Origin of the sequence: Helicobacter saguini, assembly GCF_000762875.2 — a bacterium.
GTDB classification, from domain to species: domain Bacteria; phylum Campylobacterota; class Campylobacteria; order Campylobacterales; family Helicobacteraceae; genus Helicobacter_A; species Helicobacter_A saguini.
Genome location: NZ_JRMP02000009.1, coordinates 57,672 through 104,040, shown reverse-complemented (window position 1 = coordinate 104,040; position 46,369 = coordinate 57,672). Strand labels below are relative to the sequence as shown.

49 protein-coding genes, 5 tRNA genes and 1 pseudogene (1 of these 55 running past the window's edge) are annotated in these 46,369 nt (G+C 33.2%); 17 read left to right on the top strand and 38 right to left on the bottom strand.

Annotated features, from left to right (window positions below):
- From LS64_RS07045 to LS64_RS07015, 7 genes are all read right to left on the bottom strand, one after another.
- Window positions 1–238 (bottom strand): hypothetical protein (locus tag LS64_RS07045; RefSeq protein WP_138127293.1); only part of this gene is annotated, 238 nt, incomplete at its 3' end.
- A gap of 8 nt (window positions 239–246) precedes the next feature.
- The gene (locus tag LS64_RS07040; protein ID WP_118949144.1) at window positions 247–483 is read right to left on the bottom strand and encodes a phosphopantetheine-binding protein; all 237 of its coding nucleotides are present in this window, start codon (window positions 481–483) and stop codon (window positions 247–249) included.
- A gap of 16 nt (window positions 484–499) precedes the next feature.
- Window positions 500–1,558, bottom strand: coding sequence for an N-acetylneuraminate synthase family protein (locus LS64_RS07035; RefSeq protein WP_118988397.1), 1,059 nt, complete (start codon window positions 1,556–1,558; stop codon window positions 500–502).
- A gap of 11 nt (window positions 1,559–1,569) precedes the next feature.
- Window positions 1,570–2,877 carry a thiamine pyrophosphate-binding protein gene (locus LS64_RS07030; protein WP_034573105.1) on the bottom strand — a complete coding sequence of 436 codons (1,308 nt, stop codon included), beginning with the start codon at window positions 2,875–2,877 and terminating at the stop codon, window positions 1,570–1,572.
- A 23-nt stretch (window positions 2,878–2,900) separates the two neighbouring features.
- The gene (locus LS64_RS07025) at window positions 2,901–3,359 is read right to left on the bottom strand and encodes a thiamine pyrophosphate-binding protein (RefSeq protein ID WP_034573107.1); all 459 of its coding nucleotides are present in this window, start codon (window positions 3,357–3,359) and stop codon (window positions 2,901–2,903) included.
- A gap of 74 nt (window positions 3,360–3,433) precedes the next feature.
- Window positions 3,434–3,895, bottom strand: coding sequence for a hotdog family protein (locus LS64_RS07020; protein ID WP_118988398.1), 462 nt, complete (start codon window positions 3,893–3,895; stop codon window positions 3,434–3,436).
- Entirely contained in the window at window positions 3,895–4,935 is a 1,041-nt protein-coding gene (locus LS64_RS07015) for a hypothetical protein (protein WP_034569142.1), read from the bottom strand. Before LS64_RS07015 ends, LS64_RS07020 begins: the two co-directional genes overlap by 1 nt.
- Before the next feature lie 266 nt (window positions 4,936–5,201).
- On the opposite strand from LS64_RS07015, the gene LS64_RS07010 reads away from it, so the two are divergent.
- The 4 genes from LS64_RS07010 (at window position 5,202) to LS64_RS06995 (ending at window position 9,461) form a co-directional block, all read left to right on the top strand.
- Window positions 5,202–5,738: an HdeD family acid-resistance protein gene (locus LS64_RS07010; protein ID WP_034574034.1), complete on the top strand. Its 537-nt coding sequence runs from the start codon at window positions 5,202–5,204 to the stop codon at window positions 5,736–5,738.
- Between the two features lie 164 nt (window positions 5,739–5,902).
- Window positions 5,903–6,976: an SPOR domain-containing protein gene (locus tag LS64_RS07005; protein ID WP_034574032.1), complete on the top strand. Its 1,074-nt coding sequence runs from the start codon at window positions 5,903–5,905 to the stop codon at window positions 6,974–6,976.
- Window positions 6,977–6,995: 19 nt separating this feature from the next.
- Window positions 6,996–7,205, top strand: coding sequence for a type II toxin-antitoxin system HicB family antitoxin (locus LS64_RS07000; RefSeq protein WP_034574030.1), 210 nt, complete (start codon window positions 6,996–6,998; stop codon window positions 7,203–7,205).
- A gap of 24 nt (window positions 7,206–7,229) precedes the next feature.
- Window positions 7,230–9,461, top strand: coding sequence for a DEAD/DEAH box helicase (locus LS64_RS06995; protein WP_052062748.1), 2,232 nt, complete (start codon window positions 7,230–7,232; stop codon window positions 9,459–9,461).
- On the opposite strand, the gene LS64_RS13630 is transcribed toward LS64_RS06995, so the two are convergent.
- A complete protein-coding gene (locus LS64_RS13630; RefSeq protein WP_272916622.1) occupies window positions 9,421–9,543 on the bottom strand; it encodes a hypothetical protein in 123 nt (40 codons plus the stop codon). The genes LS64_RS06995 and LS64_RS13630 overlap by 41 nt on opposite strands.
- Before the next feature lie 177 nt (window positions 9,544–9,720).
- Here LS64_RS13630 and LS64_RS06990 point away from each other — a divergent pair, with 177 nt between their 5' ends.
- Window positions 9,721–11,217, top strand: a complete 1,497-nt coding sequence (locus LS64_RS06990) for a hypothetical protein (RefSeq protein WP_034574029.1) — start codon at window positions 9,721–9,723, stop codon at window positions 11,215–11,217.
- A gap of 27 nt (window positions 11,218–11,244) precedes the next feature.
- Here LS64_RS06990 and LS64_RS06985 read toward each other — a convergent pair whose 3' ends face one another.
- The 13 genes and pseudogenes from LS64_RS06985 to tatB all read right to left on the bottom strand — a co-directional run bounded on the left by LS64_RS06985 (window position 11,245) and on the right by tatB (window position 21,635).
- A complete protein-coding gene (locus tag LS64_RS06985; RefSeq protein WP_034574027.1) occupies window positions 11,245–12,327 on the bottom strand; it encodes a tyrosine-type recombinase/integrase in 1,083 nt (360 codons plus the stop codon).
- 17 nt (window positions 12,328–12,344) lie between these two features.
- Window positions 12,345–12,668 carry an ATP-dependent Clp protease adaptor ClpS gene (locus LS64_RS06980; protein WP_034574025.1) on the bottom strand — a complete coding sequence of 108 codons (324 nt, stop codon included), beginning with the start codon at window positions 12,666–12,668 and terminating at the stop codon, window positions 12,345–12,347.
- Window positions 12,669–12,743: 75 nt separating this feature from the next.
- Window positions 12,744–14,042: a nucleotide sugar dehydrogenase gene (locus LS64_RS06975; protein WP_034574023.1), complete on the bottom strand. Its 1,299-nt coding sequence runs from the start codon at window positions 14,040–14,042 to the stop codon at window positions 12,744–12,746.
- Window positions 14,039–15,142 carry an NAD-dependent epimerase/dehydratase family protein gene (locus tag LS64_RS06970; protein ID WP_034575228.1) on the bottom strand — a complete coding sequence of 368 codons (1,104 nt, stop codon included), beginning with the start codon at window positions 15,140–15,142 and terminating at the stop codon, window positions 14,039–14,041. The genes LS64_RS06975 and LS64_RS06970 overlap by 4 nt, the downstream gene beginning before the upstream one ends.
- Window positions 15,139–15,273 carry a hypothetical protein gene (locus LS64_RS13625; RefSeq protein ID WP_275051257.1) on the bottom strand — a complete coding sequence of 45 codons (135 nt, stop codon included), beginning with the start codon at window positions 15,271–15,273 and terminating at the stop codon, window positions 15,139–15,141. Before LS64_RS13625 ends, LS64_RS06970 begins: the two co-directional genes overlap by 4 nt.
- A complete protein-coding gene (locus tag LS64_RS06965; RefSeq protein WP_118988399.1) occupies window positions 15,239–16,420 on the bottom strand; it encodes a radical SAM protein in 1,182 nt (393 codons plus the stop codon). The genes LS64_RS13625 and LS64_RS06965 overlap by 35 nt, the downstream gene beginning before the upstream one ends.
- Entirely contained in the window at window positions 16,420–17,706 is a 1,287-nt protein-coding gene (gene rfbG, locus LS64_RS06960) for a CDP-glucose 4,6-dehydratase (RefSeq protein ID WP_275051258.1), read from the bottom strand. Before rfbG ends, LS64_RS06965 begins: the two co-directional genes overlap by 1 nt.
- 135 nt (window positions 17,707–17,841) lie before the next feature.
- Window positions 17,842–17,967: pseudogene (locus LS64_RS13230) on the bottom strand (CDP-glucose 4,6-dehydratase); the annotation flags it as partial.
- A 68-nt stretch (window positions 17,968–18,035) separates the two neighbouring features.
- Window positions 18,036–18,266, bottom strand: a complete 231-nt coding sequence (locus tag LS64_RS06955) for a hypothetical protein (protein ID WP_138127291.1) — start codon at window positions 18,264–18,266, stop codon at window positions 18,036–18,038.
- A gap of 32 nt (window positions 18,267–18,298) precedes the next feature.
- Window positions 18,299–19,111 (bottom strand): class I SAM-dependent methyltransferase, encoded by an 813-nt coding sequence (locus LS64_RS06950; RefSeq protein WP_118988400.1) that lies wholly within the window; start codon window positions 19,109–19,111, stop codon window positions 18,299–18,301.
- Window positions 19,112–19,123: 12 nt separating this feature from the next.
- On the bottom strand, window positions 19,124–19,396 hold the full coding sequence (locus LS64_RS06945) for a YggT family protein (protein ID WP_034573542.1): 273 nt from the start codon (window positions 19,394–19,396) through the stop codon (window positions 19,124–19,126).
- A gap of 43 nt (window positions 19,397–19,439) precedes the next feature.
- Window positions 19,440–20,237 carry a twin-arginine translocase subunit TatC gene (tatC, locus tag LS64_RS06940; protein WP_052062678.1) on the bottom strand — a complete coding sequence of 266 codons (798 nt, stop codon included), beginning with the start codon at window positions 20,235–20,237 and terminating at the stop codon, window positions 19,440–19,442.
- Window positions 20,238–20,447: 210 nt separating this feature from the next.
- The gene (gene tatB, locus LS64_RS06935; protein ID WP_052062677.1) at window positions 20,448–21,635 is read right to left on the bottom strand and encodes a Sec-independent protein translocase protein TatB; all 1,188 of its coding nucleotides are present in this window, start codon (window positions 21,633–21,635) and stop codon (window positions 20,448–20,450) included.
- A 255-nt stretch (window positions 21,636–21,890) separates the two neighbouring features.
- On the opposite strand from tatB, the gene LS64_RS06930 reads away from it, so the two are divergent.
- Together LS64_RS06930 and LS64_RS06925 are read left to right on the top strand one after the other, a co-directional pair.
- The gene (locus tag LS64_RS06930) at window positions 21,891–22,148 is read left to right on the top strand and encodes a hypothetical protein (protein WP_034573540.1); all 258 of its coding nucleotides are present in this window, start codon (window positions 21,891–21,893) and stop codon (window positions 22,146–22,148) included.
- Between the two features lie 368 nt (window positions 22,149–22,516).
- Window positions 22,517–23,668: a methylenetetrahydrofolate reductase gene (locus LS64_RS06925; protein ID WP_052062676.1), complete on the top strand. Its 1,152-nt coding sequence runs from the start codon at window positions 22,517–22,519 to the stop codon at window positions 23,666–23,668.
- Here LS64_RS06925 and murA read toward each other — a convergent pair whose 3' ends face one another.
- From murA to LS64_RS06885, 7 genes are all read right to left on the bottom strand, one after another.
- Complete coding sequence (gene murA / locus LS64_RS06920; RefSeq protein WP_237416229.1) at window positions 23,669–25,225, bottom strand: UDP-N-acetylglucosamine 1-carboxyvinyltransferase; 1,557 nt, start codon at window positions 25,223–25,225, stop codon at window positions 23,669–23,671.
- 162 nt (window positions 25,226–25,387) lie between these two features.
- Window positions 25,388–25,474 (bottom strand) — tRNA-Ser (locus tag LS64_RS06910).
- Between the two features lie 47 nt (window positions 25,475–25,521).
- A tRNA-Cys gene (locus tag LS64_RS06905) sits at window positions 25,522–25,596 on the bottom strand.
- A 45-nt stretch (window positions 25,597–25,641) separates the two neighbouring features.
- A tRNA-Leu gene (locus LS64_RS06900) sits at window positions 25,642–25,729 on the bottom strand.
- A gap of 63 nt (window positions 25,730–25,792) precedes the next feature.
- Window positions 25,793–26,074 carry a TRL-like family protein gene (locus LS64_RS06895; RefSeq protein ID WP_034575019.1) on the bottom strand — a complete coding sequence of 94 codons (282 nt, stop codon included), beginning with the start codon at window positions 26,072–26,074 and terminating at the stop codon, window positions 25,793–25,795.
- Window positions 26,075–26,137: 63 nt separating this feature from the next.
- A tRNA-Gly gene (locus LS64_RS06890) sits at window positions 26,138–26,212 on the bottom strand.
- A 65-nt stretch (window positions 26,213–26,277) separates the two neighbouring features.
- Window positions 26,278–26,362 (bottom strand) — tRNA-Leu (locus LS64_RS06885).
- A gap of 243 nt (window positions 26,363–26,605) precedes the next feature.
- Between LS64_RS06885 and LS64_RS06880 the strand changes: the two genes are divergently transcribed.
- Window positions 26,606–26,995 (top strand): DMT family transporter, encoded by a 390-nt coding sequence (locus tag LS64_RS06880; protein ID WP_238699474.1) that lies wholly within the window; start codon window positions 26,606–26,608, stop codon window positions 26,993–26,995.
- Between the two features lie 7 nt (window positions 26,996–27,002).
- On the opposite strand, the gene LS64_RS06875 is transcribed toward LS64_RS06880, so the two are convergent.
- The 4 genes from LS64_RS06875 to glyS all read right to left on the bottom strand — a co-directional run bounded on the left by LS64_RS06875 (window position 27,003) and on the right by glyS (window position 31,924).
- Window positions 27,003–27,677, bottom strand: coding sequence for a toxin-antitoxin system YwqK family antitoxin (locus LS64_RS06875; protein ID WP_034573538.1), 675 nt, complete (start codon window positions 27,675–27,677; stop codon window positions 27,003–27,005).
- Window positions 27,678–28,092: 415 nt separating this feature from the next.
- The gene (locus tag LS64_RS06870; RefSeq protein WP_034573536.1) at window positions 28,093–28,575 is read right to left on the bottom strand and encodes a DUF4136 domain-containing protein; all 483 of its coding nucleotides are present in this window, start codon (window positions 28,573–28,575) and stop codon (window positions 28,093–28,095) included.
- A gap of 128 nt (window positions 28,576–28,703) precedes the next feature.
- Window positions 28,704–29,792 carry a DNA-methyltransferase gene (locus LS64_RS06865; protein ID WP_118949139.1) on the bottom strand — a complete coding sequence of 363 codons (1,089 nt, stop codon included), beginning with the start codon at window positions 29,790–29,792 and terminating at the stop codon, window positions 28,704–28,706.
- Between the two features lie 68 nt (window positions 29,793–29,860).
- Complete coding sequence (gene glyS / locus LS64_RS06860; RefSeq protein ID WP_034573233.1) at window positions 29,861–31,924, bottom strand: glycine--tRNA ligase subunit beta; 2,064 nt, start codon at window positions 31,922–31,924, stop codon at window positions 29,861–29,863.
- 92 nt (window positions 31,925–32,016) lie between these two features.
- Here glyS and LS64_RS06855 point away from each other — a divergent pair, with 92 nt between their 5' ends.
- The 4 genes from LS64_RS06855 to LS64_RS12435 are packed head-to-tail and all read left to right on the top strand — an operon-like array spanning window position 32,017 to window position 33,588.
- Entirely contained in the window at window positions 32,017–32,376 is a 360-nt protein-coding gene (locus tag LS64_RS06855; RefSeq protein ID WP_034573231.1) for a hypothetical protein, read from the top strand.
- Window positions 32,369–32,641, top strand: a complete 273-nt coding sequence (locus LS64_RS06850) for a type II toxin-antitoxin system RelE family toxin (protein WP_034573229.1) — start codon at window positions 32,369–32,371, stop codon at window positions 32,639–32,641. The genes LS64_RS06855 and LS64_RS06850 overlap by 8 nt, the downstream gene beginning before the upstream one ends.
- 11 nt (window positions 32,642–32,652) lie before the next feature.
- A complete protein-coding gene (locus LS64_RS06845; protein ID WP_118949138.1) occupies window positions 32,653–33,387 on the top strand; it encodes a hypothetical protein in 735 nt (244 codons plus the stop codon).
- A 51-nt stretch (window positions 33,388–33,438) separates the two neighbouring features.
- Complete coding sequence (locus LS64_RS12435; protein ID WP_160662232.1) at window positions 33,439–33,588, top strand: hypothetical protein; 150 nt, start codon at window positions 33,439–33,441, stop codon at window positions 33,586–33,588.
- Here the strand turns inward: LS64_RS12435 and LS64_RS06840 are convergent.
- Window positions 33,548–33,838: a hypothetical protein gene (locus LS64_RS06840; protein WP_034573863.1), complete on the bottom strand. Its 291-nt coding sequence runs from the start codon at window positions 33,836–33,838 to the stop codon at window positions 33,548–33,550. The two genes, LS64_RS12435 and LS64_RS06840, sit on opposite strands and share 41 nt — an antisense overlap.
- Between LS64_RS06840 and LS64_RS06835 the strand changes: the two genes are divergently transcribed.
- Window positions 33,774–37,877, top strand: coding sequence for a restriction endonuclease subunit S (locus tag LS64_RS06835; protein ID WP_034573860.1), 4,104 nt, complete (start codon window positions 33,774–33,776; stop codon window positions 37,875–37,877). The two genes, LS64_RS06840 and LS64_RS06835, sit on opposite strands and share 65 nt — an antisense overlap.
- Here the strand turns inward: LS64_RS06835 and LS64_RS06830 are convergent, their stop codons facing one another.
- Window positions 37,878–38,909: an aminoacyl-tRNA hydrolase family protein gene (locus LS64_RS06830; RefSeq protein WP_052062720.1), complete on the bottom strand. Its 1,032-nt coding sequence runs from the start codon at window positions 38,907–38,909 to the stop codon at window positions 37,878–37,880.
- Between the two features lie 67 nt (window positions 38,910–38,976).
- Window positions 38,977–40,083, bottom strand: coding sequence for a phospholipase A (locus tag LS64_RS06825; RefSeq protein ID WP_034573858.1), 1,107 nt, complete (start codon window positions 40,081–40,083; stop codon window positions 38,977–38,979).
- A 163-nt stretch (window positions 40,084–40,246) separates the two neighbouring features.
- Here LS64_RS06825 and LS64_RS13220 point away from each other — a divergent pair, with 163 nt between their 5' ends.
- From LS64_RS13220 to purC, 3 genes are all read left to right on the top strand, one after another.
- Complete coding sequence (locus LS64_RS13220; protein WP_238699473.1) at window positions 40,247–41,143, top strand: NlpC/P60 family protein; 897 nt, start codon at window positions 40,247–40,249, stop codon at window positions 41,141–41,143.
- A 112-nt stretch (window positions 41,144–41,255) separates the two neighbouring features.
- Window positions 41,256–42,203, top strand: a complete 948-nt coding sequence (locus LS64_RS06810) for an NlpC/P60 family protein (protein ID WP_052062718.1) — start codon at window positions 41,256–41,258, stop codon at window positions 42,201–42,203.
- A gap of 22 nt (window positions 42,204–42,225) precedes the next feature.
- Window positions 42,226–43,119, top strand: a complete 894-nt coding sequence (gene purC / locus LS64_RS06805; protein ID WP_237416228.1) for a phosphoribosylaminoimidazolesuccinocarboxamide synthase — start codon at window positions 42,226–42,228, stop codon at window positions 43,117–43,119.
- Window positions 43,120–43,426: 307 nt separating this feature from the next.
- Here purC and LS64_RS06800 read toward each other — a convergent pair whose 3' ends face one another.
- The 3 genes from LS64_RS06800 to LS64_RS06790 are packed head-to-tail and all read right to left on the bottom strand — an operon-like array spanning window position 43,427 to window position 45,339.
- Window positions 43,427–44,194, bottom strand: a complete 768-nt coding sequence (locus tag LS64_RS06800) for a hypothetical protein (protein WP_034573853.1) — start codon at window positions 44,192–44,194, stop codon at window positions 43,427–43,429.
- Window position 44,195: 1 nt separating this feature from the next.
- Window positions 44,196–44,870 carry a hypothetical protein gene (locus tag LS64_RS06795; protein WP_138127289.1) on the bottom strand — a complete coding sequence of 225 codons (675 nt, stop codon included), beginning with the start codon at window positions 44,868–44,870 and terminating at the stop codon, window positions 44,196–44,198.
- Window positions 44,848–45,339, bottom strand: a complete 492-nt coding sequence (locus LS64_RS06790; protein WP_034573848.1) for a dynamin family protein — start codon at window positions 45,337–45,339, stop codon at window positions 44,848–44,850. Before LS64_RS06790 ends, LS64_RS06795 begins: the two co-directional genes overlap by 23 nt.
- A gap of 376 nt (window positions 45,340–45,715) precedes the next feature.
- Between LS64_RS06790 and LS64_RS06785 the strand changes: the two genes are divergently transcribed.
- A protein-coding gene (locus tag LS64_RS06785) for an MFS transporter (protein ID WP_052062717.1) crosses the window boundary here: on the top strand, window positions 45,716–46,369 show its beginning. It continues 954 nt past the right edge of the window; 654 of the gene's 1,608 nt are visible here — the first part of the coding sequence; it begins with the start codon at window positions 45,716–45,718; its stop codon lies beyond the right edge, outside the window.

Here is a 46,369-nt window from a genome sequence, read left to right as displayed (position 1 = left end):
CCCTTATCCCCCCTTGCAACCCCCCAAACCCCCCGACAACGCTCCGCGTATTTGTTTTCGTTTGGTTATTTTCCAAATTTAGATTCTGTGTTTTCGTAGCGTTTTGGGACTTTTCGCTTCGCTCATTTTTAAATTCTATAATTGCGTTGTTTTTTATAAATTGCCACGAAGTTGATAAGGTAAATTCTTGCAATGACAAATTAGATTCTATATTTTCTAAATCACGTTTAGATTCCATACTTTCGCCTATTTAGAATCTAAATTAATGCCGTATTTTGCCAAGATTTCAATGCCCTTTTCAAAGGAGCTAAAATCAATAATATCATCAGTATCTAACGTCACGCCAAAGTCTTGCTCCAAAGCGGCTACAAGCCCCATATGTCCCACACTATCCCACGCATCGACATCTTGATACTTTAAGCTTTTAGCTTCACTCTCACTTACACCAAATATATCAACAAACAATTTTGTATATTTTTCCATAACTTATCCTTTCAAATTAAAATTTAATATCTTGCTTTAAGATTTGCGTATTAGATTCTATATCTTTTAGCACTTTTTTACCTACTAGCAAGTTTATATCGCTAGGTGGTATATACCTCCCCTCCCCCCCCCCCCCCGTATCATTCACGGCTGGTCGTTTTGCACATAAGTCTTCTAGCCTTATCACATCGCCTTTTTTTAAAGGTTTAGCTGCCACGATTGAGCGGCGCATTTTCCCTTGCATTTCTAGCTCTTTTGGCGATAAGATTCGCTCATAGCTACCCATTGCTTTATACACAGATTCTATATTTTTCACTAGCTCTTTAAATTCTTTTGGCTCGGTTGCCATTTCATTATCAAAGCCTATTTTTTTAGAATCTAAGCTCAAATGCTTCTCAATCACACACGCACCTAACGCCACAGCCGCCATAGCACATTCACTACCTTTTGTATGGTCGCTAAAGCCTATTGCGTAGTCCTTGAAAGTTTCTTTTAGCATTGTGATATTATTTAGATTCATAGATTCTATATCACTAGGATATATTGATACGCAATGCAAAATTGCGATATTTTTATTATTTGTAGATTCTAAAATTTTTATAGCCGTTTTTATTTCATCTATACTGCCCATTCCTGTGGATATGATTATAGGTGTTTGCTTTTTGCCTATATATTCTAAAAAGGCGTAGTTATTTAGCTCCATACTAGCGATTTTTACAAATGGTGCTTTTATAATATCTACCAAGAAATCTACTTCTTGTGTAGAATATGGCGTAGATGAAAAGTCCATATCCACACTTTTAGCATACTGCGCCATTTGCAATAAAGATTCACTAGATAATGCAAATTTATCAAAAAATCGCTTTGCTAAAGGATTTTTATCATAATAGCTTTTTGAGTAAAGTGAATCGCTACTCCATGACTGAAACTTAACACAAGACGCCCCGCACTCTTTTGCTGCATCTATCATTCTTTTTGCTTCATCAAGATTGCCATTATGGCTACTATTTACTTCGGCAATAATATAAGGTCCGCCATAATTTTCTAAAATCTTGCCATTTCTTAATACACACATTTTAACTCTCCTTAATCTAATGGTTTAACAATCATTTCTTGTAAAAATAAATCTCTATTTATAAATGGTGATAAATCTTCTAAAGGCTTTTTAACTAATCTTTTTTTAGCGTTAAATCCAAAAGAAGTATGTAAATATTGCTGATTTTCATTGCAATAAATTTCAAAAATTACTGCTTCTTTAGAATCTAAAAAGGCTTTAATACTAGATTCAAACTCTTTTATATTCCTTGCTTTTAAATATTTAAAATCAAAACTAGAAGCTATTTTTTCAAAATTAGGATTAGGAAGTCCATCGCTACTATCATTTCCTATCGTTCTATTTCTAAATAGGTCTTTTTGTCTATTTCGTATTACCGCGAACATATTATTATTTATCACAATAATTTTTGCCTTTATATTATGAAATGTTATTGTTTGTAGCTCTTGTATATTCATCATAATTGAGCCATCGCCTACGATTGTAATAATATTTTTTTGTCTTGCACTATCACTTGCAAAATGAGCCCCCAAAATAGCAGGGATAGCATATCCCATAGCCCCTTGCGCGGCGGGGAATAAGCAGGTTATAGAATCTTTAAACCTTATTGTTGAAGGAAGTATTAGCTGCTCTAATCCAGCATCTGTAATAATTGTCGTATTAGATTCTATTAATTTAGATAGCTTGCTTGCTAAGTAATATAAATCTAGCTTAGAATCTTCATTTAAATCTTTTATAAAATTTTCATTTTCTATCGCAAAAATTTTCTTATAATGTTTGCATTTTTCTATCCAACTATCAATATTTAGATTCAGTGTTTGCTTATTTAAATAGTTTAAAAATTCTTTAGAATCTATATTGATTTCAAGGGATATTTTTAAATCATTCTTTTTATGCTCAAATTCATCAATATCTACTACTATTAGCTCTGCTTCCCTTGCAAATGTTTTTGTATCGCCTATACTTTGCGTTGATAATCTTGTGCCTATTGCTAGGATAAAGTCCGCATTTTGCAAGGCAAAATTACCAGAGCGAGAGCCACCGATAGAGCCTATTACGCCTATTGATAACTCATTACCACATCCATAAATATCACAGCCGCTTTGCGAGCTAACAAGGGGGATTTTATTTTTTTCTATAAATTCTTTTATTTCTTCTTTAGAATCTTTTAGCCCGCCACCTATAAAAATAATAGGGCGAGTAGCCTTTTGTAGCTTGTCTATTACTACATTTATAGAATCTATGTTTTTAGATTCTATAGATTCTATAACATTAAAATGTTCTAAGTGCATTTCATCAATTAAGCTACTTTGTATATCAAGGGGGATGTCTATCCACACAGGACCTTTTCTGCCATTATTTGCTAATATATCGCCTTTTCTAAGTGAAATGCTATTTTGTTAGAATCTGTTATCATAACCGCATATTTTGTGATAGATTCTACAAGTTTTATGATATTTGCTTCTTGTGAGCCAAAGGTTCTAATATTTTTCTTAGTAAAATATGTCGTTTCATTTAACTGATTATTACCAGAAATAAATATACATGCTAAATTATCTTGATACGCACATAGACACGCAGTAATTGCATTAGCTGCACCACAGCCTGTGGATACTAAGCAAGCTGAGATTTTATTAACACTAGCATACGCCATACTTGCATAACTTGCCCCTTGCTCGTGTAATGTGTTAATAGATTCTATATTTTTATTTTTTGCTACCGCATCACTTAGATATAAAATGCCACGACCAACTAGCATAAAAATATGTTTGATATTATTATCAACTAATTTTCTTATTACATAATCACAAACGCGTTCCATTATTTACCTTTTAATCTTTGGCGTGTATTGTTTTAATACACTTGGGATTGCTATTACAAATTCGCCTTTGCATGCTAGCTCGCCCCCCCCCCCCCATTTGTTGTTATAGAATCTAATTTAGATTCTATAACATCTACAATATTTACTCCACGCAAATAAGCTATCGCACTACCCTTTGCTATGCCACGATTATAAGAATCTAACTTTGCGTTTATTTCTAAGATATTTCCCGGGACTATTTTCTTTTTAAACTCTACATTTGATTTTATAAATGCCGTTTTTTGCCCTTCATTTCCCTTTATTGTTAAAAATGTCATTAAGAAAACTTGTGCTAAAGATTCCATTTGTATAAATCCCGGCACACTTGCCTCATCGCTAAAATGCGATGGGAAAAACCATTCATTATATGAAAAGCTTTTATAGCCTATCGCAGATTTACCAACCACTACTTCTTTTATATAATCTACAAAAAAGCATGGATGGCGATTTTGCTGATATTTTTGTATATCATTTGCATTTAGATTCTGTAATATCATTATTTATCCTTTATATATTTTGGATTATCTTGGTCGCCATAAGCTTTAAAGATAATCATATCGCTTTTACTTGTCACATAAATATTTCTAATATTTTTTTGTAAAAATGGCTCAAAATATGTAGGGATAATCACATTGCTAGATTCTATATCTACCTTATTAAACCCTGCTTTTAGCGGTATTTCTTTATCTAAATTACCAACTAAAAAATGCACACATTCAGCATTTAGCTCTTTTAAAATGTTAGTTATAGAATCTTTTATGTGTGAGAGTGCATTTATATCGCCTACATAATCAATTAGAAATAAGATATTAGAATCTAAGGCTTTAAGTAATCTAAAAAAGACAATTCCTAGAATCTTATCATCATCTTTTATCGCATAAACTAGATAATCAAATATAGGATGTTGAAAATATCTATGCTCTAAAAATCTTTTATCTTTAAAGGGCAATTTGTCATAACGCTTGTTAAAATCAAAATGTATAGAATCTAAATTGTAGATTCTATGTAGTGTGTATTGTTTTATATCTTGTGATTTATCTTGCAATTTAGTTTTATCAAATTTTATGATTTTATATTCATTAATATCTAAATTTGGTAGAAAATATAAGTCCATAACACCTGTTTTATAATGAAAGACATTTTTAAATAACGGCACGATTGTCTTTTCATTTGCCCCACAGGCTAATTCTACATATTTATCCAAATATTTATAGAATCTTTTTAGCAGCTCAAGCCCTGACATAGGCAAAGCTATATCATTGCTAACCTTTGTGACAGAGCCTGAAAAATAGATTCCAAGATTATCTTTTCCTTGCGGCACAAAGCCACTCATTCCTTTAATTTTCCCATTTTTATCACGCATTAAAAAAACATTTAGTTTTGTGCTATCAAATAAATTTTTATAATGATATATAAAAAAATCTTTATTATTAGCAAGGATATGATTAGCATCCCAGCTAGATTTTATAAATTCCATAATATCATTCGTGTCATTAATGCAAGCTATATCAAAAGTAAATATGTCATATTTATTCATCTAACATCTCCTTTACAAGACATGCTAGATGATTTTTTAGAATCTAAACATACGGGGGGGGGGGGGGGTAAGATTACTCACAAAAGCATAACCCATAAAATCTCCTAAACTCCAAACTAAATAAAGATTGTATTATAACATAATTGAAAATTTATTTTTATAGAATCTAACCTAACTTATAAGATTATGTGTTTTAACATTATTAAATATTTTTATGTATCATTTCGCTTTTAGATTCTATAAATTTCAATGATAAAGGAAAAAATATGCGGATTTTGCTTAGTGCGTTGTCGATTATTTGCTCGCTGTTGCTGATTGTAGCGGGTGTTACAGGGCTTTTTGTCCCACAGGAAGTTTTCGCGACTTTGGTTGTTTATCTGCCATTTATTTTGATTTTAAGCGGGCTTATTAGCCTTTTTACCTACTTTGGCGTGGCGAATGTGTGGGGCGGCTCGTATGTGCTGCTTGATGGGCTGACAAATATTTTGTTTGCGATTGTGTTTTTGGCGATGGGCGTGGAATTTACAAGTAGCTTTATCGTGTATTTTGTGGCGTTTATGTGTATGTTTCGCGGTGTGCTTTGCATTGCGTGGTCGCTTGATATGCGTAAAATTGGTGCTGGATTTTGGATTTGGGTGCTACTTTTTGGGATTATTAATGCGGCGATTGCGGTAGTTTTTGTGATTTATCCGCAAGTTGGCGACATTACAATTGGCGTTTTGATTTCGCTAATTATCCTATTTTTTGGTATTTCGTGGCTTGTTTCGTGGTTTGCGTTTCATAAGATTGCATCGAAGTTTTAGTTATAGAATCTAATTAGATTTTAAATTTAAATACCAACAATAAGTTTATATTCGTTGTGGTTAAATTATTTGTATAATTATCTTTAACACTTTTAAAATTTATCAACAATTCACAAAGTTTTATTATCATTAGAAATTTTTAAAGCGTTTTTAGGAGAAAACAAATGAAAAATAATTCGAATATGAATGACATTTTTGCGAATGATAATAGTGCTAGAAATAAGACTAAGACGATATTTCTGCTTAGCATTGTGGCGATTATTTTGATAGCGGTTTTTCTCATTATTGCGTGGGTGATGACGCGTGATAACACGATACAGCCGCTTGAGACGCAGGGGGAAAATGAGCGTATCCAAAGCCCGCAAAAAGAGATTCCCTACGCTCATAGCGAGGATACCACGCCTAATCCTAACATCATAAATAGCCCTGATAACCAGCTAGGGCTAAATCTTGATAGCGGACTAACCACAACGCCACCGCCAAATCTAGCGCAGAATCAAACCCCGCAAACCCCGCAAATACCGGGTTTCCAGCCTGTTGCACAGCCAGATTCTAATGTGCAGAAAGAGACGCCAAATTTTCTCCCACCGCCTGTAAATACGCAAAATACGCCAAATTATGAAGACGACCCAAAATATCAAGAGAATCTAAAGAATTTACAAGCCCAGCAAACCGCCAAAAACGCGCAACAAGTCAATACTACGCAAAAGGTAGTCACGCCCCCACCGCCTGTGGAGCTAAAGCCTAGCGATAAAAAAGATGCTAAAAAAGATTCTAAAGACGCAAAAACCACGCCGCCACCAGCTGCGACAAAAGATTCTAAAGCGATACAAAACCGCGCTGTAGATTCTAAACAAGCGGAGGCTAAAAAGCCAGAATCTAAGCCTACGGAATCTAAGACTGCCGAGAAAAAACCAGCAACAACCGCAGCTAGCGATAAAAAAGATGATAAAATCCTGCAGCGTCCAGCCCAGCCCACAAATAAAAATAACGGCACACCAGCGCAAAAAGGGCATTACATCCAAGTCGGCTCATTCCCAGAGGCAAACAAAGTCGATACACTTTTTATGCAAAATATCCAAAAATACGGCTACCGCATACAAAAGTTTGACAACAACGGAGTGCCATTTGTGCGATACCTTGTCGGTCCATACAAAGACCAGCAGGAGGCAAAAAGTAAGCTAAACGAGGTCAAAACCCAAATCAATGGCAACGCGATATATAAGGAAGTAAAATAGATTCTATAAAGGAAAATCAATGATACTAAATGCGATAGTGCAGAAAGATAGCGATGGATATTTTGCTTATATCCCCGAGTTTAAGGGCTGTGTGACGCAGGCTGATAGCTTTGAGAAAGCCATAGAAAATATTAAAGAAGCAGGTGAGCTTTATTTGCAAAGCTTAGAAATAGAGCAAGTGAAAGCTTTAAGTAATAAAATCACCTCAATCGTGCAACTAGAAATATAAGAGATATAATGCCTGAACTAGCTTATGCCAAATATCCTTGAATATCTTATCAATCACATTCCAAAAGGGTATGAATCAACCTACCTTTTAAAAGAGCTAAAAGATGGCGTGCGCGGCGTGCTTTGCGTTAAGATTCTAAGCAGTAGATTCTATAAAAATATGCTTTTTATTGAATCTAGTTGCGAAAATTTTAAGCAAAATTTAAGCATTGTGATATTTAATGCGCGCCCTTTTCATACGCAGATTTTCAGCACAGGAAAGGTGCTAAATGTGCTTGGCACGCTTAGTTTTCGCTTTGATAATTATACGCAGACGCTAAAGCCTACGATGGTAAATCCTAAGGTTGTAAGCCAGACTGATACGATTAGTGCGAGTTTTAAAAAGCGTGGCGTGACCTTAGAAAATGTGCAAAAAAAAATCACGCTTGAAGCCTTGCTAGATTCTAAGATTCCAAGTCATCACGCGCAAAATATTTATAGAATCTTTTATCCTAACTATGATTTTTTCCAAGAGTTTATCGCAAATAAGGGCTTTCCAAAGCCTTGTATGGACGCGATTAAGTTTTGTGAGATTTTTTTATATTTGCAGCGACTAAGCCGTAAAAAGCGTGAGTTTGAATCTAAATTTCAATGCAAGGGCGATGTAACTGACTTTATTGAATCTTTGCCCTTTGCCTTGACAGATGCCCAACGTGACGCTATTTTGACTATCCAAAAAGACTTAGAATCTAGCCGCGCTGCAAGGCGAATTATCATGGGCGATGTGGGCTGCGGGAAAACTATGGTGATTTTGGCGAGTGTCGCCCTTGCTTATCCTTACAAAAGTGTGCTAATGGCGCCAACTAGCATTTTGGCGCGTCAGCTTTACGCGGAAGCTGTCAAGTTTTTGCCACCGCATATCAAAACCGCGTGCATTTTGTCGGTAAATACGAAAAAAGAGCGACTTTTGCAAGAAGAGGCAATGCGTGAATCGCACTTTTTAATCGGCACGCAAGCCCTGCTTTACAAGGATAGCGACTTTAGTGATTTTGCTTTGGTGATGACAGATGAGCAGCATCGCTTTGGGACGAATACTCGCCTATTTTTAGAAAAAATGCTTGAATCTAGCGAGAATTTAGATTCTATAAATATTACAGATTCTATAAATGTTAAAAATCCGCAGGTTCAAATTCCTTCTTTATTTTCAGTGGGTGGGAATGGGCGGGACATTGAAATGCAGAAGGAATTTGAATCTGCGAATTTGCAAAATATAGATTCTAAAGATTCTAAAAAATTACAGAATCTAGATTCTAAAATTTCGCAAGATTCTAAAAAAAATATAGAATCTAAAAGCAAAGATTCTATCAAAAAAGATTCTATAAAAACAAAAAAGAAAACTTCTAAAATCAATAATAAAATCATAAAAAAACCCCATAATTTGCAATTTTCCGCCACGCCCATCCCGCGAACTATGGCAATGATGCAAAGTCAATTTATAGATTTCACTTTCATAAAAGATTTACCATTTAAGAAAGATATTGAGACTAAAATCATTGAAAAGAGCGATTTTCCCGCACTTTTGGCACACATTAAAGAAGAAATTGCAAAGGATAATCAAGTCGCAATAATCTATCCAAAAATTGAAACAAAAGAGCCAGAGCAAGAAATAAAAAATAAGTCCCTAAATACCGATACTTATCAAAATCTTATGGAATCTAATTTTTACGCTCAATTTGAAAATGAGATGAATGCGGCAAATGAAATCAAAGAAAAAGAAAAAAAATCTCGCCAGATTCCATATATGTCGCTAAAGGATGCGAGCAATTTTTGGCAGAAAAACTTTACTAATGTTTTCGTAACGCATGGCAAGGACAAGGAAAAAGAAGCGATTTTAGAATCTTTTGCCGCGACAAAGGGCGCGATTTTGCTTGCTACGACTATGGTTGAGGTCGGCATCTCACTGCCAAATCTAACAATAATTGTCATTGTGGGCGCGGAGCGGCTGGGGCTAGCAAGCCTGCATCAGTTGCGTGGGCGCGTAAGCCGCAATGGCTTAAAGGGCTACTGCTACCTTTACACGCACCACACGCAAAATGAGCGTTTGAACGAGTTTAGCAAGACTTTGAGTGGCTTTGATATTGCCGAGCTAGACTTGAAATATCGCAGTGGCGGCGACTTGCTAAGTGGCAAGGAGCAAAGCGGCGGCGAATTTCTCTACTTTAATATGGCACTAGATTCTAACATTTTGCAAGAAGCACAAGGTGTTTTAGATTCTTAGGAGACGCACACACACCAGCTGCCGCCGTAGCATATTTATTTATCACGCTTTGTGCATCTTCTTTGCATTGTTCGCGTTTCATTTCTTTATCGTAGTGTTGCTTTCTGGCTAATACGCCTTTTTGAGCTTGTGGTAATAGATTTTTTGATTTTTTAAGCAATATGTGATAGAATCTAGGTTTTAAAAAGATAAAAATGATTTTATATGCTAGTTTGAAATCTAAAAAGATAAAGAAGTTATAAATTTTGTAAGGTAATCAATGAAAATATTAGACATTATTTTTTATGTTGTCCTTTGTATGTGTGCAACTTTAGCATTTTTTATTTACAATATGCACACTGATTTATACTTCCCAGCTAACAATGTAGATAATTCTCATTCATTTAGCGGATATGAAAAAGATAGTTTTAGGCTTCCTTTTAATAATATAGATTCTATAAATCTTGTAAAAATAAGTAATGAGCGGTATCTGCTAAGTTTTATGCGTAATAGCAAAAATTCTAAAAATGAAATACAAAATATAGAATCTAGCCTTTATGGCATTCTTTTTTCGCCTAATAAATATTCTTTGCAAGATAACAATGGAGTTTGGCAAAATGTAGCTATTAATTCTAAAAGTTGGGGTAATTTGAAACTTTTAGCCACAAAAAATTCTCTTTTTTCTAATACACGTCAAATTGTAAGTAATTTTCGTAATCCTATTTTTCAAGTGGTAGATAATAATCTTTTTTTATTTGTGAATGGTAGAAATTTTAAAGGTTTTGATACCGAAAAAATCTATGTTTTTAAAAGCGAGATTAATGATATTTTAAACTTTCTAAATACGGAAAATCCGCTAGATTCTAATATAATAGAATCTAATTTGCAAGATAAACAAAATATTAATAGCAAAGATTCTAAAAATATAGAATCTAAAATTGATAAACAAAATGCTGTGATTGTCATAGATGCAAAGTCTCTAAATATAGATTCTAACAACATAGAATCTAATGTACAAAATAGTTCAAAAATATCTAATATCCCTACTTTCACGCAGTTTAGATTCTATAAAAAAATAACGCTTGGTGCGTTAGCAAACCTAAACTATATCCTTTCAAGTAAGCCACTTTCAATCAATATGGATAACAAAGAAAATAACTTTATATTGCCATTATATGCAAAGTTTTTTTATCCCACAAGCCTTTTTGCAATCTTTGATTCTACATTTCATTTAAAAGAAATGATACGACCAAACACGCAAAAAAGCCTTTATAAACCCATGATTACAAGTGTAGCACAATATGAAAATGATGTGAATTTAGATTCTAATATCAATCATATTTCGCGTTCATGTGTAGCAGTTTTTCATAATTATTTTAATAAAAAGTTAGAAAATAACCAAGATTCTATAGAATCTAATGCTTTGCGTTTTCAACTTTGTGAGGCGATAAATGGCGTGATAAATTTTAGTGAGCTAAAGGATAGTAAAAATATTACAAATATAAGCGAGATGAGTCTTGCAACGCTTGGTAATTACACGATTTTGCTATATTTAGATTCCAAAAAAACAAGTTTGAATCTTGCGATTTTTGAAAATGGCGATTTTACATTCCTAAAAACACTTGATAATGCAAATTTTAACGCATTTTCTAATCCACAAATTATTACAAATGGGCTATATTCCTATATTACTTACATAGACAAGTCTCAAAATATGATAAACATAATAACCATAAATGAAAGTTTTATAAAAGATATAAAGATTGATAAAGGTTAGATTTAACTTATTAATACAAACTATATTTTAATTAATCCCAGCAATCACATTTGCGGAATGCTTTAGCCTGTCGCTATCAAAGTGCGTGTAGATGCGGCTTGTCTCAATACTTGCATGACCTAAGCTCTCTTGGACTAAAACCAAATCCTTGCTTTTTGTATAAAGCAGTGTGGCAAAGCTGTGGCGAAGCAGGTGCGCGCCATTTTTTGCCTTGCGAATGCCGATATTTGCAAGCAGATTCTCAATTATAATGTAAATGTAGGGCTGGGTTGGCACTTTAAACTTTGTATTAATGAAAAGTGGCATATTTTCACTAGCCCCATTTATAGAATCTCGCATCATTAGCCACGCGTTAAAATAAGATTCTATCAAATGTTGCGCGATAAAAACCACACGCATTTTATTGCCCTTGCCATGCAGCCGCAAAATATAATAATTATTCTCTAAACTTACATCTTTATAGTTTAGATTTAGAATCTCACTTACGCGCGCGCCACTATAAGCTATCATAAGAATGATTATTTGATTTCGCACTTTGACAAGCTCATTTACGCGATTTTGCGGGATGTTATACTCTTTTAGGGCGTCTAAAAATCTCACTAATTCATCCTCTTTCAAATACTCTGGCAAGTCCTGCTTGAAACTTTTTTGCCCAGCTAGAATATCCATATTATAAATGTGTGAAGCCCCGCTCTCAACGATGTTATTTTTTTCTATAAAGCCAAAAAAATTATTTAGTGCGATGCGATAATTTCGCATGCTAGCAAGGCTCAAATTCCCCCCATAAATGCTAAGAAACTCCTGCACATTATCAATGCTAATCTCGCGCATATCATAGAATCCAGCCTTAATCGCATACTCATAAAAGCTAAAAAGTGGGCTAGCATAAGTGTTGATTCCCAAAAGTCCAACTTTCCTAGCTTTTTTGCAAATAAGTTCTATATTTTGTATATCTTGACGACCGCCACTTTGGATTTCTTGAATTATTTTGGCAAATTCGCCCTTATCTTTGACGCGATGGCTGCTAAGATTCATAAATTTTGAGTAAAAAAAGCGCTCCAGCCAAAACTTTAGCGACATTTCAAAATTATCTTTGTTTAAGTCAAACATATTTCAGTCTTTAAAATCTACGGATGGATATCGCGGATGTCGATGCGTAAGGGCATACCATTATCGCGGATAAAGTTTTGAGCCATAATGTATTTTAGCTCGGCTATATCATAAGGATAGATTCCACAGCTACCCTCGCCTGTATTGTGGATAAACTGCGTAATATTTTGCGCATCAGTCATACTCTTATCAAACACTCGCATTAAAAGGGCAATCACAAAATTCACACTTGTATAATCATCGTTAAATATAATAATTTCTTGCATTTTTGGCTCGGCAAGCTCTACTTCTGGCATTACTTCAAAGTTTCCCTCGCCTTGCTGTGTGTATTTATTTGGCATTTTAGCTCTCCATTTTGTAGATAATTTTGTAGATAAAAGCTAATATTATAGCATTCTTTTAGTAAAAAGTAGCTTTTAGGACATATAACGTAAGTTATAAATGCGTTTTTTAGAATCTAAAATGCTTTTAAACTCACTCCACGCCGTAGCAATGACTAAAACTTCGCTATTTTCCATAATAGATTCTAAACTTTTAGCATATTTGATTTTATAATCATAAGTCGCCTTAAATATTTCATTAGCAAGTGGGTCATAAGCTAGTATATTTTTAAAACCGCTATCTAGCAGGGCTTTTATAAGGCTAGCACTTTTACTATCACGCACATCATCGCTACTTGGCTTAAAGCTTAGCCCTAAAATGCCTATTTTAGAATCTAAATCACACTCGCTTTTTATTTTATCCACATAAAAGCGTAAAATATCATCATTTACCTTTAAAATATTCTCTAAAATCCCTGCGTTATAGCCCTTATCTTTCGCCTTTTTATAAAGGGCTAAAGTATCTTTTGGTAAACAGTATCCGCCAAAACCTAGCCCTGGGTAAAGATAGCTAGTTATACCAGCCTTTTTAGATTCTATGCAAAAGCGTTTATCATCATGTAAAATCTTAAAAGCCTTTATAATATCGATATTTCCTATGCTTTGTGCGATTATACTCATCTCATTTGCATAGCTAATATTTAGGCTTAAAGTTGTGTTGCTTAGATATTTTATAAACTCAGCAGTGTTAAGACTTACAAAATGCAGTGGAGCGTTAAATGGAGAGTAGAGTTTTTTTAGTTTAGATTTAGATTCTATAGAATCTAGCCCGATTACAATTCTATCTGGCTGCATAAAATCGCTATATGCAAAGCCTTCGCGTAAAAACTCAGGATTATTAGCTAAGATAAAATCAGCTCCATTTTTAAGGTTAAAAGATTCTATAAAGGGAATGAAAACTTCGCTACTGCTACTTGGCGGAATGGTTGATTTAATCATAAAAATGGGCTTTTTTGCAGTGATTTTAATATTTTCAATGCAGGATTTTAAAGCATCCAAAATATAGCTTAAATTAGCACTCCCATCACTACTCATCGGTGTGCCTATGCAAAAGATAATAATTTCAGCGTTTTTTAAAGCTAAAGTTATAGAATCTGTAATAATTAAATTATTTTTTAAAGCTTTTTTCAAAGCAGATTCTAAGTCTTTTTCGTAAAAAGGAATTTTAACATTTTGTAAATTCAAAGCCTTTTTAGAATCTATTTCATAGCCAACTACTTTAAAGCCTTGATTTACTCCAGCATTAGCTAAGCCTACAGCGGTGGTAAGCCCTACAAAGCCTAAGCCAAAAACAGCAATATTTAAACTAGATTCTATATTTTTTAAGGGAGTCATTTTTCACCCCCTTTAGATTCTATAGAATCTAATTTCAAATACTCTAAAAATCGCGAAACACCCTGCTCTACTAGAATCTGTGGATTATAATCTAATAAAGTTTTTGCTTTTTTAATGATAGGACAGCGGCGATTTGGATTATCAACTAAGTAATTTTTATCACTTGATTTAGCAAAATTAATCTTTGGCTTAAAGTTTAGAATCTTTTCAGCGTTTTTAGCATAAATATGAGCTAATTCTAAAATGCTAATTTCTGGCGTGTCTATACCTATATTAAAGTAGTCAAAACGTCCATAACTTAAGGCTTTTATATAGCCGCTAATAGCATCAGCGATATAGCAAAATGTGCGTTTTGGGCTACCATCGCTTAGTATATTAATGTCACTTTTTGTAACGCACGCATTTGCAAAATCCGCCGGGACGCGTTTATCTTGCAAATTCATTCCTAAGCCATAATTATTAAACGGACGCACTATTGTAAGTGGCATATTATATTTTTGTGCGTAAAGATAGCACATCGTCTCACCAAATCGCTTAGATTCATCATAACACGCACGTGGTCCTATACAAGCGACATTTCCGCGATACTCTTCACTTGTAGGGATAAACTTAGAATCTGGGTCACCATAAATCTCACTGCTAGAAAAAAATAAAAAGCCCTTAATTCCCTTATCCACATAAAAATCAAGCAACGCCCTTAAGCCCCAAATATTTGCATCCAACGTCTCAATAGGATAAGAGCGATAAAAACTTGGACTTGCAATACTTGCAGCGTGTATTATAAAATTTGCTTCTTTTGCGTTATTTATAGAATCTAGTTTATCTTTTATAATATCAAATTTATAAATTTCAACATTTTTTAGATTCTGCAACCACTGCGGCTGTCTTAGCATAAAATTATCAAGTGCTATAATTTTTTTAATACCTAAAGTGTTAGCATAAAAGCTAAAAAAATGCAGCATTTCAAAGCCTAAAAATCCAGCCGCGCCTGTCATTAAAATCGTGCTATCTTTAAAGGCGTTTTTTTGCATTGTATTTAGCGAGTTAAAAATATGTTCTAAATCGTTTTTAAGTATAGGGTTTATAGAATCTAATTTCATGCTACACCCCCTTTTTTACGTGTAGCATAAAAGATTCTAAGTAGTAAAAAGAAAATATAGAATCTAGATTCTAAAAGGGCGATAAAAAGGAGATAATTAGAGTGTGTTACCCCCCCCCCCCCCCGTATCAATAGTTGCCACTTTTTTAGAATCTTTTTTCATAGATTCCCAGTCTGGGGCAAAGGCTTGTCCTACTTGTATAAAGCTCTCTTTTCTATTCCAATTTGCATGTGAGCTTTGATAGCATAATTTGCATTGAATAGGCATAGAGTATCCATTACTTGCCACATTCATATTTACTTCTTTTCGTATCTTTTGAAAGGCTTCATTATTCCACACATCTTCAAATTTCTCATAATCGCTAAATTTTGCTAATTTCAAACTTGTGCTTTGACATGGGCGAATGCTATCATCACTGCCTATAAAAAAGTCTCGCCAAGGGGTAAAACAATCCTTATGATACTTATCTCCTGCTATATCTTCCCCTTGAATATATGGTAGCTTTAGTTTTATCCCTAAATCTACTGCGACTTTTATCGTATCATTAAAAACCTGTCTTATTAAATCTTGCTTATTATATAGCACTTCCTTAAGCATATCTTGGCTAAATGCCGTTAAAAACACGACTTTTACTTCTTGCATATTTAAAGAATGTGCTAACTTTACCATTTTTGGCAGCTCTCTAATATTTCGCTCCATAGCGACAAAGACAAAATTCATATAAGGGAAATCTACACCTAGCTCTTTTTTACGAGCCTGAATAGCCTTAATATTTTCTATCACTCTATCAAACTTTGCACCAACGCGTATATTATCATTTACACTGCCACTAGGACCATCAAGGCTTACTGCTATAATATCAACCTTATGTCTAAAAATATCATCTACAAAATGATTTAACCTTGTGCCATTGCTAACAAAATATTTTCTAACATTTGTCTTATTTAGCCGCTCTAAAAACTTGCTAAAGTTAGGATTTATCGTAGGCTCACCCCAGCCAAAAAGGGTTACTTCTTCGCACACTTTTAGCACATTTTCTAGCTTATCTAGCACATCTAGCTTTAAATACGTTTGATTAAACTCGGCTTCATCGCGTCCGCAAAATATGCACTTGATATTACATGCACTTGTCATCTCAAGCACGATTCTGCGTGGGTAGCTTTTTAAAATCGTAGCACCAGATTCTATCTCGGCTATGTTTAAAGCGGAGTTTGCTTCTTGCTCTTTTGTTAGCTTTGTTTTAAATAGCTCTTTTGTTTTTGCTCTTAGTATTTCCATTATGCTGTCCTTTTTAAGATTTGATTTGTAAGATTTGTAGGGATATAGAATCTAGATTCTGTAATTTGATTTTTTTTGTCATTGCAAGTGTTAGCAAAGCCGTCATTGCGAGTGTGACGTGGTAATCTATACGTTGATAGTTGTAAAATATAAAGTTTATAAAAAGTTTGTAAGAAAGCGTAAGAGAGAGAATAATTAGGTAGTCTATTTCCCCCCCCCCCCCGTAGAGTGTTAGAATCTAGTATTAATTTCATATAAGATTCTATTTGAATCTTACTTAGAATCTTAGAATCTTCAAATAAGCTTTTATACCATAAAATGCTATTTTTTATAGAATCTTCGTAGTTAAAAATAGGCGTATATCCTAGCATACTCCGTGCCTTTGTGCTATCTAGCATTAAGAGTGTGGCTTCATGTTTTTTAGATTCTATAGAATCTATTTTGTAAGAAATATTGCTCCACACATTAGCACAATCACGCACGACCTGCCCTACCCTTTTATTAGATTCTATATTTGGACCGATATTAAAGCAAGTGGCAAAATCTTTTTGTTTATTAAGTAATTTAGCCCCTAGCATTAAATATCCACGCAGTGCTTCTAAGACGTGCTGCCAAGGACGAGTTGCATCCGGGTTTCTAATAATAGTTGTTTTAGATTCTATAGAATCTTGTTTTATAGAATCTAAAAACATCCCACGCACTAAATCAGGCAAAAGCCTATCCTTACTAAAATCGCCCCCGCCTATCACATTCCCAGCACGCACACTTGCTATTAGCACATTATGATTAACGCCAAAATCACGCACATTAAAAAAGCTATTTCGCATTGAGCTTATAATAATCTCCGCACAAGCCTTACTAGCGCTATAAGTATCATATCCGCCAAGCCCATCATTTTCGCGGTAAGCCCATAGCCACTCTTTATTTTCATATACCTTATCAGTTGTTATCATTACAATAGCTTTAAGGTTTTTTAAGCCCTTTTTATGATGTTTTCGCACAATATCAAGGATATTAAGAGAGCCCAACGCATTTGTATTAAACGTGTAGGCTGGATTATTATAACTCTCACGCACAAGGGGCTGTGCGGCTAAATGAAAAATAATATCAGGCTTAGATTCTAACAGGCTAGATTCTAAACTTTCATAATCATTAATATCCCCGCAAATATCATTTTCAAATGCTAAAAGTTTTGAATCTAGTAATAATTTGTAATGGAAGTTATTAGATTCTATATTTTCTATATTTATAGAATCTAGTTTGGCATTAGTGCTTTTTTTATATATTTTAGATTCTATAGAATCTATTTTATTTTTTCTCTCTTGCTTATAATATCGTTTAGATTCTATAGAATCTATTTTGTGAGCATTTTTCTTAGATTTTATAGAATCTAAATTATGTGTTTTAATCCCACAGCACGCATTTAGGGCATATCCGCTAACTTTTGCATTAAGCATACATAGCCACAAAGATAGCCAAGAGCCCTTAAAGCCACTATGCCCAGTAACAAACACTTTTTTATTTCTATAACTATCCAAAAAATTCATTTACATTCCAAAGATAATAAAGTAGATTCTATATCGTCTAAAAAACTAAAGATTATATCAAAAATAACCTAGCTTAAGCAAATATATTTATGTTTATTATGTGTAATTTTTATAATTTCATCTTTATAGGCTGGATTTAAAATGATAATTAGTGAATCTTTATCTAGTTTGTCTTTTATGCTTTCATAAGATTCTATCTTGCCATATTCTTTAGTGCCTATTTTGCGTGAGATTAGCGGGATAAATTTATTTTCTTTTAAAGGATTAATATCTACAAAATGCGAAATTTTAGCATTCATTTTATCCATTATAATAGCAAATGTGCTACCCCTTAACCCCCCCCCCCCCATAGCACTGAAGTATTTGTTTTTTTTATTTTTTCTGCTAACATAGCGATATTAGAATCTATTTTTGTGTTTATTATAAATTCACTTTTAAATCTAGGCTTTTTTATAGAATCTAAATTAGCTACAATATAAATATATTCCCCACCAAAGATATATCCAGATTCTATAACTTTATCAAATAAAGATTCCAAATTTTCTAATCTAAAATAATTTACATGTTCATAATAAAAATCAATAGCCCCAAAATGATTATTACTAAAATCTAAATTTGGCACTTCGATATAAACCAAACCTTGATTATTATTTGCCGCTGCAATATCGCACAAAAAGCCATAATAATCCTTAATATGCTCCAAAACATGCCGTAAAATCACACATTCAAACTTTTCTTTAGAATCTTTTGTAAAATATTCTTTTGAAATAAGCGGATTTTCCCCAACAAAGCTAGGGTCCATCCCTTTAATATCAAAGCTATTTTGCTCTAAAATCTCCAAAAAATAGCCATCGCCACAGCCTATTTCTAGAATCTTTTTGCCCTTAAAATGCCTTTTTATAATCTCTAAAATCTCACTTAGCACATTTTTAAAAACCCCACTACTCTGCTTTCCAGCGTCATAATTTGCGACTTTATATTCCACATTTTCTTGCCTAAACGCAGCATTAAAAACCACGCCACTTTCCCTATCTTGCACTATTTGCATATCGCCCACTTTTGCCTTACTAGCTTCATCAATGCTATCATAAAGCACCGCCGCAAACACCGGCGTATTTTTTCTTGTGTATAGAATCTTTTGCATACAAAATGCCTTTTAAAGCTCAATAAGAAATCTAACAAGAGTAAGATTAATAAACTGCAAAATCACAATTACGATTAATGGAGCAAATTCCAAACCATTAAATTCAGTCTTAATAAATCTTTTCACAAGATTATATGATGGATATGTAAGTCTATTTAGAATCTGCATAAGCTGTGAATATGGGTCCGCACGAGCTAAAGATAAAATAGCTCCTGCAAAAATCACCCAACAATATATCGTAATAAGCCAACCTAAAATCTGCCCTATAGCATTTAAAATCATCATAATCTATCCTTATTAAATTAAAAATTATATCAAAAATTATGGTCTAAATATTTTTAGAATCTTCTTTAACTTCAACAAGGGCGCTTTGTGGGGAATCTTTGGGCTTTTCGCCTTTAGAATCTGCCTTAGATTCTGGATTTACAAATTTTAAAATTAAAATTGCGATGCCATAAAGGGCGACCATAGGAAAGGCTAAAAGCAGCTGGGACAACACATCAGGCGGCGTGACAATCGCGGCTATGACAAAAATTAGCACGACTGCATAGCGGAAATATCGCTTTAACGTCCCATCAGTTATCAGTCCAACCTTGCCTAAAAAGAAAGCTAAAACAGGCAACTCAAACACAAATCCAAAGGCAAGCATTATCCGCATAAAAAAACCTAGATATTCGCTACTAGCGATGTTTGCTTCTATCACTTCGTTACCAAAAGCAAGCACATATTTTATGATAAATGGGAAAACCACAATGTAGCAAAAAATTAAGCCTAGTGCGAACATAATGCTGCCAAAAAGCACGAAAGGCAGGACAAGTTTTTTTTCATGTTTGTAAAGTCCGGGGGCGACAAAGAGCCAAAATTGCCAAAAAATCACAGGAATTGAGATGATAAATGCGCTAAAAAAGCTAACTTTTATCGCGACAAAAAGATATTCTGCGGGGGCTACTTGGATTAATTTGCCCTGAACGCCGCTTTTGAATGCTGATTCTATGGGCTGTTTTATAAAGTTAAAAATATCTTGATTAAAGCTAAAACACGCTACAAATGCGATAATTACGCAAAGTAGCGAAATCATTAATCGTAATCTTAAATCTTGTAAATGTGGGCGTAATTCTTCAAACATAATTATTCTTTATTTTGAAATTTTTAATATTCATAAGTTTCCTTTTTTATAACTTTTAGATTTTTGAAATGTGTTTTAAAATTTGAAAATTTATCATATTTTTCCTTAAAAACTAATTAAATAAAAGATTATTAACTTTTAATTTACTTTTGTTACTTTTTGTCCTTTTTTATTGTTAAAATTTTTGTGTTTTTCTTAATTGAATCTAGCCTAATCAAATGGATTGCTTTGCTTTAAAAAAGTGCTACGCAAACTACTTGATAAACTCTCCTCTTTTTTAGATTCTAAATTTTCTAAGTTTTTAGAATCTAAATTAGGATTTTTAGAATCTTTTAGATTTTTTTCTTTAGAATCTTTTTTGGATTTTTTGCTATCGCCAAAGTTATTAGAATCTTTTTTAGATTCTGTATTTTGTAAGTTTTTAGAATCTTTTCTTACAGATTCTGTAATTTTTGATTTTTGTTTTTTGGTATCTTTTTTAGATTCTATTTTAGAATTTTGCGGATTAGATTCTAATTGTGTTTTTTTAGAATCTTTTTTAGGATTTTTTGTATCATTAATCATAACATTAGAATCTTTTTTAGATTCTATATTTTGTAATTTTTTAGAATTTTTTATTATAGATTCTGTAGTTTTAGAATCTATTTTTTTTACTTGACTTGCTTTAATGCTCTCTTGGCTTAATGATTCATTTTTTGGCTTTCTACCACGCTTTTTAGGAGTATTAGATTCTATAGAATCTTTAGAATCTTTTGGCTTTCTCCCACGTTTTTTTGGTTTATCATTTTCATTAGATTCTATAGAATCTTGCAAAGTAGATTCTATATTCTTAGGTTTTCTACCACGTTTTTTTGGCTCACTAGATTCTATATTTTCTAACTTTTCATTATTTTTATTAGAAATATTAGAATCTATTGTTTTATTTTCTCCTATTTTTATTTCCTTTGGAGTAATGTTACTAAAAGTTACATTAGATTCTATAGTTTTCTCATTTCCACTTGAAACAACCGCAGAATCTTTAGAATCTTTATTTTGGATTGCTTCGCTAGCTCGCAACGACGTAGAATCTCGCCCCACAATTTTAGGCTCAAAATCACTAAAAAGATGCTCAATATCATTCATATCCTGCTTTATATCCGCAATCAATTTCACATCTTTGACCTCTTTTGTAATGTCAATGCTGCTTTGCAGCTTCTCTTTATACTCGTCAGCCTCGCGTTTTAACTCGCTCAAATTCACCTCTCTATCAAGCGTGTCGCGGGCATCCTGCATTGTCTTTTTTATAACGCGGAAAAATTTCGCCACTTCGATTATCGCATTAGGCAGTTTGTCTGGTCCTAGCACGATTATGGCGACCACCAAAATCAAAATAATCTCACCTAATCCTAATCCAAGCAATATAAAACCTTAAAAAAATTTCGCACAAACGATATCAAAATAATACAACGACTTTATAGAATCTAAATTAACAAAAATTTTAAATACATATTAGCATAATCAAATAGAATCTGGTGGAGTAACACATAGTCTTTAAACTCTCTTTACCTAAATTTTTGTCATACATTTATCTATGTCCTTAAAAGATTCTATAGAATCTATGGATTAAAAGTGTAATTTTAGCATTAAAAATAATGATTATAAAAAGGTTTTATTATGAAAAAACTTAACCTACACATTCATAAAGATTTAGATTCTAATATAGACTTAGATTCTATACATAAAATGCTAAATCGTCCCAGCACATATTTTATAATAGAAAACAAAGAGCCTTTTGGGGCTAAGACATTAAGTGCGTTGGCGTATATGGACTTATTTAATGGCTTGGTGCTTTATACAATAGATAATAATGTTAGTTTTAGGCTTTGTAGTTTTGATGCTTTTTTAAATGAATTAAAGGCTATTCCACTATAAATTAAGATACCTAAAAGCTATAAAGATAATCTATTAAATGATAAATAGGAAAATATAGCACAATTGGCTGGTTTTTAATATTATTCATTAAATAAGGAGAAGAAATTTTAAATTTCTATGCCAAATATCAAACTATGCAACATCAAAGTATAAAATTGACTTAATCACTTAATTAATAGCAATGTAGAGTTTAAAAAAGAAAGTGTTTTTATACAAATATTAGTGACAAAGATTATGTTTTTCTAAAATATTTTTGCTAGCTTAATTCTAGCTAAAACTTAATAAATATGTATTGTATTTTTAATTTTATGTTATAATTTTAGATTTTAAAAATATAGAATCTAGATTCTAAACTAAGGTTAAAAATAATGCAAAATAGCGACATAATTGAAGATTTTATAGCTAAGATTCACTCTCCAAAGTGCCTAACCTACGAGCTTTGTCCTGAAAAAAGTGGGAGCGTGGAAAATCTAATAAAAAAGGTGCAAAAGGCTGGATTAGAAACTAATAACTTAACCAAAGAATTTATAGAATCTAGATTAAGCCTTGTGGATAATATTTCAAATTCGCTAGATTCTAAGATAGAAAGTTCTAAAAATCATAACTTTATAGAATCTAATTCAAATACAGATTCTACTAACACGTCTTGTATGCAAAAAAACCTGCAAGATTCTAAAAATCTACAAAAAGATTCTAAAAATATAAAGAATCAAACAAACAAAGATACTATAAATATTGACGCCTTTGTATGCACAGATTCTCCCTTAGCCATTTTAAAACAAAACTCTGGACTTGCAAGTATTAAATTACAAAAAAAAATAAAAAAGCCCTTAATTTGCACTATTTCAATGCGTGATAGAAATTCTTTAGCACTTTGCGGTGAGATTATGGGACTAAATGATTTTGACATTCGACTATTTTTAGCCCTTAGTGGCGACCCACTCAAACTTGGCGACCAGCCACAAGCAAAGGCAGTTTTTGAGGGAAATAGCCTTGAGATTTTAAGGATTATTTCGCTACTAAATCAAGGAAAAGATAGCGCTGAAAATGAGCTAAAAGAACCGCTAAAGCAAATTTACGCATTTAGTGTAATCAACTCGTATGCAAAAAATATGCAGATTCTAAAAAACAAAATGGAAAGCAAGATAAAAGCTGGAGCTATAGCACTTTTCACCCAGCCTATTTTTGATATAAATGTAGCAAGTGAGCTTATTGAATCTTGTGAGATTTTCAACAAAAAACATGGTAAAAATTGTGCTTTGATGCTTGGATTTTTCCCTGTTTTGCGTTATAAAAGCGCGAAATTTTTGCATGATAAATTGCCTGGTGTTTATATCCCTGATATTTGGCTTGAAAATCTGCAAAATGCTTTGAGTGAAAGCAAAGAGAATGAGCGTGAGATAGGGCTAAAAATGAGTGGCGAACTATTCAAAAAACTCTATGAAACCTACCCAAAAATCCATTTTATGAACAATAATAACACGATGATTGCCTTGCGCATTTTAAAAAATGTGTTGTGATTACTCTTTCCCCCGTTTGATTTTCGCGCCAAGGTTTGTTAGCTTAGATTCTATACTTTCATAGCCTCTATCAAGGTGGTAGATTCTGTGGATTTTTGTAACGCCTTTTGCCACAAGGGCGGCTAAGATTAAAGCCGAGCTAGCGCGTAAATCAGTCGCCATCACATCCGCCCCGATTAACTGCGTAGGACCGACAATCTGTGCGACATTGCTATCAATGGTGATATTCGCGCCAAGCCGCTGCAGCTCACTTGCGTGCATAAAGCGATTTTCAAACAGCGTCTCCTTAATAAAACTACTACCCTCACACCGCGTGGATAACGCCATAAACTGCGCTTGCATATCGGTTGGGAAGCCCGGATATTCAGTCGTTGTAATGCGAAAGGCTTTCATTTTTTTCGCACTCAAAAGGCGGATATTTTCTGCATTCTTAGAATCTTTAGTAGCCAAAATCTCCACGCCAAAGCCGATTTCTTGCAGTTTTTGCAAAATAGATTCTATATGCTCCAAAATCACGCCACGCACCTCAATGCTCGAATTTGTAATCGCGCCCGCACAAAGATATGTCCCAGCCTCGATTCTATCAGGGATAACGCGAATAGTTGGGAAGTCAAGCAGCTCCCCGCCCGTGCCATAAATGCGTATTTCAGGGCTGCCGATACCGCTTATATCTAGCCCGGCGCGTTTCAATTCCTCGCACACCTGCACGACCTCTGGCTCTTTTGCGGCGTTGATTATGCGCGTCTGCCCGCTAGCAAGGGCGGCTGCCATCACCACGTTGCTAGTGCCTGTGACCGTGATTTTGTCAAAGACGATGTCACAGCCCTTTAAGCCCTTTTTTGCCTCAGCGTGAATGTAGCCGCCTTTTACCTGCACGTGCGCGCCAAGCTGCTGCATTGCCTTAATGTGTAAATCCACAGGACGAGCGCCGATGGCACAACCACCTGGCAGGCTTACCTCGCACTTGCCAAATCTTGTCAGCAGTGGTCCTAGCACAAGGATGCTAGCACGCATTTTTCGCACGATGTCATAGATTGCTTTTGTGCTGTTTATGTTTTGTGTGTTGATTATTTTTTCGTGGGGGTTTTTAGAATCTTTGTGCGTTTTTTTGGAATCTGTGGAGTTAGATTCTATGTTTTCTCTCGTCATGTTAGATTCTATATTCCCTTTTGTCATGTTGAGCGATAGCGAAACATCTATGTTTTTAGAATCCTTACGCTTTGTCGCACTTTTAGAATCTTTAGATTCTATGGAATCTTTTTTATGATTAGAATCTTTGTCTTTAGATTCTATATTTTTAGTATGTTTTTTAGAATCTATATTTTTAGATTCTACGTGTTTAGATTCTATAAAATCTACATTCTTAACATCACTCCCAAGCATAACTAGCAAGTTGCAAAAAGTATTTATATCAGCGACATTTGGCAAGTTTGTGATATGAAAATCACCACGCGATAATATACTTAACGCCAAAAGTGGCAACGCCGCATTTTTACTCCCACTAATATCCACCGCCCCACTTAATTTCGCCCCCCCATATATCTCTAAATAATCCATAAGATTCCTTGCATTTGAAATAAACATTAATTATAAGAAATATTTGTGTCTTTTTGGAATCTAAATTTTTTAAATACAAATACTTTTTGAATGATTAATACATATTATATATAAACAATAAATTTGTAAAATTTAATCCAAAGAATGTAATATTCAGTATTATGGCCGAGAGAGAGGGATTCGAACCCCCGGAGGTTTTGCCTCAACGGTTTTCAAGACCGCCGCTTTCGACCACTCAGCCATCTCTCGCTTTAATGTAGAATCTAGATTCTAAATAGTCTAAAAAATCAATTAAATGGAGGCGACACTCGGAATCGAACCGAGGAATCAGAGCTTTGCAGGCTCATGCCTTACCGCTTGGCTATGTCGCCATACCAAGATTTCAAACTTTTAAAATTAAAAAAACTAAACCAAAGTGGTGCCCAAAGCCGGACTTGAACCGGCACGGAAGCAATATCCGAGGGATTTTAAGTCCCTTGTGTCTACCAATTCCACCACCTGGGCAAAAAAAACAACGTGTATACCTAAATACACATTGCCCACAAATCCTAACTAAAATAGAATTAATTAATCGCCTTTAACGATTGTAGTATATTTACCATACAAACCTAAGTAGTTTGTAGATTGAAAATCAACTGACTTAATAGTAGTAATACCACCGGCCTTAGCAGCAGCTTCTACTGAGCAATCTCCACCAGCATACAAACTCAAATAGCTAACACAACTTGCTTGACCAGTTTTTGAGTACTTGGTCTCAATACCAGAAACAGGAGTGGTAGTAGACGTAAATAACACACCTGTTGGATGTGGAGCAGCACATCCTGCAACAAAAAGAGCTAAACCACTCATACCCAAAGCCAAAACAGCTTTTTTAACAGAACTAACTTTCATTTCATATCCTTGTATAAAAAATGGAGCGGGAAACGGGGATCGAACCCGCGGCCCCAACCTTGGCAAGGTTGTGCTCTACCACTGAGCTATTCCCGCAAAAAAGCTAAATTATAACACAAAAATAACAAAATTTCGCGTTTAGAATCTAAACTAATTTAAAATGGTGCGGAAGAGAGGACTTGAACCTCCATGCCTTGCGGCGCTAGATCCTAAGTCTAGTGCGTCTGCCAATTTCGCCACTTCCGCATAATCATTTAAGTTTTATTTAATTCAAAAATAAACAATAAACAAAAATGAAGCTTAATTATATCTAAAATTACCTTAATTTAAAATAAAATTAAAAAAAAATATAAAATAATATGGTCTTTTAAGATAGAAAATAACAAAATATAAAACATTGCATTAATGAAATGTATGTAATAAATTTCGTATTGAAAGTTTTATGCTAACGTATTAAAGCTATGAAATTTATAATGTAAGGAAATAAAAGTGAGTAATAAACGTATTTTTGCTTGGGTGTTTTTAATTATTGCAATTTTATTAGAGGTAAGTGCAGTAGGATTACTGCAGGGCATCCCTAAGATTTTAGAATCTTTTGATGTTTATAGTATCTCACTTTTTACACTTAGTATTTCAAATGCTACTCTTGCTAAGATTAATTTACTTTTTATGATTGCACTTTCTTATTATTGCATGTCTCTTGCATTGCGTGAAATAGCACTTGGAGTGGCATATTCTATATGGGAAATAGTTGGGTTAATTGGCATTTTATTTATTTCTTTTGTGTTCTTTACGCCAAATTTAACATTGCAACAATACATAGGCATAGCAGTTGGCTTTATTGGTGTAATATGTGTAATTTTAGGTGAAGAACATTAAAGAAATCCTAAATCCACATTCCGTTTTTATCAAACTGATTTGGTAATTCTTCGTATTCAAACTCTTTTTCAAACGTATCAAAATCATCCATAAAATTATTAAACGGGTCGCCATTCCCAAAGCCACCATATTCTTCTAATCGCTCCATTACGCCCTCATCATTATATATTTTGCGACTTACTAATTTATTATTACGATATTTTTCCTCTACTTGCACTTTATTATTTTTGTAGTATTTTTTTATCGTTTCATTATTTTTGTGGATAATAGATTGCGTAATCTCATTGCTAGGGCTATCCGCATAAAAATTCTCCTTTATAACCCTGCCATGCTGGAAAATGCTCTCGTGATTTTTAAGCCCATTTTTATAAAATAATGTGGATTTTTCTAGCTTGCCGTGATTAAAAATATCAACGTATTCCAAAACGCCGTCTTTATACCACTTACTAAAGCCATGACGCAGCCCCTCTATCTCCTTGCAAGGCATCTGCCCATCCCTACTTGCACACACGATAAATTTATGGTTAGAATCTGTTAGATATTCAACTTGACTTATTAGCTCATTTTTATCATTAAAATTTTCATACAAATGCAACTCATCCTCATCTATCTCATGAGTAATCTTATATCCTATGAATATCGTAAGCGCAATAACAATAAGCAATGGCAATGTTTTTTTCATTTTGTGTTCTTTATTAGATTCTATAAAATACTTATTTTATATGTAATTTTTAAATATTTTGATAATAATGTTACAGAATCTTATTCTTTTTATTTAGATGATAGAATCTATTTGTTTTTTATTTTTATTAAGGATTTATATGGAAGTATTAGATATGATTTTACTTATGTTTTTAGTTGTTGTTGTTATTGTATCTATCGGTGGGTATCTTTATTATGCTTACAAAAAATAGATGTTTTTATTTAGAAAGTTATATTATTAGAAATATTAAGTTTGCAACTCTTTTTTATAAATATACTACAAAATAAGACTAGATTCTGTATTTTAGGGCGTTTTCGTGTATAATATTAAAGTCTAAAAATAACATTACAACATATAAAACATACCTGTATAAAATGTGTAATAATTTTTTCCTTTAAAAATCTTTTAAACATCTCTCTATCGCTATTCTTATATCATCAGCTTCTGTGCTACCTTTCCCTTCAGCCGAGCATACAAATAAGGCTTCTTTACTTTTTGCATCAAGCATCTGTATAGTAACTCCAAGAGTATATCCACCAAGACCTCCTAGCACATTTCGCTTATCACCTTGCCCATAAGTAACCATAAAAGTGCTATCATTTTCGGCTTTATCCACGATAATGTAGCCCTTTTTCATCAAAATGCCTGTGATTACCTCGCTAGGATTCACACTTTTACTCACAGAGCCAGAATATCCGCTAAGATTTCCTACAGAGCCATAGCCTATACTAGAACTTACATGTTGCGTTTGCCCTACTATCGCATATTTGTAGTTACTCATATCTTTGAATCTTTTGACTTCAGGCTCTTTTAACACAGCACACCCAACAACTACCGCTGATATACTAACACAGCAAATTAGATTAAATAATCTCATATTTTTCTCTTTGTTTTAGAATCTTGTTGTAAATCTAACAAACAAAAGCAAGTTATTAAATATTTTTTGTGTATATTTCTAATTTTATGTTACGAATTTATATATTTCTTGTGTGGTTTTTATGGATTTTATATAGATTCTATCCTACGTCTAGCTATGGCGAAGTACTCGGGGTTTAGCTCAAAGCCGATTATTTTGCGATTAGATTCTAGGGCGGCTATGGCGTGGCTGCCGCTACCTAAAAATGGGTCAAGCACGATTTGATTTTCGCGCGTGAATAATTTTATTAAATGCGAAATTAGCTCAACTGGCTTTTGTGTCAAATGCACCTTATTTTTGGGCTTTGGGTGCTCAAAAATGGGATTTATAGAATCTAAATCAATGTCGCCTTGCATTTTAGATTCTATATCAGTGGGGTGGTCGTTTTGTGGCAAGGTAGATTCTATAGAATCTACGTGTAAATCTTTTGGATTTTTCGCTTTATTCAAAGTGGCGGCTTTGGTTTTTTCTATATTTTTAGAATCTTTTGCGTGGTTTTTAGATTCTAAACAATCCGCGCTAATAAAGTTGCTTGGAAACTTAGAATCTAGGCTCTGCGTAGCATCCATTAGCCCGACTTTATAGCGTTGATAATTCTCTAAAAATGTGCCAACACGCGGCTTTTGGGCTAAAACCATAGGCTCGATTTGTGGGCGTAATTGCGGCGTTTTAAGCCCTTTTAATTCTTGTTTTAACTTTGCCTTTTCTTGCTTGTTTAAGTTTTTATCCTTGTCAATAAAATGATTTAATGAGAATGCTTTCGCCTGTCCGCTATATTTCCACACAAGCATATCGCGGATTTCAAAGCCTGCGATGTCCGCACTTGTTGCCATTGCGTGATAAAGACGGGCTTGCGAAAATATCACACAAAACGCCCCGGGCTTTAAGATTCTAAAAAACTGCTTGCAAATAGGCGTCATAAATTCTTGCAATTTCACGCTTTGGCTTTTGTCAAATTTCATTCCCACAGGCAAAGAGCCGATAACGCCGCTTTTTGCGACTTTGGAATCTAGCTTATTTTTATCCCATTTTGAATCCATCCCATCGATAAAATACGGCGGGTCAGTGATGATAAAATCTATGCTATTGTCAGGGATAGATTCTAAACCACGTTTGGAATCCATGCAATCGATATTATAAATTTCGTAATTTTTATTTTTAAAAGTTAGGTATTTCATTGTTATAATCCATTGTGATAAAGATGAAATTATAGAATCTTTTTAATGGATTTTGAGTTTAGATTCTATCAAATAGAGATTTCGCGCATGTCTCCAAAAGTTAGAAATTCTTTGAAAACAAGCGAGATTAGGGCGATGCGGTTTTGTTTTAGACGCGAATCATCAGTGTTTATTAGCACGTTGTCGAATACTTTATCTAAGAAAGGTTTTAAGGCAAAAAGATTTTGTAATTTTGCTAAATAACCTTCAGAATCTAGCTTTAAAGATTCTATATTCTTTGCCTTGTAATCTTGCAGTGCCTTATAAAGTTCGCTCTCGACCGCTTCAAAAAGCGAAATATCCACCGCGATAGAATCTAAAGCCGAAATATCTTCTTGCAATATATTTGAAACGCGTTTAAATGTGCTAATTACTTCCTTAATATCCACGCTATCAAGGTAACAAGCCAAAGCCAAAATCTTATCAAAGCTAGATTTTATCCCAAAGCCACGCACAAGCACACTCCGCACAATGCTAGGATTTATGTGAGCGAAGATTCCATAAAGTCGCTCGGTAATGAAAGTAAGGAGTGCCGCGAAAAGATTCGCACTTTTATGTTTCGCCGAAGATAACGCACAAATGTCACTAATGCTAATATCAAAATCAAATTGATGGCAAATCTTAAGCAGCCCAGCGGCTTGACGGCGAAGTGAAAAGGGGTCTTTGCTCCCCGTTGGAATCTTACTTAGGGCAAAAAGTGTGAAAAGATTGTCAAGTTTTATCGCAAGATTCACTATTGCACTAACTTTTTTTGTAGGCAAGGAGCTATCAAGTCCATTTGGCAGATATTGTTCGCGAATAGCGCGGCATATTTCAAAATTAAACCCTGCATCTTTAGCAAAATAAGAGCCCATAATGCCCTGCAGCTCGGGAAACTCGCCAACACTTTGGCTTAATAAATCATTTTTTGCAATGCTTAAAGCTTGCATAATTTCGCCAACTTGGCAATCAGTTATATTTATAGAATCTTTTAGCAGATTCACTAATTGCGTGGCAAGTTCTCTCTCACGCACAATCTTTTCACTCAAACTCCCAGCGCCCTGCATAAAAAGTATAGAATCTAGATTCCCAAAATCCATTTTAGCACTTAAATCATTATTATAAAAAAACTCTGCATCGTGCAGCCGCGCCTTTAAAACCTTTTCATTACCTTTAATAATAAGGCTAAAATCATCTACAAAGGCGTTGCTAACGACAATAAAGGCGTTAAAAAGTTTGTCATCTTTATAGACTGCAAAGTAGCGTTGATTTTCTTTCATTGATGTGATTATCATTTCTTGTGGGACTTTAAGAAATTTGTCGCTGAAACTTCCCATTAACGCGGTTGGAAACTCGGTGATTGCCACTATTTCATTTAATAAATCGCTATCAATTTCTACATTTACATTGTTTTTAGATTCTATATTTTGGATTTGATTTAGGATGATTTCACGGCGTTTTTCTTGATTTAAAATTACGCCATTTTCATTTAGAAAGTCGGTGTATTCTTGTAAGTTTTTTATTTTTTTGCTTTTGTTAGTCGCTTGGCGGTGCGAAAATATTTCATTGTTAGAATCTAGGGCAAAAATATCGCATTTTATAAATTCATCTCCTAAAAGTATGCAAATATTGCGAATAGGGCGGATAAAGCCATCCACCACATCGCCCCAACGCATAGATTTACCAAAGTTTAGGCTTTTTAGCCACGATTCTACCATTGTGCTTAGGAGCGAATTAGATTCTATCCCAGGGGTAATTTTCTCGCAAAATAGCACTTCTTTGCCATCTTTAAAAGTCGTTTGTAGTGCGTCTTTATCGATGTTGTTTTTTTCTAAAAAGCTATTTAGCGCGCGAGTAGGCATTCCACTAGAATCATAGGCGATATTGACAGGCGCGCCATAGATTTGCTCTTTTTTCTCGCTACTTTTGGTAGGAAAATCGCTGTGGATTAAAACAAGGCGGCGCGGCGTAAAGTAAAATTCGACATTAGATTCTATGTTATTTTCGCTCAATATTTTTAGCCATTCTTGTTTGATAGAATCTTGCGCCTTTAATAGCGGAAGGGCTGGCAGCTCTTCGGTAAAGACTTCGATTAATAATGTGGTGGTTTTCATACTTTCCCTTTTTGCGTTATAATTATGGAATTTTAGCAGATAAGTTTTAAGGTATAATGTTAGCTTATAGAATCTTGCATAAAGGGGCTGTTATGGACTATATATTGAAATTGAAAAATGCGGATGAGGACTTGGTAAGGGCGATAAAGGGCGTGGTGAAACTATGTGAAGATGCAAGGCTAAAGGTGCAAAGGGATTATAGTAAAAAAGATATTGAGATTCTAAATAGGATTGAAAAGCTTGATGTATCTAAAAAGGAAAAGGCTAGGTTACGCAAGGCGATAAAAAATAGCTACGCGATAGAAGATTCACCAGCTATTAAGAAAATCAATGCCCTGCCACCACTGCCAAAGGAAGTCGAGGAAAAAATGCGACAAGAATTATTGCAAGAATGCGGCTTAATCGAGACGCAAAATGGCTTTGAGCTAGTAGCGGAAGCAAAAAATGTATGAAGTGCGGGTCGAGCAAAAGGCGGAAAAACAGCTAGACAAAATCACAAAAGGCAATCCTATGGCAGCAAGGCAAATAAGGGACTTTGTGTATGTGCTTTTGCCAACTACGCAAAATCCGCTCTCCATGCACAATATTAAAAAAATGCAAGGCAAAGAAAATACATATCGTTGGCGTGTGGGAAATTATAGAATCATAGGCGAAGTTTATAGCGATATTCTTTTAATAAAAATTATAAAAATAGCAAGTAGGCAGGATGCTTATTAGGGGTTTTAGCTTTGAAAAGATTCTATATTTTTGTGATTTTTGTGTTGATTTTTGGGGGATTTGCGAGATTTGCGGGGGCAGATTCTAAAGATTCTAAAGATTTTATAGAATCTAAGGAAAATATAGAATCTAAAAGCCAAGATTCTAAGATAGATTCTAAAAAACCATCTAAAAATATAGAATCTAAATCATCCAAAGATTCTAAAGAAATCACAACCTTGCAAATCGAAGGCACGTGCCATGCTTTAGATGAGTTTAATGATTCTCAAAATGAAGTGCTGCTTTATGCGTATTATTATGGAAAGGACTTTGATTTAGGTTATATTTTGGCGGCTATTGCGTGGAAAGAAAGCTGTGCTGGCGAGTATTTAATCAACTTCCAAGACCCAAGTGCTGGCATTTATCACGCACACATCCCAAGCGTGATTAAGAAATATACAAAATACAAGGACACGCCCTTTATCCGCAATGTAATAGGGCAAATGCTTATTGCTGATGCGCGTTTGGCTAGTGCGATTGCCCTAGATAATTTGCACTACTGGCAAAAAATAAATAAAGGCAATTTGCAAAATACGCTAAAGTCTTATAACAGCGGCTTTTCATGGAAGTCAAACGCTACGATAAATAAAACCGCCCAAAACTACGCAAACGACATAGAACGCAAAGCCACCGCCTTGCAATCCTACCTACACGCCCTAATCCACACAAAAACGCTAAAAGAGCCAAAACTTGACATAAAATATTAGAATCTACACTCCAACTTTTAAGCTATAATATTCACTTTTAAAAGGAGAAATATGATAAATAAAGAGAATTTCAAACAAGTTTTAGAGATTTTACATTTTAAGCCGCAAGTAGATTCTAACCACCACAATAATGGGGGGGGGGGGGGGAAAAGCCCTTTAATCAAACCACAAAAGATTTTAAAAACACAGAATCTAAGCTAAAAGATTCTAATACCGCCATAGAATCTAATAAAAATATAGAATCTAACCTAAAAAATTCTAAACAAAATATAGAATCTAAAAACACCGATTTTAAAAATCTTAACATTTCAAAATCTAAAAACATAGAATCTACAAAAGATTCCAAACGAAATATAGAATCTAACATAGAAGTTTCTAAACAAAACATAGAATTTAATCCAAAAGATTCTAAACGAAATATAGAATCTAATTTAAAAGATTCTAAAAACATAGAATCTAATATCTACACAAAGCACTTTAAACAGCACAACTGCGAGTTAAAAGTCGATTTTAAAAATACAAAATTAATCTATCCAAAAGAAATAATAATCCATGATGAAACAACGAGTAATTTTAGTAAGGCTGAAAATTTTGTAGTTTTTGAATGTGTGAATAGATTATTAGAAAAAGGCTACAAACCAGAGCATTTAGAGCTAGAGCCAAAATGGAAACTAGGCGGAGAAAACAAGGGCGGAAAAGCAGATATTTTAGTGCGTGATAATGAAAATAATCCATATTTAATAATTGAGTGCAAGACAACAGATTCTAAAAAAAGCGAATTTGAGAAAGAATGGGATAATATGTTAAATAGTGGTGGACAGCTTTTTAGCTACTTGCAACAAGAGCGGGCGACTAAGTTTCTATGTCTTTATACAAGTGATTTTATAGAATCTACGCAAGATTCTATAAACCAAAATACGCAACAAGATTCTATAAACCACACACAAAACAAACTCATTTATGAAAACTACATTATAAACGTCCAAGATAATGATTCATATTTGATAGAAAATGATTTAGAGCTTTCATATAAAAAGGCAAATAATAATATAGAACTTTTTAATGCATGGAAAGAAAGCTATAAACTAGATAAACATACAAAAGGCATATTTGAAAGCAATATTACCGCATATAAAATTTTAGAATCTAACCTTACATTCAACGACTTAAAAGAGCTAAATATAAAAGAAGAGAGCAAATATCACGAGTTTGCTAAGATTTTACGAAAGCATAATATTTCAGGGAAAGAAAACGCCTTTGATAAACTTGTCAATCTTTTTTTATGTAAAATCTATGATGAAATTTATAACACACAAAATTTACAATTTAGCTACTTAGGCGTTATGGCGGATACTTTTGCGGATATGCAAGATAGATTAATGCTACTTTATAAAAACGCTATGGGTAAATTCTTAGGCGAAGAAATCACTTTTGTATCAAATGATGATATAGATAAAGATTTTACAAATCTAACAAATAACAAAGATTCTATAAAACACTTAAAATTAACTATGCAAAATTATATAAAGCAGCTTAAATTCTACTCAAATAACGACTTTGCCTTTTTAGAAGTGCATAATAAAGAATTGTTTTTAAAAAATGCTCTTGTGTTAAAAGAAGTCTTAGAATCTTTTGCCCCCTTTAAACTTACGCAAAACTCAACAAATCAATTCTTAGGAAATCTTTTTGAATTATTTTTGCAAAAAGGGATGAAGCAAGATGAGGGACAATTTTTCACACCCATTCAAATATGCGAATTTATAATCTATTCTTTACCTTTAGAAAATATATTAGATTCTAAGATTCCAAAAGTGCTAGATTTTGCGTGTGGAGCTGGACATTTTTTAAACACTTATGCAAATACAATTAAAAATTTTATAAACAAAAAAGATTCTAAAAAACACCACAAACAAATCTATGGTATAGAAAAAGAATACAGACTAAGCAAAGTCGCAAAGGTTTCAAGTGCAATGTATGGACAAAGTGAAATTAATATTTTATACGCTGACGCTTTATCTAGCTTTGAGTTGGCAAATCCAAAGGTAAGCGATGAGGAAAAGCAAAAAATACAAATAAAACCCCACAGCTTTGATATTTTAATAGCTAATCCACCCTATTCAGTTAAAGGCTTTTTAGAAACGCTAAGTGCAAAATCAAAAAAGACCTACACGCTTTTTAACACCGATATAAATATAGAATCTAATAATACAATAGAATGCTTTTTTATCGAAAGAGCAAAGCAGCTTTTAAGGGATAACGCCCTAGCCGCGATAATCTTACCTAGCTCCCTTTTAAATAAAGGTGGCATTTATGAAAAAGCGCGTGAAATAATCTTGCAAAATTTCTTTATTATAGCCATAGTAGAATTAGGCAGTGTTACTTTTGGAGCGACAGGGACAAATACCATTATTTTATTTTTGCAAAAGCACGAAAGCTTAAATTTTAATGAAAAAGAATACATTTCAAAAACTTACGCAGAATTGCAAAATAGACTAGATTCACAAAATCTAAAAGCAAATGATGATTTTAAAACAAAAGATTATCTAAAAGCATATTGTGAATTTAGGGGCTTTAATTTAGAATCTTATTTAGATTTTTTAGATTCTAATATTTCTACTTTATCGGGCGGAAAGCGAGATTTAAATCGCATTGAGATTTTAAAAGACTACAATGATAGCTTTATAAAATCAAATGAATACAAAAAACTTATAGAATCTAAAAGCTATAAAGATTCAGATTCTAAGCAAGACTTAAAACTAAATGCCCTTTTAAACTACGCCCTAAAGATAGAAAAGCAAAAGCTTTTATATTTCGCGCTAGCTTATAAAAGAAAGATTTTAGTGATAAAATCGCCTAGTGATTTAAAAGAGCAAAAAAGATTCTTAGGCTATGAATGGAGTAATAAAAAAGGCAATGAAGGCTTAAAAGAGCTAAATACGCCCTATCTTACCCCACTTTTTGAAAGGGAAAATATAAATAATACAAATAAGCTAAATTTTTTAATCAAACAAGCCTTTAATATTTCTTTGCAAAATACTGCTTTTAATAATGAAATCCCACAAGACTTAGAATCTTACGCCTTTTATACAAATTTAATTGATTGTATAGACTTTAGCAAAGTTGAATTTGACAAGGCGATAAATTTAAATATATCAAGCAAAAGCGGAAGTATAGAATCTAATCCTTTTGCTAATTGTAAATATCCGCTAATTAAGTTAGAATCTATTTGCAAAATGTATCAACCAAAAACTATTACAAGTGCGGAAATTTTAGATAATGGAAAATATAAGGTTTATGGAGCAAATGGAGTTATAGGATATTACAATGAATATAATCATAAAGATTCTGAAGTCGCTATGACTTGCAGGGGTGCGACTTGCGGAACTATAAATTTTACAGAACCAGAATCTTGGATAACAGGCAACGCTATGATTATAACGCCTTTAGATTCTAAAAAGATTCTAAAAAAATTTTTAGTTTATATTTTACCTTTAACAAATATAAAATACGTGATTACAGGCACAGCACAACCACAAATTACAAGAACAAATTTATCACAATTACAAATCCCGCTGCCACCACTTGAAATACAAAAGCAAATCGTTAAAGAATGCCAAGAAGTAGAGAAATTAGATTCTATGCTTTCAAATTTGATAGAATCTTATAAGCTTTTAATACAACAAATTTTATATTTTTGCCAAATTATAGAATCTAAGCCTACACATTCCCTAGATTCCACACTACAAAATATACAAAATATAGAATCTAACTTACTAAAAGATTCTAATATCAATAAAGATTCTAAAAATATACAATCTACTTTGCCTACGCAAAAAACAGATTCTAAAAATATAGAATCTAATAACACTCCTACCTTAGAATCCACCCTAAACAAACAAGATTTAAAAACACTAAAAGCCCTTTTAGATTCTATAAAACCTACATTTGAAACCATACAAAATAATCAACAAACTTACAAGCTAAACAATACCGAGCTTTTTACCTTGCAAATAGGCAAAAGGGTGCTAGATAGTGAATTGCTACCAAATGGAAAAATACCTGTTTTTAGTGCAAATGTGCTTAAGCCTTTTGGCTTTATCAATAAAGAAATTTTGAAAAATTATGATAAAGATTCTGTCCTTTGGGGAATTGATGGCGACTGGCTTGTCGGCTTTATCCCTAAAAATACGCCTTTTTATCCAACAGACCACTGCGGAGTGTTGCAAGTGAATGAGGCTAAAAATAATGCAAAATATCTTAAATTTATCTTAGAATATAGTGGCGTTAAAGCAGGGTTTAGCAGGACTTTAAGAGCTAGTATAGAGCGAGTAGGAAATCTAAAAATAAATTTACCAAGTAAAGAGTCCCAAGAAAAAATCGCACAAACAATCGACTTTATAGAATCTAAAATCACGCAACTAGATTCCATAAAACAAACCCTAGAAAACAAAACACAAGAAATCCTAAATACACATCTAAACTCAAACTAATCACTTAAACCGAACATTATAACTATCAAAAGGCATAAAAGATTCAACACAATCAACATTATTAGAATCTAAACGCGTAAAAAGTTCAAAAATTAGCAAGAAAATAACAAAGCTTGAATATTCCAAAATATTATTAATTTCATAACTCTCCATCGGTAAGAAGTTCGATAAAACATAATTTGCAATATCATCATTATAGCTTTTATGCAATGTGTTAAAATTCAATGTTTTAAAATAAGATTCTATATTTTTTATTGAATCTAGTATTTTCGCATTAAAGATTTGATTAAAAGAACGCGTCTTAAAATTAGGAGAAAAGTGTAACTTAGATTCCAAAGTCTCCTTAAAAATCTCGCAAATTTTGCTAAACTTTTCCCTATTTTCCGCACTTACAGCATTAAAATATTTATCGTTTAAAAAAATATTTGCCGCAATGCCTAGTTTTACTTTCAAATATTCTTTTTTAAAAAAAACATCTATTGATTTTACGCCATTATGCCCGCCACTACTGCCGCCCAAGCGAAAATTTACGCTGCCAAATCGCGTATCTAAATCATCAAAAATAACAATGCTTTTCATAATATTATAATTTTTGCTAATCTTCTCAAAAGCTACTCCACTATTATTCATAAAAGTCGTAGGTGCAACTAAAAGCACATTAAAGTTAGAAAATTTAGAACTTATTTCTTGCAATTTAGATTCAAAAGATTCTAGAATCTTCTCGTTAGAATCTAGCTTTTTAAACATTTTTAGCTCTTTTAACGCGCTAATATTGCTCGACAAGGGCGATAAAAAATCACTTAGCGAAACTTCCGCACACATACTTTGCAAATTTTTATGCAAATTCCAACGTGCAATGCCTTTTTTAGAATTGAGCCTAGATTCCAAATCATTAGAATCTACTTTAGAATCTGCACTTTCATTATTTATCAAACTTGTAATTTTATCAAGGCACATAAAGCCGATATTATGCCGTGTGCGTGCGTATTTTGCGGTGATATTCCCTAAGCCTACAATTAAAATCGTTTGCATTTTTTACCTTTTAATTTAAAATAGATTCTATAAAAATAGCAAAATTATAGAATCCAATCTTAAAGTTCTACCAGTCTTTAAGTCGTGCGCCGATACCTACGCGAGCGACAGGCAGGCTGTATTCATAAAGGCTATCGCCATGACCGCCCACAAACTGCACATATAACGCAATTTGGCGCGTTATCGCAAAGCTATATCCTAGCTCTACTTGCCCCTTCCACTGCCAAAATGAACGCGAAAAATAATTCCCAAAAATATTATTCATATAAAACTCAAAAAGATTGCGTTTATACGCGTAGCTCACACGCACATCGCCATAGCCCATATAGTCGCTCACATCGCTATTTGTAGCAGGTCCATCAAAGGCGACAAGGTTTGGATAGCCCCAAGCGCGCAGCCGCACATTTAAATCTTTGTAGCGATAGTTTGCATCCACGATAAATCTATCAAGGCTTTTACTACGCACAAAATTGCGATTTTGCGACCACTGCGGAGTGCCCTGCCTAATGTCATTTATCACATTTTCTTTCTCGCCATTACTCACATGCACATAGGCTATGCTAAGCCAAGTGATATAGCCGCCAGCCCCGCCATTTATGGCAAGCGGGCGTTTGTAAAGAAAGCTCAATCCTGGACTAAGGTCAAAATCCCGCAGGGGCGAACTTTGCACGCCATTGTAGCTTTGCAAATATATCTTAAAGGTCAAATCAAAGCTAAATGCGCAAAACTTGCAAAGCACATCGTTTATAAACTCGATGCGAGAACTAACCTGCGATTTAATTTCAGTGCGAGTTAGGCTTTTATCATCATAAGTGGGCGTAAGGCTCGTATATGTGGGCATAAAATACCACGGCTCATAGAATTTAAAGCTCATATTTAGTGCCTTAGTGTCGATTTTGGCAAAATGCGTGGGCGGAAGTTTTATAGAATCATACTCTTTCATTGTGGTTTCATCGACAGGGAAGGTTTTATCAAGCCATCGTTGCACGGCTTTTGGGGATTTGTTTTTTTTCTTTTGCTCTTTGGCTAGACGTTTTTGCTCTTTAAGTTGCTCTTTTGTTAGGGGTGTTTGTTCTGTGTTTTGTGTGTTTGTAGATTCTATATTTGTGGATTCTTGTTTTATTCCAGCAAACATTAAACCTATAAAACATATAAATAAATAAACAATTTTCATTGAAACCTCTAATTTGTAAAAGTAAAATTATAATACGCAATTATAAAACTTACATAATGATAATGTAATATTAAAATATTAAATTCAAAAAACTTAAAATTTAAATGTTAAGATTCTAAAAATTTTACTTCAAAGGATTGATATGAAAAAAATACTTTTGTTAGTGAGTGTTTTTGTATTGAGTATGTTTTTATATGCAGAAAATGGCATTACAAACATTATGTATAGCATACAAGTAGGCAGCTTTAAAAGTCTTGAAAATGCTGGTAATTTGTCAGATTCACTAAATAAAAAAGGGCTTGATGCCTTTTTCTTTAAAGAAGATGGAATGTATAAAGTGCGATTTGGTAACTATTCAAGTAAGCAAGAGGCTAGAAATGAAGCCTTAAAATTATTAGAGCGAAATATTATCGATGATTTTTATATTGTAAGTCCAGATACTTATTTAATTAATAATCCTACGACACAAACAGATTCTGTAATAGTAGAAAGTGATGAGGTAGTAATAGAAACTATTGAAAATGAAAGCCAAAATATTGCTAATAATACACAAAAAGACGAAGTTATACTCGAAGATATAAATCTAGATGAAATTATGCCACCAACTACCGAGACACATAATAAAGACAATAAAACTATTACACAAACACAAATAGCACAAAATGAAACCCAAAATGACATCTCACCTGTACGACAAAAAATAGTAAATGATGCAAAACAATACTTAGGAGTCCCTTATAAATGGGGTGGAAGTAACTCTAGCGGATTTGATTCTAGTGGATTGACTAGAGCGGTATATAAATTGAATGGATTAAATTTACCAAGAACAAGCAGAGAGCAATCTATGGTGGGTTATTATGTTCCATTTAGTGAAATACAACCAGGTGATTTGGTATTTTTTGTTGAAAATAAATCTCAAAGTATAAATCACGTTGGAATCTACATAGGAGATAATAAGTTTATCCACGCACCAGGCAAAGGCAAAAGTGTGCAAATAGATAATTTACAAGATGAGGAATGGAGAAAAATTTATAAAGGTGCAAGGAAATATCTAAAGTAGATTCTATATTGTTTAGAATTTTAAAGGTTTTTACTTATAAACATTGCACAATAAACGTTATAAAATTCACACTTAAATGATAAAATTGCAATGTAAATTTTAAGGTTGTGTAATGAAAATTTTGCGTTATATTCTCATTTTATCTTGTATTTTGAGCATGATTTTAAGTCCTTTATGTGCTGATGACAAAATGGTAAAAAAGGAAAATATTAAAGAATTTGCTAAAAAAGATTCTAAAAATCCTAATGATTCTAAGGCAAAAGTTATAGAATCTAAAACTCAAGATTCTAAAAACGTGACTATAGAATCTAAAGATTCTGGTGTGAAAAATCTCGCCTACAGCATACAAGTCGGCAGTTTTAAGGACATAAAAAACGCTGGGAATTTGGCGGATTATTTGAATAAAAAGGGGCTTGATGCGTTTTTTTTCAAAGAAAATGATATGTATAAAGTGCGTTTTGGCAATTTTTTAAACGAAGCACAGGCGCGAGAGAGTGCGGCAAAACTGCAGGCACAGCGACTAATTGATGATTTTTTCTTAATCACGCCGCAAAGTTATGCGATAAATTCACTAAAAAAGAGTTTAGATTCTAAAGATTCTAAAACTACTAATAATCCTAATATTTCTAAGCCAAAAGTTACAGAATCTAAAACTACAAGTGCGAAAAAAGACGCCGATAATATCACCAAAAATGTCCGCGATAGCCTTGTAAAACACGCGCACAGCTATCTTGGCGTGCCTTATAAATGGGGCGGGGAGAGCAGCAGCGGCTTTGATTGCAGTGGGCTTGTGCGCGCGGTGTATCGGCTAAATGGCTTAGATTTGCCACGCCGCTCAATTGAGCAGTTTAACACGGGGAAATTTGTGCCAAAAAAGGACATTCAAGTGGGCGATTTAGTCTTTTTCACAAATAATGGCAAGGGCGTAAATCATGTGGGAATCTACATCGGCAATGGCAAATTTATCCACGCACCAGGTCGCGGCAAGTTTGTTAAAATCGATAATTTGCATAGCTCATATTGGGTCAAAAATTACAAAGGTTCAAGGCGATATTTATAGAATCTAATTTCAAAGGACAATTATGCAGGACTTAATAAAAAAAGAAAATCTATTGTATGAAGGGAAAGGCAAGCGGCTTTACAAGGTTACGCAAGATTCTATGAAAGCAATAGAATCTAAATTGCAAGATTCTAAAAATAATTCTAAAAATATAGAATCTAGTGCGAATGATTCTAATAAAGCTATAGAATCTAGCCTAAAAATTAATCCGCAAGATGTTGTTTTGGCGTATTTTAAAGATGATTTGACCGCGTTTAATGCACAGAAAAAAAGTAGCGAAAGTGGCAAGGGCGCGTTAAATTGCCAGATTTCAACGCAAATTTTCAATTTACTTGAAAGCAAGGGTGTAAAAACACATCACATTGCGACTTTAGATTCTAATATTATGTTATGTTCAAAAGTGGAAATTATTCCCATTGAAGTGGTCGTGCGAAATATCGCGACAGGCAGCCTAACTAAGCGGCTTGGGATAAAAGAAGGGCTAGTCATAAAGGATACGCCGTTGCATTCGCCACTTGTGGAGTTTTACTACAAAGATGATAGTTTGGGCGACCCGATAATCACGCACTCGCATTGTCTTATGATGGGCATTGCAAGTAGCAAAGAGTTAGAAATATTGAAACTTTCTGCGTTAAAAGTTAATGAAATTTTGCGTGAATATTTTGATAAAGCTGGGCTAAATTTGATTGATTTTAAGCTCGAATTTGGTCGCTCTTTGAGTGCGTTTAGCGGTAATTCGTGCAAGAATAGTCATTATAAGGGCGAGATTTTACTAGCCGATGAGATTAGCCCTGATAGCTGTCGTTTGTGGGATAAAAAGACAAATAAAAAAATGGATAAGGACATTTTCCGCCAAAATCTAGGCAATGTTGTTAGCGCGTATAAAGAGGTTTTAGAGCGACTAAAAACTAATTGATACATTAATTATAAAAACAATCAAACCTGTGAGTAGATGTCATATATTCTCACATTGCACTTATATTCTAAAAATTCTAATTTTTGAATAGTAAAATTATTAAATATAGAAACTATAGAAATATCTAACATTAATTACAAAAGTCCCAGTTGTTATGTTGGATTTTATCTTAATGCTTGTTTGTTGGAGTTTTTAGGGTAAATGAAGTATTTTTTAATATTACAAATTGTGACGTTTTGGAGTTGGGGGTGGAATCTAAAAGTTATAGATTCTATAATTTTTTAGCTAAAAAACATGAATATTTTTGCTAAGAGTTATCACAAATATTAAATAGTGTATTAGATTCTATAAACATTGTTTTGGCAAGGTGTAGTTGAGCGGTTTGTTTTTGTTTTATATTTGAAATGTTTGAAGTATTATTTAGCGTGTTAAGGGCGAAGTTTAGGCGAGTTTTTTGCATATTAATATTAGATTCTATAGAATCTTTAATATTTTGCGAGAGATTATGCAGGATTTGTGAATATTTATCTTTGATAATTTTTATTGATTCTATATATTTTTTATTAATAAATTTTCTCATAGAAATGCTGCGAGTGTGATTATCTACTATGTTTAGAATCTTAGCACATTCTTTATTATTGAGACTAATTTCACTACTAATAAATTTAGTAATATGTCCTTGTAAATGCGTGTGAATCTCACTTTTTAAACGTTTTAGTTTGCTTGTATTAATATGATTATTTAGAGATTCTATAACTATATTTATTTGTGTTTGAAACATATTAATTAGGCTATTTTCTAACTCTTTTGCCCCTTGTATTTCTTTATTTTTGTATTCGTTTAATATATTATTTATATCACTTATTTCTATTAATTTGGCGGTTTTTACATCTATGGGCTTAGATTCTATGACTTTATTCTCAATCTCTATTACATTTTGTTTATGCTTTTTATTATCGCTAAAAAATGTTTCTTTTATCGTATCAAATGTCGCTTTCACGCCCTTTATTATCTTTGGTATTAAAGGCAGGGCAGCAGCAGCGGTGGATAATATTTTTAAAAATGGAAATGCCATGTTAATCCTTTGCTATATTTTTGGTATTTAAAAGTATATTTTCATATACAAAAATATCTTTTGATAGTTCTAACTGCTTTATTTTTTTGCTTTGTATATCACTATTGTTAGTAAAATCATTTAAGATTTTTTGATTGTTTGTATATGATGATTTTTTATTATCTAAATGTAGTTTTATTTTTTCTTTTATAGAATCTATGCTGTGTTGTAAATTATTATTCAGTTTGTTTATTGTTCTTTGAAAGATTCTATCAGGCTTAAAATTAATATTTATTTCGTTTGGTAAATCATTTTTTATATTTTCTAATTCTTTTTTATAATTACTTTCTATTTGAGATAAATCTATATCATTATTAAGATTTTTGATATGATTTATTAGTTTATTATGTGTTTGTTTATAAGATTCTATTATAGGCGTAATTTTATTTATTGCTTGATTTTTGAGTTGAAGTCTTTTTGTTATTTCTTCTATACTTGGTTTTGATTGTTTTTTATATTTTTTGTTAAGATAATCTTTTAATGGTTTAGTAGCATTATCAACAATATTTTCTATTTTTTTTATAGAATCTTCATCTAAGATTCTATCATCTCTTGTATATGGTGGTTTAGAATCTACAAAACGTATTTCTTTGATTACTTGTTGTGGGCGTTTTTTACCGCCTAAAATATTTTTCAAAAATTTCATATTTAAATTTAGTTAATGCCGCAGTCTCTGGCTCTACTTTCATACTTGCATAGTTTTGCTTTAGCATTGCATTTATTAGAGTGCTTTTCCCGGCTTTTATAAGACCTACAAAGGCAATTTGAAATGTATTATCTCTTTGTAAAAATTTAGTAATTTCATTAATATGATAATTAATCATTTCATTCTCTTGAAGTTTGTTTTTATAAATTTCTAAAAGTTTTTTAATTTTTGCAAATTTACTAAATTCATTATCTAAACTTGGCAAGGGCGAAGCAAAAGTAATATTTTTTATAGAATCTTGCGTATATCTCGCATATTCCTTGCACTCTTTTTGCATATTTTCTAGCAAATTTATATCATACTCTTTGCTATTATCTTTGCTAATAATACTCCCACATTCTTTGCAAAATACCGATACGCTATCATTATTACACTTGCAAGATTCATAAATTGCACTCATTTTATTTCCTTTTTTAAATAAATAGATTCTATGATACAAAAAAAAAGCTTTGTCAAGGGTTTTTATGAAATTCATAGATTTTTTGAAAAAATGTAACTAAATGAAACAATACTTTTATGTTACAAATTGTGACGTTTGGGGTTTTGGGGTTGGGATTTGAAAGTTATAGATTCTATAATTTTTTAGCTAAAAAATACAGCGGTGTGTAAAAATGTAACGCTATTTTAGCAAAAATTGTCATAAATGATAAAAAAACATCAAATTAGTGAAAAATCATTGATTTAAATGCAAATTCTTACTACTATTGAAATACTTAAAAAGGAAAATTTTAGAATCTAGATTCTATAAATTACAACAAATTTACTAAGGAAAAAATATGCAAACTTTGCAACTAAAAGAGCAAAATCTAGATTCTAATATCGAGCATACCGCTGGTGTGGCAATCGGTGGAAATAATCAAAGTGGAAATCTAGGCAGTGGAAATAGTGGAAACCTAAATCACGGCGGATTGAGTGGTGGAAGTGGCGGCTTTAATAATAGAAATGGCGGCTTTAACGATAGAAATGGTGGAAATGGAAACAACGGAAACTTTAATGGAAATAGCGGAAACTACGAAGATTCTAACGCTCAAAATCAAACGCAAAATCTCACAAAATCACAGCGCATTCGCTCCATTCTAGCGGCTAGTTCTGGCAATTTTGTCGAGTGGTTTGACTTTTATATTTATGTGAGTTTGGCGGCGTATATGTCGCATCATTTTACTAACACAAGCGATGATATTTTAGGGCTAATTGTGACCTTTGGAATCTTTGCTGTGGGCTTTTTTATGCGACCTATCGGCAGCCTTATTTTTGGCACTTTGGGGGATAAAATCGGTCGGCAAAAGGCGATGATTTATGCGATTATTTTGATGAGTTGTGGGAATTTTATGATTGCGGCTATTCCTAGCAGGGAGAGTATCGGTGTTTGGGCGCCGATTTTGCTAACTTTAGCGCGAATGATTCAGGGCTTGTCAGTTGGCGGTGAGGGC

What these genes read in the sequence shown, in the direction of transcription:
- LS64_RS07040 (WP_118949144.1), bottom strand. Translation starts at nt 483, where the DNA reads ATGGAAAAATATACAAAATTGTTTGTTGATATATTTGGTGTAAGTGAG.
- LS64_RS07035 (WP_118988397.1), bottom strand. Translation starts at nt 1,558, where the DNA reads ATGTGTGTATTAAGAAATGGCAAGATTTTAGAAAATTATGGCGGACCT.
- LS64_RS07025 (WP_034573107.1), bottom strand. Translation starts at nt 3,359, where the DNA reads ATGGAACGCGTTTGTGATTATGTAATAAGAAAATTAGTTGATAATAAT.
- LS64_RS07020 (WP_118988398.1), bottom strand. Translation starts at nt 3,895, where the DNA reads ATGATATTACAGAATCTAAATGCAAATGATATACAAAAATATCAGCAA.
- LS64_RS07015 (WP_034569142.1), bottom strand. Translation starts at nt 4,935, where the DNA reads ATGAATAAATATGACATATTTACTTTTGATATAGCTTGCATTAATGAC.
- LS64_RS07010 (WP_034574034.1), top strand. Translation starts at nt 5,202, where the DNA reads ATGCGGATTTTGCTTAGTGCGTTGTCGATTATTTGCTCGCTGTTGCTG.
- LS64_RS07005 (WP_034574032.1), top strand. Translation starts at nt 5,903, where the DNA reads ATGAAAAATAATTCGAATATGAATGACATTTTTGCGAATGATAATAGT.
- LS64_RS07000 (WP_034574030.1), top strand. Translation starts at nt 6,996, where the DNA reads ATGATACTAAATGCGATAGTGCAGAAAGATAGCGATGGATATTTTGCT.
- LS64_RS06995 (WP_052062748.1), top strand. Translation starts at nt 7,230, where the DNA reads ATGCCAAATATCCTTGAATATCTTATCAATCACATTCCAAAAGGGTAT.
- LS64_RS13630 (WP_272916622.1), bottom strand. Translation starts at nt 9,543, where the DNA reads ATGAAACGCGAACAATGCAAAGAAGATGCACAAAGCGTGATAAATAAA.
- LS64_RS06990 (WP_034574029.1), top strand. Translation starts at nt 9,721, where the DNA reads ATGAAAATATTAGACATTATTTTTTATGTTGTCCTTTGTATGTGTGCA.
- LS64_RS06985 (WP_034574027.1), bottom strand. Translation starts at nt 12,327, where the DNA reads ATGTTTGACTTAAACAAAGATAATTTTGAAATGTCGCTAAAGTTTTGG.
- LS64_RS06980 (WP_034574025.1), bottom strand. Translation starts at nt 12,668, where the DNA reads ATGCCAAATAAATACACACAGCAAGGCGAGGGAAACTTTGAAGTAATG.
- LS64_RS06975 (WP_034574023.1), bottom strand. Translation starts at nt 14,042, where the DNA reads ATGACTCCCTTAAAAAATATAGAATCTAGTTTAAATATTGCTGTTTTT.
- LS64_RS06970 (WP_034575228.1), bottom strand. Translation starts at nt 15,142, where the DNA reads ATGAAATTAGATTCTATAAACCCTATACTTAAAAACGATTTAGAACAT.
- LS64_RS06965 (WP_118988399.1), bottom strand. Translation starts at nt 16,420, where the DNA reads ATGGAAATACTAAGAGCAAAAACAAAAGAGCTATTTAAAACAAAGCTA.
- LS64_RS06955 (WP_138127291.1), bottom strand. Translation starts at nt 18,266, where the DNA reads ATGAATGCTAAAATTTCGCATTTTGTAGATATTAATCCTTTAAAAGAA.
- LS64_RS06950 (WP_118988400.1), bottom strand. Translation starts at nt 19,111, where the DNA reads ATGCAAAAGATTCTATACACAAGAAAAAATACGCCGGTGTTTGCGGCG.
- LS64_RS06945 (WP_034573542.1), bottom strand. Translation starts at nt 19,396, where the DNA reads ATGATGATTTTAAATGCTATAGGGCAGATTTTAGGTTGGCTTATTACG.
- tatC (WP_052062678.1), bottom strand. Translation starts at nt 20,237, where the DNA reads ATGTTTGAAGAATTACGCCCACATTTACAAGATTTAAGATTACGATTA.
- LS64_RS06930 (WP_034573540.1), top strand. Translation starts at nt 21,891, where the DNA reads ATGAAAAAACTTAACCTACACATTCATAAAGATTTAGATTCTAATATA.
- LS64_RS06925 (WP_052062676.1), top strand. Translation starts at nt 22,517, where the DNA reads ATGCAAAATAGCGACATAATTGAAGATTTTATAGCTAAGATTCACTCT.
- murA (WP_237416229.1), bottom strand. Translation starts at nt 25,225, where the DNA reads ATGGATTATTTAGAGATATATGGGGGGGCGAAATTAAGTGGGGCGGTG.
- LS64_RS06895 (WP_034575019.1), bottom strand. Translation starts at nt 26,074, where the DNA reads ATGAGTGGTTTAGCTCTTTTTGTTGCAGGATGTGCTGCTCCACATCCA.
- LS64_RS06875 (WP_034573538.1), bottom strand. Translation starts at nt 27,677, where the DNA reads ATGAAAAAAACATTGCCATTGCTTATTGTTATTGCGCTTACGATATTC.
- LS64_RS06870 (WP_034573536.1), bottom strand. Translation starts at nt 28,575, where the DNA reads ATGAGATTATTTAATCTAATTTGCTGTGTTAGTATATCAGCGGTAGTT.
- LS64_RS06865 (WP_118949139.1), bottom strand. Translation starts at nt 29,792, where the DNA reads ATGAAATACCTAACTTTTAAAAATAAAAATTACGAAATTTATAATATC.
- glyS (WP_034573233.1), bottom strand. Translation starts at nt 31,924, where the DNA reads ATGAAAACCACCACATTATTAATCGAAGTCTTTACCGAAGAGCTGCCA.
- LS64_RS06855 (WP_034573231.1), top strand. Translation starts at nt 32,017, where the DNA reads ATGGACTATATATTGAAATTGAAAAATGCGGATGAGGACTTGGTAAGG.
- LS64_RS06850 (WP_034573229.1), top strand. Translation starts at nt 32,369, where the DNA reads ATGTATGAAGTGCGGGTCGAGCAAAAGGCGGAAAAACAGCTAGACAAA.
- LS64_RS12435 (WP_160662232.1), top strand. Translation starts at nt 33,439, where the DNA reads ATGATAAATAAAGAGAATTTCAAACAAGTTTTAGAGATTTTACATTTT.
- LS64_RS06840 (WP_034573863.1), bottom strand. Translation starts at nt 33,838, where the DNA reads ATGTTTTTAGAATCTTTTAAATTAGATTCTATATTTCGTTTAGAATCT.
- LS64_RS06830 (WP_052062720.1), bottom strand. Translation starts at nt 38,909, where the DNA reads ATGCAAACGATTTTAATTGTAGGCTTAGGGAATATCACCGCAAAATAC.
- LS64_RS06825 (WP_034573858.1), bottom strand. Translation starts at nt 40,083, where the DNA reads ATGAAAATTGTTTATTTATTTATATGTTTTATAGGTTTAATGTTTGCT.
- LS64_RS06810 (WP_052062718.1), top strand. Translation starts at nt 41,256, where the DNA reads ATGAAAATTTTGCGTTATATTCTCATTTTATCTTGTATTTTGAGCATG.
- purC (WP_237416228.1), top strand. Translation starts at nt 42,226, where the DNA reads ATGCAGGACTTAATAAAAAAAGAAAATCTATTGTATGAAGGGAAAGGC.
- LS64_RS06800 (WP_034573853.1), bottom strand. Translation starts at nt 44,194, where the DNA reads ATGGCATTTCCATTTTTAAAAATATTATCCACCGCTGCTGCTGCCCTG.
- LS64_RS06790 (WP_034573848.1), bottom strand. Translation starts at nt 45,339, where the DNA reads ATGAGTGCAATTTATGAATCTTGCAAGTGTAATAATGATAGCGTATCG.